Source organism: Streptomyces sp. NPDC085927 (assembly GCF_044540975.1).
In the GTDB taxonomy this organism is placed as follows: Bacteria; Actinomycetota; Actinomycetes; order Streptomycetales; family Streptomycetaceae; genus Streptomyces; species Streptomyces hirsutus.
Genome location: NZ_JBITSN010000015.1, coordinates 4,464 through 62,134, shown reverse-complemented (window position 1 = coordinate 62,134; position 57,671 = coordinate 4,464). Strand labels below are relative to the sequence as shown.

Here is a 57,671-nt window from a genome sequence, read left to right as displayed (position 1 = left end):
TCGCTGGCGGCCAGGGCGGTCATGTCGTCGTCGACAGGCTTCTCGCGGGTGGCCGGCGACCGGGGCAGCTGCTCGGTGAAGGCTTTGGACACGCCCTGGAGCGCCGAGGTGATCTCGCTCGGAATCACCCAGAAGTTGTTGCCCGAACCCTGCGCGAGCTGCGGCAGGGCCTGGAGGTACTGGTAGGCGAGCAGCTTGGGGTCGGGGTCGTTGCGGTGCACGGCCTGGAAGACCTCGTCGATGGCCCGGGACTGGCCCTCGGCCTGCAGGATCGCAGCGGTGCGGTTGCCCTCCGCGCGGAGGACGGCGGCCTGTTTGTCGCCTTCGGCGGTGAGGATCTGGGACTGGCGCTGCCCCTCGGCCCCGAGGACCGCGGCCCGCTTGTCCCGCTCGGCGCGCATCTGCTTCTGCATCGCGTCCTTGATGGTCTGCGGGGGGTCGATGGCCTTGATCTCCACCCGGTTGACCCGCAGCCCCCACTTGCCGGTGGCCTCGTCCAGCACACCGCGGAGCTGGCTGTTGATGGTGTCGCGCGAGGTGAGCGTCTTCTCCAGGTCCATGGAGCCGACGACGTTGCGCAAGGTGGTGACGGTCAGCTGCTCGACGGCCTGAAGGAAGTTCGCGATCTCGTAGAAGGCCGCCCGCGCGTCGGTGACCTGGAAATACAGGACGGTGTCGATCTCGACGACCAGGTTGTCCTCGGTGATGACCGGCTGCGGTTTGAAGGAGACGACCTGTTCCCGCAGGTCGATCACCGGGTGAACGCGATCGATGTAAGGAATGACGAGGTTGAGGCCGGGATTCAGCGTGCGGTAGTAGCGGCCGAGCCGCTCGACATTACGAGCGCGCGCCTGGGGAACGATGCGCACCGCCCGCACCACGGTGAAGATCGCGAACAGCGCGACGATCAGACCGGCGATGAGAAAAGCAGAGGTCTCCATGTTTTCAGTCCCGGGGGTAGACGAAAGCTGTGGTGCCGCTGATCTCTATGACGTCGACGGTCTTGCCGGGAGGAATCACCAGCGTCTCGTCGTAGGCGCGGGCCGTCCACTCCTCCCCGTCGATACGCACCCTGCCACCCAGGCCCGACACCTCCGAGATGACGTAGGCGGCCCTGCCGACCAGCGCGTCTATACCGAATCGCGCCGTCTGGGGCTGGAGTACGTGACGCACCGCGAGGGGGCGCACGAACAGCACGGTGACGGTGGCGACGACGGCGAACACCAGGAACTGCAAGGGCGGCGAAAGCCCCAGTGCGGCGCCCCCCGCCGTGACCAGTGCGGCGGCACTCAGCATTCCGAGCGCGGCGGTGAGGGTGAAGATCTCCGCCACAGCCAGCACGGCTGCGACGATCAACCAGATCAGCCACGGATCCATTGCGTACCTCTTCCGACCGGCGCGGGCGCGGAGGGCGTGGTCCCACCATTGGACCCCGAGAGGGGAGGGTCGCGGTACCCCTGAGGGGGGAAATCCTGCAGAACGAGCGGGGATGGGTGGTGCAACCCCCCGCCGCAATTGTTTATTTCGCAATTTACTCTTACTTTACCCGCTCTCGAAAGAGGCCCTCGCTTCCGGCGGGCCGTTTTCCTTTCCCGCGTGTGCCGTTCCTCCGGGCGGCGCGGGACACCAGCCGCCCCGCCGTCCCCGACGCCCGCACCCCGCCCACGCGACGGCCGGAGCTCCCGCCGGTCGATGCCGTGTGAGCGCGGCGGACCGCCGCAGGAGAAAAAACATGCCGCGCGGTGACATAGGCGCCGGGCCCTCGCACCGTCTGAGAGGTGTAACCAGCCACACCGACGATCTATGACTGGAGAACGGATGAGGACGAAGAGGCTCGTGCTGGCCGGAATCGCGGCCCTGGCCCTGGCCGGCGGAGGCGGTACGGCCCTTGCCGTGAACGGCGCGGCGCCGCCCGCCGCGGCCGGGGAGACGGCCGGCGGCCAGGCGCGGGAAGCGGCGGCCGTGCGGGCGTCCGCCGCGCCCGCCGCCTCCCGGACCGCCGGACCGCGCGTCGTGCAGCCCTACCAGCCGGTGGAGATCGGCCAGGGCGCGACGATGGGGCTCCTGCCGGAAGGCCGGCAGAACTACGTCGTCGCCTGGGAGGACTACGCCGGGTCCGTCGAGCGGGCCAAGGGATACGCCGGCGACAGCATCCGGCCCGACAGCCTCAGCGGCGGACTGCACACCGAGGGGGACGACGCGCTGTACACCGGCGCCTTCCGTACGGGCACGGTGCCGGCGCGCATCACCCTCCGGATCGACGGGGGCGCCGAGGTGGAGGCGGGCATGCTGCGGCTGCCCGGCGACCCGGGCTGGGGGACGTATCACTACGACGCCGCCGGTACCGGCGCGCCGCGGGAATCCGTCACGGTCACCGCGTACGGCCCGGACGGCTCGGTGCTCGCCGACCTGACGTTCCGGCCCTTCTCCGCCGGTCGCTGACGGCCCATCCGCCCGCGGGGCGGGACCGGGGCCACGCCGTCGTGCCGGTCGGGGGACGGCACGACGGCGGGCCCGTATCCCGCCGGCGGCAACCCGAGGACTCGATTGAAGACGAGCACGGAGGCGGACTTCCGGGCGTTCGTGGCCAGCCGATGGCCCAGAATGCTCCGGTCCGCCCACCTCCTGACAGGACACCACCACGACGCGGAGGACCTGGTCCAGGCCGCTCTGGCCAAGGCGTACGTGAGGTGGGAGCGCATACAGCGCACCGACGACCCCGATTCCTACGTCTGGCGCATCATGATCAACGCCAATGTGGACCGGCTGCGCCGCGCGAAGGTCCGCGAATGGCTGACCAACCGCTTCCCGGAACCGGCGGCCCCCGACCACGACGACACCGTCGCCGAGCGCAGCGCCGTACTCGACGCGCTCGCCCGGCTGTCGGCGAAGCAGCGCGCGGTGGTCGTGCTGCGCTACCTGGAGGACCGCAGCGAGACCGAGGTGGCACGACTGCTCGGTACCGGGGTCGGTACGGTACGCAGCCACACGGCCCGCGCGCTGCGCAAGCTCCGTGAGGAGGCGCTCGCGCCCGAACCGGCCGCACCCGCGGCGCACCGCAGCACGAAAGGGGCGCGGCAGCCGTGACCCACGACAAGCGACTCGGTGAGCTCCTCCGCGACGAGGCGGACGCGTTCCCCGTCGGCCCGGCTCCCGTCGACGACGTGCTGTGCAGGGGCCGTCGCCGCGCACGCCGCCGCCGTACGGCCGCCGCGGCCGGTGCGATCACCACGGTGACGGCGCTGCTGGCCTTCGGCGCGGCACACCTCACTCCGACCGTCACACCCGCTCCGGCCCCACCGGCCACTGCTCCGCCGCACCCCACGGCACCCGAGAAGTCCTGGCGGCCCCCGCGGACCGTGAACCCCTACGAACCCGTGCCGATCGGCCACGGCCTCAGCACGGCCCTGCTGCCCGACGGCAGGCAGAACTTCGTCGTGGGCGCCGGCGACATCGGCGAATCGGTCGAGCAGGCCCAAAAGCACCTCGGCGACAGCATCCGGCCCGACAGCTTCAGCTCCGGCACGTACGCCGTCGGCGACCACGTCCTCTTCCACGGTGCGTTCCGCACGGACATCCCACCGGCCGGGATCGACATCGCCCCCGACTCCGGACCGCGCCGCACCGCCACCGTGCTGAGCCTGCCGGGTGATCCGGGCTGGGGGACGTACTACGCCTTCGGTGACACCTCGACGGCGGACACCGGCTTCACGGTCACGGCGTACGCCGAGGACGGCGGCGTGCTGTTCGAGCAGCGCTTCGACGCCCCGCCCCGGGACTGAGAGCGGCCGCGACGCCGGCCCCGTCGCGGGAGACCGCCGGGAAGCCCGTGACGCCGGGCGGGTGGCGGGCAGGTAGCGCACGGCGATCTCGCGGTGGCCGGCCGGGTCCGGAGAGCGCAGCATGACTTCCTGGAGGGCGAGGGCGAGGGCGGTACGGCGTTCCCGGTCGTGGGCTTCGCGGAGTTGCTCGTTGAGGCCCTGGAGTTCCTGCGCCCGTGTGAACAGTTCGGCCTCCATCGCCTTGTACTCCCCTTTCAGGTCGTCCGGCCTGAGGTGGAGGGGACGGGTCAGCACGAACCCGGTCATGTCCTCCACCCGGTGGATGACCCACTGCACCTCTCCGTCGGCTCCGAGGACGGGCGTGTTGACGGGCGACCACCACTTCTCCTGGAACACTCCCGGACGGCCGGAGACCGGGATGTCGTACTTCTGCACCGCCATCGTGTCCGGTTCCTTCGAGCGGACGACCCGTTGCAGGGAGGCCTGCGGATTGCGCATCCCGTCGGCGTCCGGGTCTGCCGGATTCTCCGGGTGGACGACGAAGAGGCGCCGGCCGAGCAGCTCTTCCCGGGTCCGGCTCGTGGCCCGCAGAGAGGCCTCGTCGACCTCGACGATCACCAGGTCGGGGTCCAGCACCAGATAAGGACTGGGCGTCACGGCGAACAGCGCCCGGTAGTCGATCTGCGGTGTGGTCACACCTGCTCTCCTGCCCCGTTCCGCTGCCCCGTTCCCGATTCCCGGCCATGCGTTCAGCCGTGAGCGGTGATCTGCGGACAGAGGCCGGGACGACGAGGGCCGGGACACGTCGAAGGGCCCCACCGCAGGCGGTGGGGCCCTTCGACTCCGTGCCAGGTGAGGCACTGGCGGAGGATATGGGATTCGAACTCGTGGGGGGTCGCCCCCCAAGGACGATCGTGTCCGGCATCGGCTTCTCCGGGTCGTCCACGTCCGAGGCGACGACGGTGACCTGCCCCTTCTGCTGTCGCGCGACGACGGCGAGCGCTGCGTCGATCGCGCACGTGTGGCCGCACCCCGGGCCGCCCCGCGACCGGTTTGTGTGTACGAACCTTCGTTCATGAACTCTCTGGGAAATCTTCCGCAACCTTTTGTTACGTGTGTCTGTCTGGTTAACACAAAGATGTTCAAGGGAGCATGAAGAGGAGCCCATCACGTGACCGTGCGTTCCTTCACCCGGCGGATGCGACCGCGAGTCGAGCGGAAGGCCGCCGAAAGTGTGTGGCAGCTGCGTACCATGCGGCGGCGCCGCAGGGCAGCGGTCACGGACCCGGTGCTCCGCCCGGTGGCGGTGCGCGGCCAGCAGCTCTACGGGCGGGTCGTGACGCGGTTCAGCGCCGCCGAGGCGGCCGCCGCCAACCTCGGCCTGGTCGTCGCCGCGCTGGAGCAGGAAGGCATCCCCTACTTCCTGGTACCGGCCTCGCGTACGCGCCACACGGTCGGCGTGAACGCCGTCGACCGGGAGCGTCTCCTCGCCACCCTCGAGGCGCAGAACGCGGGGAAGGCGGTGTTCATCGGCAGACCGCTGCCCGGCGCGAAACTCAAGCACCCCGCACTGTTCATGGACGGTGTACTGCCGGCCGCTTTACGTACGGCCCCCATACTGCGGATCGGGGAGAACCACCTCGGGCCCTCGGGCCAGCTGCTCGCCGGGCCGGAGCTCGCCTGCGACGTCGAGTTCTGGGAGGACGGGGCACAGCTCCTCGCCACCGACGACGGGCCTCGCCGGCTGGCCAAGGTGCAGCCGCAGGCGTCCGAGGACATCTTCGCCGAGTCCCTCGTCGCACCGCGGAACAACGGCATCACGGACGTACTGCCGGCGTCCGAGCAGAAGCCGGCCACGGTACGGGTCGGCGACCGGGAGCTGCCGAGCTTCGTCCCGCTGACCCTGCCGACCATGGACGACGTGACCTTCCCCGTCGACGTCGTCTACACCTGGGTGGACGGAGAGGAGCCGGAGATGCGGGCCAAGCGGGCCCGGTACCAGGAGCGCGGCATCGCCGAGATCCTGGACAAGGAGACCAACGCCTCCCGCTACACCAGCCATGACGAGCTGAAGTACTCGCTGCGCTCACTCGCGATGTACGCCGACTTCGTCCGGCACATCTACATCGTGACCGACGGCCAGAAGCCGCACTGGCTCGACGACCGGGCCCCGGGGATCACGGTCGTCGACCATCGCGACATCTTCCCGCAGGGCGTCCTGCCGGTGTTCAACTCGCACGCGATCGAGACCCGGCTGCACCACATACCGGGTCTGTCGGAGCACTACCTCTACTTCAACGACGACGTGTTCGTCGGTCGCCGGGTCACCGCGGAGCACTTCTTCCACGGCAGCGGTCTGATGAAGATTCCGGTGTCCCCGCTCAAGATAGGCGTCGGCAAGCCGCACGCCGAGGAGACGGCCACCAACTCCGCGAGCAAGAACGTCCGCCGGTTGCTGTTCGAGGAGTTCGGGCGGATGACGACGAACAACTTCATGCACACCCCACTGCCGCAGCGGCGTAGGACACTGCAGGCCCTAGAGGAGATCTTCCCGGAGGACATCCGTCGCACCACGGCGTCCCGCTTCCGCTCGCCGCAGGACATCGCCGTGACGGCCCCGCTGCTCTACCAGTACGCGCTCATGACCGGCCACGGCACGCCGGGGAAGTACAACTTCCGGTATGTGAACATCAGCCGGCCGGACGCCGAACGACGCCTGGCCGATCTGCGCCGCAACCGCCGCTTCGACTTCTTCTGCCTCAACGACGTCGATGTGCAGCCCGAGGAGCGGGAGCAGGTCGGCGTCCGGATGAGCGAGTTCCTGGAGCACTACTTTCCCTTCGCGAGCCCCTTCGAGAAGCAGAAGTGACGGGGCCGGGGGGCATGGACATCCGTCACCGTCTCGGAGCGCTCGGAGGCATGCGGGCCGTCCGGGACTTCCTGGTGCGCCTGAGGCTCTGGCTGTCGGCCCGGCTCTGGGCGCTGTGTGCGGCCCGGGCTCGACGGCGCCTGCGGGCCACTGTCCCCGGACTCCGCCGGGTCACCTTCGGACCCGTACGGTTATACGGCCGTACGGTCGCCGACTACACCGCCGCGGACGCCGCCGAAGCCGACCTCGACCGGGTGTGCGCCCTGCTGGAAGGGCTCGGCGTCCCGTACTTCCTGGTCCCCGCCGACCACGGGCACGGCGCGCCGCGGCAGGTCATCGGGGTCGAGGAGACGTACCGCGGCATGCTCCTCTCGCAGGCCGCCCGGCGCTTCACCGGCACCGTCGGGTACGTCGGCACCGTCGGACCGGACGGCGCCGTGACGAAAGCGGCGCTGTGGGCCGACGGGAAGCTGCCGCGGGCGCTGAGGCGGGCCGCGGTGCTCCGCACCGGCGTGGTGCGCCTCGGCCCGGGAGGACAGGTGCTCACCGGCCTCGAAACGGGGTGCGACATCGAGTTCTGGCGCCACGGCCGTGACCTCGGCACCCCGGCCGCGGACCCCTCCTGGCTCACCGTGCCCGGCAGCAGCCTGCCGGACGTCTTCGGCCCGGCGCTCGTCGCCCCGCGCCGCAACCCCGTGTCGGAAGTGCTTCCGGTGACGGCGCAGCGGCCCGCCACGGTGGAGTGCCGCCACCGCCGCGTGCCGACGTTCGCCCCGTTCGCCGAGCCGGGCATCGACGAGGTGTGCTTCCCCGTCGACGCCGTGTACACCTGGGTCGACGGCGACGACCCGGCCATGGCCGCGAAGCGCCGCGCCCACCAGGCGCTCTCCGACCGTGGCATCGCTCCGCGCGAGACCGGCGCCTCCCGCTACACCAGCCATGACGAACTGAAGTACGCACTGCGCTCGCTGCAGATGTACGCCGACTTCGTCCGGCACGTCTACCTCGTGACCGACTCCCAGATCCCCCACTGGCTGGACCCGGACGCGGAGGGCCTGACCGTGGTCGACCACCGGGACATCCTCCCGGCCGACGCGCTTCCCGTCTTCAACTCGCACGCGATAGAGAGCCGGCTGCACCACATACCGGGTCTGTCGGAGCACTACCTCTACTTCAACGACGACGTCTTCATCAACCGCCCGGTACGGGCCGAGCACTTCTTCCACGGCAACGGCATCGCCCGGATCCCGCTGTCCCCGCTGAAGCTCGGCGTCGGTTCCCCGCACCCCCTGGAACCGGCCCCGAATTCCGCCGGCAAGAACGCCCGCGAGGTGATCAACCGCTTCCACGGCAGACACATCACCCACAAGTCGTTGCACACTCCCCATCCCCAGCTGTGTTCGGTCATGCGGGAGATGGAGAGCCTCGGCATCGAGGAACTCGAGCGGACCTCCTACTCGCGCTTCCGCTCCACCTCCGACGTCGCTCCGGCGTCCACGCTCCACCACCACTGGGCGATCGCGACCGGCCGGGCCGTTCCGGCCGACTACCGCTTCCGCTATGTGCAACTGGGCACATCGGACATGCGGCGGCGCCTGGCCCGCCTCGCGGCCGGGGAGGACATCGACTTCTTCTGCCTCAACGACGTGGACACCGCCCCGGAGGCCAGGCCGGCGGCCCGGACCGCCCTCCGCGTCTTCCTGGAGCGGAAGTACCCGTTCCCGAGCCGCTTCGAAGGAGCGGCCCGGCCCGTCTCGCGCCCGGTCGCGCCGCTCACGGCGAGCCCTCTGCCGCAGCCGAGGCCGAAGGAAGCACGGCTGCGCGAGTGACACGGTCCGCCGGTGCCATTCGTGCCGGTGCCGGCCGACGGCCGGCGTGCTCACCGCCGGCCGTGGAGACCTGCCAGGTCCACGAGCCGGGCGCCCGGTGAGGTCTCGATCGCCCAAGCCGTCCGGGGATGCCCGGGAACACCCTCGGGGACAAAAACCAGGGCAACGAGAGCCGGGCAAAGTCGAAGGGCCCCACCGCAAGCGGTGGGGCCCTTCGACTTCGTGCCCGGTGAGGCACTGGCGGAGGATACGAGATTCGAACTCGTGAGGGGTTGCCCCCAACACGCTTTCCAAGCGTGCGCCCTAGGCCACTAGGCGAATCCTCCGGGAGGAACATTACATGACCGGAAGGAGTGCTTGCGAACTCGTTCCGCCCCCGCGACATGGGGTAACCTGTGCGCAGCCCCTCACGCGGCGCTATCTGACTGAACTCCCCCAGGGCCGGAAGGCAGCAAGGGTAGGTCGGCTCTGGCGGGTGCGTGGGGGGCGCTTGCGTGTACGGCCCCGTCGCCGGGCGGGGCGGGGCGGGTTGTCGGTGGGCGCCTATAACCTCGTAGACGTGTCGTCTCTCGCGCTGTACCGCCGCTATCGCCCGGAGTCGTTCGCCGAGGTCATCGGGCAGGAGCATGTCACCGACCCGTTGCAGCAGGCGCTGCGGAACAACCGGGTCAATCACGCGTACCTGTTCAGCGGTCCGCGAGGCTGCGGAAAGACGACCAGCGCGCGCATCCTCGCCCGGTGCCTGAACTGCGAGCAGGGTCCTACGCCGACCCCGTGCGGTCAGTGCCAGTCCTGTCAGGACCTCGCGCGCAACGGGCCCGGTTCGATCGACGTCATCGAGATCGACGCCGCTTCCCACGGTGGTGTGGACGACGCCCGTGACCTGCGCGAGAAGGCATTCTTCGGGCCCGCCCACAGCCGGTACAAGATCTACATCATCGACGAGGCCCACATGGTCTCCCCGCAGGGCTTCAACGCGCTGCTCAAGGTCGTCGAGGAGCCCCCGGAGCACCTGAAGTTCATCTTCGCGACCACCGAGCCCGAGAAGGTCATCGGGACGATCCGGTCGCGTACGCACCACTATCCGTTCCGGCTGGTGCCGCCCGGCGTCCTGCGGGAGTACCTCGGCGAGGTGTGCGGGCGGGAGAACAGTCCCGTCGAGGAGGGAGTGCTGCCGCTCGTCGTGCGGGCCGGCGCGGGCTCCGTGCGTGACTCCATGTCCGTCATGGACCAGCTGCTCGCGAGCGCCGGTCCCGACGGTGTGACGTACGCCATGGCCACCTCCCTGCTCGGGTACACGGACGGCTCGCTGCTCGACTCCGTGGTCGAGGCCTTCGCCACGGGTGACGGTGCCGCGGCCTTCGAGGTCGTCGACCACGTGATCGAAGGGGGCAACGACCCGCGGCGGTTCGTCACCGACCTGCTCGAGCGGCTCCGGGACCTGGTGATCCTCGCCGCGGTCCCGGACGCCGCGGAGAAGGGGCTCATCGACGTTCCCGCCGATGTCATCGAGCGGATGCAGGCCCAGGCCGGCATCTTCGGCGCCGCCGAACTCAGCCGTGCCGCCGACCTCGTCAACGAGGGGCTCACCGAGATGAGGGGCGCCACCTCGCCCCGGCTCCAGCTCGAGCTGATCTGCGCGCGCGTGCTGCTGCCCGCCGCGTACGGCGACGAGCGGTCGGTCATGGCCCGCCTGGACCGGATCGAGCGCGGTGTGAACTTCTCGGCGGGCGGTTCCGCGGCCGGTGTGCCCGCCATGGGGTACGTGCCCGGTGCCGAGGGGCACGGCGGTGGCGCGGGAGCGCCGGCTCCGCCGGGGGGCGGCCCGGCCGCGGCCCGGGCGGCGGTACGGGGGCAGGGCGCCCTCGCGCCCGATCAGCCTCAGCAGCCCGTGCAGGGGCCGGGGGCGGCGGCTGCCGCGGCTCATCAGCCTCCGGCCGCGGCACCTGCATCTGCACCCGCGCCTGCACCTCCTGTGCCCCCTGCACCGGCTCCGGTGGCTTCGGTTCAGGCTCCCGCCGCGGCACCGAGTGAGCCCGCGCCGCCCAGCGCGCCGGCTCCCGGTGCCTGGCCCACCGCCGCCTCCGCCGGGGGCGGGCGGCGGCCCGGTGGCTGGCCCACGGCTGCCGCGGCGGGAGGCGGACACGCCCCGGCCGCTCCGAGCGCCCCTGCCCCCACCCCGGCGCCCGCACCCGCGTCCGCGCCCCCGTCGGCCCCCGCGCCCTCCGGAGGAGGCGGCAGCGGGCCCGACCCCAGGATGCTCTGGCCGAACATCCTGGAAGTGGTCAAGAACCGTCGTCGCTTCACCTGGATTCTGCTCAGCCAGAACGCCCAGGTGACCGGGTTCGACGGGACGACCCTCCAGATCGGCTTCGTGAACTCCGGCGCGCGGGACAACTTCCTGAGCAGCGGCAGCGAGGACGTGCTGCGGCAGGCCCTGGCCGAGCAGTTCAACGTGCAGTGGAAGATCGAGGCCGTGATCGACCCCTCCGGGGGCGGCGCGGCGGCTCCGGCCCCGGGCTCCGGCCCCGTCGGCGGCCGTGGCGGCGGTGCGGGATACGGCTCCGGCAGTGGTGCCGGGGGCACGGGCGGCGGGTACGGGGGTGCGGGCGCCGGTGCCGGCCAGCGCCCCGGCGCCTCCCAGCCGTCGGGTCCCTCGGGGGCCTCGGGCCCGGCTGCCCCGGCCGGTCCTTCCGCCTCCGCACAGTCGGGCGGCGCCCCGACGGCCTCCTCCGCACCCGCGCCTGCTCCCGGCCCGGCGTCCCGGCCCTACGCCCCGGAGCCGCCGCCTCCCGTCTCCCCCGAGGACGACATCCCGGAGGACGACGACCCCGACCTGGACGAATCGGCCCTCTCCGGGAAGGAACTGATCGTCCGGGAACTCGGCGCGACGGTGGTCGAGGAGATCACGAACGAGTAGAGCGGCCCGGCGGGAGCGCCCGGCGGGAGCGCCCGGCGGCAGCGCCCCGGTGACCCGGGTGGGGCCTGCCCGTCCGGCGTCCGGGTTGGAGGAAGCCACGAACAGGTTCGGCCCGGTCCTTCGGAAGCCCGTACAAAGCGAACCCCCGGCTCCCGTTAGGCTGACCCCGTGAAGGTCCTCGTCATCGGCAGCGGTGCCCGCGAACACGCCCTGTGCCGCTCCCTGTCCCTCGATCCCGACGTCACCGCGCTGCACTGCGCTCCCGGCAACGCCGGTATCGCCGAGGTCGCCGAGCTGCACCGGGTCGACGCCCTGGACGGTGCGGCCGTGTCCGCGCTGGCCGCACGGCTCGGTGCGGACCTCGTGGTGGTCGGCCCGGAGGCCCCCCTCGTCGCCGGTGTGGCCGACGCCGTGCGCGACGCGGGCATCCCCGCCTTCGGCCCCTCGAAGGAGGCCGCGCAGCTCGAGGGCTCCAAGGCCTTCGCGAAGGACGTCATGGCGGGAGCCGGCGTGCCCACGGCGCGGTCGTACGTCTGCACGACTCCCGACGAGGCCGCCACCGCCCTCGACGCCTTCGGCGCGCCGTACGTCGTCAAGGACGACGGGCTCGCCGCCGGCAAGGGCGTGGTCGTCACCGACGACATCGAGGAGGCCAAGGCGCACGCCGACGCCTGCAGGCAGGTCGTCATCGAGGAGTACCTGGACGGCCCCGAGGTCTCCCTGTTCGCCGTGACCGACGGCGTGACCGTGCTGCCCCTCCAGCCCGCCCAGGACTTCAAGCGCGCGCTGGACGGCGACGCGGGCCCCAACACCGGCGGCATGGGCGCGTACTCCCCGCTGCCGTGGGCCGATCCGAAGCTGGTCGACGAGGTCGTGCAGTCGGTGCTCCAGCCGACCGTCGACGAGCTGCGGCGGCGCGGAACCCCGTTCTCCGGTCTGCTCTACGCAGGTCTCGCGATCACCTCGCGCGGCGTCCGCGTGATCGAGTTCAACGCCCGTTTCGGCGACCCCGAGACGCAGGTCGTGCTGGCCCGGCTGAAGACCCCGCTGGCCGGGGTGCTGATGGCCGCCGCCACCGGCAATCTCGCCGATCTGGAGCCGCTGCGCTGGAGCGACGACGCCGCCGTCACGGTCGTCGTCGCCTCGCACAACTACCCCGGCACCCCGCGCACCGGCGACCCCGTCACCGGCCTGGACGAGGTCGCCGCGCAGGACGCCCCGCACGCGTACGTGCTGCACGCGGGGACGAAGCGCGAGGGCGACGCGACCGTCAGCGCGGGTGGCCGGGTGCTGTCCGTCACGGCGACCGGTGAGGACCTCACCGAGGCACGCGAGCGTGCCTACCGCGCGGTGGCCCGCCTCCGCCTCGACGGTTCCCAGCACCGTACGGACATCGCCGCGGAAGCGGCCGAGGCGGCGAAGACCGCGTAAGGGCGCCCGCGCGTCCCGGCGCAGGCCGGCCGTGCGGACGCCGTCGGACCGCGCCGTGAACGGCACGAAACCCCAGGGGCCCCGGATCCGTCTCGGAATCCGGGGCCCGATCCTTGCCGTCCGTCATCCACCTTTCCCCTGAGCCATTCCATCGAGTGACCGATGCGCTATCCGGCTGACGAGGGCCGGACCCCCAACTAGGGTGCCGCGCAAGCGTTCCGGCACTTGGCCCACCGGCATTGCGATGTCAGTGGCGGGTGCCACAGTGGGGGGAGTGGGCAACGCCGGGACAGCGTCAGAACCGTCGGGAGGGGGGTGAGGCGGGGTCATGAGCGGAGGCGGCATGAGCAGTGAGGCGGGCGTGCAGGCCGCGCGTTCACGGGCGCTCGCGGTGCTGCGCCTGCGCGGCAGGGCACTGGCCGTCGCCCTGCTGCCCGCGGCCGTCGCCGTGATCCTGCTCGCCGGCGTCCCCACCGGCCATTTCACCGGCACCGGCTGGGACATCGCCCGCTGGACGCTCACACCGCTCGCGGTGCTGGTCCTGCTCGCCGCCACCGGGGTCGCCCTGGTCGTGGCCCGTGCCCGGCCCGCCATGAGTCCGACGGTCGCGATCGCCGAGGAGGCCGCCCCGGACCTGTACCGGATGGTGCGCGACCTCGCCGACCGGCTCGCCGTCCCCGTTCCGTCCGCGATAGCGCTCACCCCCGACTGCGACAGCTGGCTGGAGGACCGCACCCACCCGGCGCACCGCCGTCCCCCGCCCGCCGAGGAGCACGGCGACATAGCGGACACGGGCCGGCATCCGCACCGCCGGGCCGTCGCCGCACCCGTGCTGGTGATCGGCTCCCCGTTCCTGTGGTGGATGCGCGTCGGCGAGCTGCGCGCGGTCCTCGCGCCGGTCGTCGCCGGCACGGGGCCTTCGGCGCATCCGGACATAGCCGCCGCCCGGCGCTTCGTCCGCGGTCTCGACGCGGCGGTGGCCGTGACCTCGGAGCACCGCCGCGGGCCGGTGTTCCGCACGGTGTTCGCGGGCGTCGGCTGGATCGCGCGGGCGCTGCTGCGCAGCTGCCGGGTCCATGCCGCGGAGATGGAGCGCGGGGTCGCCGCGGCGGCGGCCGAGCGTGCCCATGCGGTGGACTACGGACTGCGGATCGTCGCCCAGGAGCAGGTGGGACTGGCGTACGCGGGCTGGGACCGGCTGCTCACCCGGGTCGCGCTGCCCGCCTGGCGGATGGGCCGCTGGCCCTCGCGGCTCAATGCGGGGGTGGTGGCCGCGCTCACCGAACTGTCCCGCCGTGACCGGCTGGCCGAGGGATTCGCCTCCCGCCTCGGCGAGCGCCCCGCCTGCGACCTGCTCGAGGAGCCCGGCACGGTGGACGAGGCCGCCTCCCTCCTCGCCGCCCGCCTCTTCCACGGCGGCCCCGCCGGGCGCGGACCGGACTGGTCGCCGGTCCACTGGGGCGACTACCCGGAGGAGGTCGTCGACCGCAAGTGGCGTACGGACGCGGCCCGCCTCCACCGCGTCCTGGACGCCCTCGGCGTACGCCCCGGCGCCGGCGCGGAGAGCCCGGGGCCCGACGGCCCGACGCTCTCCCGCGTCCTCGACCACCTGACGGATCCCGGCCCGGACCCGCGCCCGGACCCGGACTCCCGTGCGGAACGGCCTCCGCACGCGTCCCCGCCCGCCGGCGGGGAACGCGGGACAGGCGGCGAACGAGAAGCCGCCCCCGTCGCCGGAGCCGACCCGGACGACGACGAGGACCTCGTCGGTACCACCCCGCGCAGCGCGGCCCTGGCCGCCCGTATCAGCGCCGAAGTGGTCCGCGAGGGCGCGGCGGCCACCGCGCGAGCCGCCTCGGCCGCGAACGCTCCGACGGCCCCGACGGCTCCGGGTGCGCTGACCGCCCAGGCCCTGCCGGCCGCGCCGGCCGACCCCACTTCCCTCTGGGACGACCGGGCGCTGCCCCTGCTCCCCCTCCAGCCCCCGCGCACCGGGCGCGAACTGCTCGCCGACCACATCACGGCGATGGTCTGCTGCGCGGCCATGGACACCACGGGCGCGACCCCCGGGCTCGACTGGCTCGACGGACCGACTCTCCTCGTGGGCGGCGTACGCGTCACGGACCTGCCCGCCCGGGTCATGATGCTGATCGAGGACGGCGACCCCACGGCCCTCCGCCTGTGGCTGGCACGGCAGGGCATACGCCCGGAGAAGCCGGTCCGGCTCGTCTGAGCCGGACGACCGGGAAAGCCGAAGGCCGGAGTCGGCCCTTCCGCTTGTGGCCGGTTCGCGACGAAGGGTGACGTGATGCGTGCGTAATGTGATGTGCTTGGGCTGTTCGCGCTCCTTGGACAGGGCTTGCGACATACGACAAGCACATCGCTGACCGTCGGCGACGGGGCCTGCGGGAGGGGAGCGACCATGGGTGCGCAGCAGGGTCACTGCCGGATCGAGGGGTTCAGCTCCACCGGCGGGGTGGCACCCGGAGAGGCGATCGACTTCCACGTCACCGTCGACCCGCCCCAGGAGTTCCGCGTCGACGTCCACCGCGTCGGCCACTACGACGGGCGGGGCGCCGCCCGGATCGTGTCCGGCCCCCGCCTCGCCGGCATCGCGCAGCCCCCGCCGCTCACCGCCGACCGTACGGTCTCCTGCCACCACTGGTGGCTGTCCTGGCGGCTGGCGGTCCCGTCGGACTGGAGCGTCGGCGCCTATGTGGCCGTTCTGACCACTGCCGACGGCCGCAACCGCGCCCGGATCCCCTTCACGGTCCGCGACCACCGCCCGGCCGACCTGCTCCTCGTCCTGCCCGACATCACCTGGCAGCTCCACAACCGCTACCCGGAGGACGACGGGACGGGCAGAACCCGCACGACCGGCGGGACCCTCCACCAGCCCAGGGACGAGGACGAGGGCGAGGGCGGGGACGATGACCAGGGCGGGGACGGCCGGCTGCCCGGCGAGGCCGGGACCGACTCTCCTTCCGACACCGACTCCTCCTCCGACATCGCTTCCCCCTCCCACTCCGCGGCCACCGTCTCCTTCGACCGCCCGTACGCGGGCGCCGGTCTGCCTCCGTCCGCCGGTCACGCCTACGACGTCATCCGCTGGGCCGAGCGCTACGGCTACGACCTCGCCTATGCCGAAGCCCGCGACCTGCACGCCGGACGGGTCGACCCCACCCGGTACAGGGGCCTCCTCTTCCCCGGCCCCGACGCGTACTGGTCCCGGGCCATGCGCGGTACCGCGGAACACGCCCGTGAGTACGGCACCTCCCTGGTCTTCCTCTCCGCCCGGACGATGTACGGGCAGGTGGAACTCGCACCCTCCCCGTCCGGAGCCCCCGACCGTCTGCTGACCTGCCGCAGCGGCAGGCGCCGGGGCCCGGACCGCAGGACCCGGGGCCCCAGGGCGCAGGACAGCAGGACCCCGGACCGCAGGGCGCCGGGCAAGGCGGCGCTGTGGCGGGAGGCGGACCGCGCGGAGCAGCAGCTGATCGGCGTCCAGTACGCGGGTCAGGTGCCCGAGCCGCATCCGCTGATCGTGCGCAACGCCGACCACTGGCTGTGGGAGGCGACCGGGGCCTTCGAGGGCGACGCGATCGAGGGGCTGGTCGCGGCCGGGGCCGACCGTTACTTCCCGCGCACCCCGCTGCCCGAGCACGAGGAGCGGGTGCTGCTCGCCCACTCCCCGTACACCGACGGGGCGGGCGCCGGGCGGCACCAGGAGACCTCGCTCTACCGGGCGCCCTCCGGTGCCTGGGTCTTCGCGTCGGGCACGCTCGCCTGGCCCCCGGCCCTGGGCCGCCCCGGCCGGACCGACCCGCGCATCCAGCGCGCCACCGCCAACCTCCTCGACCGCATCTGCAAGAACGACTGACCCGGCGCGGCCACCGCTCCGACCCGCCGCCGGCGCTCCGACCCGCCGCGGCCGCCCCGACCAGCGGGGGCGGCCGCCCGTACGGGACAATCGGAGGCACTTGTCCCGCCGTCTCCCACCCCACCCTGTGCGAGCCCCGCGGGTGCCCTGTTGTTCCGAACCACGCGGAGGAACCGTGTCCGGATTCGTCGAGAAGCCCGAGCCGATCCAGGTTCCGGGTCTGGTGCATCTGCACACCGGAAAGGTGCGCGAGCTGTACCGGAACGAGGCGGGCGACCTCGTGATGGTCGCCAGTGACCGCATCTCCGCCTACGACTGGGTGCTGCCGACCGAGATCCCGGACAAGGGCAGGGTCCTCACCCAGCTCTCCCTGTGGTGGTTCGACCAGCTCGCCGACCTGGTCCCGCACCACGTCCTGAGCACCGAACTTCCCGCGGGCGCCCCCGCCGACTGGGCGGGCCGCACCCTCGTCTGCAAGTCGCTGCGGATGGCCCCCGTGGAGTGCGTGGCCCGCGGCTACCTCACCGGCTCGGGTCTCGCCGAGTACCGGGAGTCCCGTACGGTCTGCGGCCTGGCCCTTCCCGAGGGACTGGTGGACGGATCGGAACTGCCCGGCCCGATCTTCACCCCGGCCACCAAGGCCGCCGTCGGCGAGCACGACGAGAACGTCTCCTACGAGGAGGTCGCCCGCCAGGTCGGCGCCGACACCGCGGCGCAGCTGCGGCAGGCCACCCTCGCCGCGTACACCCGGGCCCGCGACATCGCCCGGGAGCGGGGCATCATCCTCGCGGACACCAAGTTCGAGTTCGGCTTCGACGGCGACACGCTGGTGGTCGCGGACGAGGTGCTCACCCCGGACTCCTCCCGCTTCTGGCCGGCCGAGCAGTGGGAGCCGGGCCGCGCGCAGCCGTCGTACGACAAGCAGTACGTGCGGGACTGGCTGACCTCCGCCGAGTCGGGCTGGGACCGGGCGAGCGAGCAGCCCCCGCCGGCGCTGCCGCAGCACGTCGTGGACGCGACCCGGGCGAAGTACGTGGAGGCGTACGAGCGTCTGACGGGCCTCAGCTGGAGCTGAGCCCCGAGCCCTGAACCCCGCCCCGAGCCCTGAACCCCCGCGAGTCCCGAGCCCCGAGCCCCGAGCCCGGGGCCCGGCTGCGTGCCGGGCCTCCCCCCTCCGGGCGTGCACGAAGAAGACCCCGGTCCGATGGACCGGGGTCTTTCTGCTGCCCGAGCGGACGACGAGGTTCGAACTCGCGACCTCAACCTTGGCAAGGTTGCGCTCTACCAACTGAGCTACGTCCGCATGCGCCGTGGCGCGAGAGCAACTATACCCAACCCCGCTCGCGCGCGAGTCGCACCGCGGCGTGCCGGTTCTCCGCACCGAGTTTCGTGGCGGCGGACGACAGATAGTTCCGCACGGTCCCCTGGGACAGCGCGGCCCGCTCCGCGATCTCCGTCACGGGTGCCCCGTCGGCCGCGAGTTCCAGAACCTCGGCCTCACGCGCGGTCAGCGGCGAGTCACCGGCGGCGATCGCGTCGGCCGCCAACTCGGGATCCACGTAACGGTTTCCCGCGTGCACGGTACGGATGATCTCCGCGAGGTGCTGTGCGCTGACGGTCTTGGGGACGAAGCCGCGCACTCCCGCCGCGAGGGCCCGCTTCAGATGCCCGGGACGCCCGTGACTGGTCACGATCAGCACGCGGCAGCCGGGGAGTTCCGCCCGCAGCGATGTGGCGACCTTCACACCATCGGCGCCGGGCATCTGCAGATCCAGTACGGCGACGTCGGGGGCGTGCGCCCGGGCCATCGCCAGCGCCTCCGGGCCGGAGGCCGCCTCGGCGACGATCAGGAGGTCGTCCTCCAGCGACAACAGGGCGGCGAGCGCCCCCCGGATCAGATGTTCGTCGTCGGCGAGCAGCAGCCGGACGGGCTGGGGCGGTGCCGTCGTCACGGTGTGACCTCGCTTCCGGGCCCCGCCGGGCGGGATGTCGCCGTCGCGGCCGCAGCCCTGTGACCCGAGGGCGCGAGGGGCTCGCCCCCGGACGCCACCGCTCCCGGTCCCGAGGGCACCTCCGCCGTCAGCAGGAACCGTCCGTCCCCGGCGGGTCCGGCCCGCAGCGTGCCGCCGATCTCCGCCAGCCGCTCGCGCAGTCCGACGAGGCCGGAACCCCGGCCCGGCCCGCCGGCGCCGTCCGGCGCCCCGTCGTTCTCCACCGTCAGCACCGCACGATCCTCCCGCACCCGTACCTCCACCGCGCACCAGCGCGCGTCGCCGTGCCGCAGCACGTTGGTCGCCGCCTCCCGCACCACCCAGCCCAGCGCGGACTGCGCCTGGGCCGGGAGCCCGACCGCGGGGCCGGTGACCGTGCAGCTGATGCCGGCCGCGGTCAGCACTCCCTTCGCGCCGGCGAGTTCACTGCTCAGGTCTGCCTCGCGGTAGCCGCGTACGACCTCGCGCACCTCCCGCTGGGTCTCGTGCGCCAGCCGCTGGACCTCGACCATCTGCGTCACCGCCTCCAGCCGTTCGCGCTGCGCCAGCTGGACGGCCAGCTCGCTCTTCAGCGCGATCACGGCGAGGTTGCGGCCCATCACGTCGTGCAGGTCCCGGCCGAACCGCAGCCGCTCCTCCGCGACGGCGAGCCGGGTACGGGTCTCGCGGGCCTCGTCGAGTTCGTGGACGACGTTGAGCAGCCAGAGCGAGAGGACGTAGGTGGAGGTGATGAACCCGGCGCTGAGCAGCACGACCCCGACGGAGATCAGCGCGCCGCCGACGGCCATGCCGGAGGCGAAGGCCACCACTCCCGAGCCCGCGGCGAACCCCACCACACAGACGGCCATCCGCCGCCGCTCCCGCATGCCGAGTGTGATCGTCCCCGCGCCGAAGGCCAGGACGGTCACGAAGACACCGAGGGCCACGCCGTCGGCGTCCCGGCCCGTCCGGCCGTGGTCGACGAGCGAGACGGCGGTCGTGGCGACGAGCGCGGTGACGATCCCGAGGGCCCACAGCAGCCGCACCGGCTTGGCCCGCCGCCCGCACTGCCAGTCCAGCGACCGCGAGGCGAGTACGCCGCACAGCCCGCAGTGCCCGGCGACCAGGCACATCAGCAGAACCGTCAGTCCCGGCCCGCCCGTCCCGCTCTGCCCGTCCCGCACGAGGAGTCCGAGCAACTGCCCGCCGGCCGCCACGAGCTCGACCAGCACCATGAAGTGGAACGACCACCGGGTGTACGCCTCCACCTTCGCCGGGGTGCTCTTGCGCCGCCACCAGCGCCCCGGCCTGCGGATGTCCTCGCCCGGCCTGCCCATGTCCTCGCCCGCCTCGCTCTCCGGGCCGCCCTCGCGCCCGCGTACTCCCGTGACCGCCTGCCTCAGCGTCGCGGTTCCCAGCGGAACCACCGGCGTACAGCAAACACCGCCAGCAGCACCCAGGCCACACCGGTCACCACGGCGAACAGCGTCTCGGAGCCCGACAGGTTGCCCGTGAAGCCACCGCGCAGCAGGGTCACGGCGGGGGTGAGGGGCAGCAGTTCGCAGAAGGAGGCCAGCCGGTCGGGCAGCACCTCCAGCGGGACCGCCATCCCGGAGCCCAGCATCGAGACCATGACCACCGGCATCGCGGTGACCTGCGCGCTCTCGGTGGTCCGGGTGAAGCCCGCGGTGACCGCGGCGAGCGCCGCGCACAGCACCAGGCCCAGCAGCAGCCCCAGCACGGACAGGTGGACGGCCTGCGGCGCGGCCACGTCCAGCAGCAGCGCGCAGCCCACCGCCAGCACCAGCGACTGCACCAGACCGGTCGCGAGGGACGGCAACGAGGCCCCGCACAGGATCTCGACGTCCCGCAGCTCGCCGGTGCGCAGCCGCTTCAGCACCAGTTCCTCGCGCCGGGTGACGAAGACGCCGACGAGTGCCGAGTAGACGGCGAACAGCAGGGAGAAGCCGATCGCGCCGGGCAGGATCATGGCGCCGATGCTGAGCCCCACCTCGTCGAGGTTCATCTCACCGGCCGCCGAGTAGAGGCTGAGCGGCAGCACCAGCGGCACGAACAGTGCGGCGAAGAGCGTGCCCTTGCTGCGCCCCAGCAGCGTCAACTCGGCGCGGGCGAGGGCCCGCATGCGTCCCACGGGAGTGCTGGCCGCGGTGTTCCGCCCGCTCCCCGCCCCGGCCGTCCCTCCGGCCGGCCCCTTGGTCGTGCTGACCGTCCCGCTCATGCCGCGTACTCCTTTCCGGTGGTGGTGCTCTCCCCCGGCTCGGGGGTCTCGTGCGCGGAGGCCTCACGGGCTATGCCGAGGAACGCCTCCTCCAGCGACGCCGAGCGCACGTCCAGTCCCTTCAGTTCCATGCCGGTCCGCTCGGCCCACACCAGCAGGCGGGTGGCAGCCCGTTGCAGCTCGTGGGTGTGCAGCTTGATGTTCCGTCCGTCCAGTTCGTGTCCGGTCACGCCCAGCTCGTCGAGCGGCGGCAGGTCGCCGGGGAGATAGCCCTGGGGCAGTTCGAAGGTGATCCGGGACGGCTGCGCGGCGGTCACCTCGGCGGGCGTGCCGGTGGTGGCGATGCGCCCCTTGTGCATGATCGCGAGGCGGTCGGCCAGCGCCTCGGCCTCTTCCAGGTAGTGGGTGGTCAGCAGCACGGTCGTGCCGTTGTCGCGCAGGGCCCGGACCAGCCGCCAGGTGTCGCGCCGTCCTTCGGCGTCCAGCCCGGTCGTCGGCTCGTCGAGGAACAGCACCTCGGGGTCGCCGAGCAGCGCGAGGGCCAGGTCGAGGCGGCGCCGCTCACCCCCGGACAGCTGCTTGACCCGTACGTCGTCCTTGCCGGCCAGGCCGACCAGCGGCAGTACCTCCTGCGGCGGACGGGCGCCGCTGACGGAGCCGGCCCACATCCGCGTGGTCTCCATGACGGTCAGGTCGGAGGGGAAGCCGCCTTCCTGGAGCATCACGCCGGTGCGGTGCCGTACCGCGGCGCGGTCGGTGTACGGGTCGTGCCCGAAGATCCTGACCTGCCCGCCGGTCGGGGCCGCGAGGCCCTCCAGCAGTTCGACGGTGGAGGTCTTGCCCGCGCCGTTGGTGCCGAGCAGCGCGAAGACCTCCCCGCGCCGGGCGGAGAAACTGACCCCGCGTACGGCCTCGAACCCGCCCCCGTACACACGGCGCAGGTCGGTGACCTCAATCACGTGTTCGTGTTCGTTCGCTCGCATGCTTCGATCATCCCGGTCGTACCGGACGGCCGGCAGTGCGCCCTGTCATCAGCGCGCATGACAAATGTCAGAAGCCCGGCGGGTCCCGGGACCGGGGTACGGGGCATGCGGGACCGGAGCGGCACGTGAGGCCGGAGTGCACGAGGGATACGGGTGCACGAAAAGACCCCGGTCCAGTGGACCGGGGTCTGATTCCCGAGCGGACGACGAGGTTCGAACTCGCGACCTCAACCTTGGCAAGGTTGCGCTCTACCAACTGAGCTACGTCCGCATTGCTCCCGACCGGCTTTCACCGATCGGTGCGAGCACCAGCCTACCTGATCGAATCGACTGATCGGTACGGCTACGCAGAGCGGGTGACAGGAATTGCACACTGCGCCTTCCCCCTGGAAGGGGGATGTTCTACTACTGAACTACACCCGCATGTACTCCGTGAGCCGGGCCTTTCGGCCTTGCCCCTCGGCGTGCTCCAGACTCTAGCTGATCAATGGGGGTGCTGCGCAAGTCGGCTGCTGCGAGGGGCCGGTGGCCGGCCGTCCCGGCCGCGGATGCGGCCGTCGACGCCCCCGGCCCACCGCGCGGGCCGCGCTTCGACCGCCCGGCCGGCCCCGAGTCCGGCCGGCCCCGAGTCCGGCCGGTCCCGCGTCCGGCCGGCCCCGTCACGCCCAGCCGGTGCCACGGCCGCCCGGCCCGCGGCCCTCCGGCTCGCGGTCCCTTCACCGCGCCGCGGCGAACGCCTCGTAGACCCGCTTGGGAATCCGTCCCCGCGCGGGGACGTCCATCTGGTTCGACTGGGCCCAGGCGCGCACGGCCGCCGGATCGGGGGCGACCTCCGTCTGCTTGTACGTCCGCCCCGAGCGGGAACGCTTGCGGCCGGCCTCCACGTAGGGCGCGAGCGCCTTCCGCAGCCCGTCGGCGTTGATCTCGTTCAGGTCGATCTCGTACGACTTGCCGTCCAGTCCGAAGGCGATCGTTTCCGCCGCTTCCGAGCCGTCGATGTCGTCAAAGAGAGTGACCACGACCTTCTGCGCCACGAATATCGGTCCCTTCGTGCGACACCTCTGTGTTGACGTCCGTGATGACGTGCCGGAGCGTCGCTGAGATGTCGGCTGTCCGCCTGTAATCGGGCAAAGTATCTGCTAATGACAATTCATTTGTACAGTGCCCGGCATTGCATTGTGAAGCTCGACTAAATCTGCCCGCGTGTCCTGTGCGCAATAGCGATACGTGACAGAACGTGGATCTTTCCCGGATCTTTTCCCGGAGGTCTCCCCGAGATGCCGAATCGTGATCGCGGTCACGTAGATTCCTCCAACTCTACCCGCGTAGAAATTTTGTACGGGTAGTCTGAAGGAACCTGCTCAGCACCACACACCGGGAGTGCCAGTGGCACGCGTCGTAGTCGACGTCATGCTCAAGCCGGAGATCCTCGACCCCCAGGGCCAGGCGGTGCAGCGCGCACTGCCGCGGCTGGGATTCGAAGGGATCTCGGACGTCCGTCAGGGAAAGCGATTCGAACTGGAAGTTGACGGGCCGGTCGACGAGGCCGCGCTCGCCCGCATCCACGATCTTGCGGAATCCTTCCTCGCCAACACCGTGATCGAGGACTTCACCGTCAGGGTCGAGGAAGTCGCGGAGGCCGTGAAGTGACCGCTCGTATTGGCGTCGTCACTTTCCCCGGCAGCCTCGACGACCGTGACAGCCGCCGCGCCATCCGGCTCGCGGGTGCCGAGCCGGTCGCCCTGTGGCACAAGGACAAGGACCTCCACCAGGTCGACGCCGTGGTGCTCTGCGGCGGATTCTCCTACGGCGACTACCTGCGCGCCGGGGCCATCGCCCGTTTCTCGCCGGTGATGGACACCGTCATCGAGCAGGCGAAGGCGGGACTGCCGGTCCTCGGCATCTGCAACGGCTTCCAGATCCTCACCGAGGCGCACCTGCTCCCCGGCGGCATGCTCGGCAACGACCACCTGCACTTCATCTGCCGTGACCAGAAGCTGCGGGTGGAGAACGCGGACACCGCCTGGACCGGCGACTACACCGCCGGGCAGGAGATCAGCATCCCGCTGAAGAACATGGACGGCCGCTACGTCGCCGACCGGCGCACGCTGGACGAGCTCGAGGCCGAGGGCCGGGTCGCCTTCCGCTACGTCACCGACGGCGAGGCCGCCGACGGCTACGGCAACCCCAACGGCTCGCTCAACGACATCGCCGGCATCACCAACGCGGCGGGCAACGTCGTCGGCCTGATGCCGCACCCCGAGCACGCCGTCGAGCCGCTGATCGGCACCGGCCGCACCGACGGCCTTCCGTTCTTCACCTCGATCCTCAAGAAGCTGGTCAACGCATGAGCAGGACGCCTCTGGACACGGTCGAGCACGCGGCCGAGACCCCCGACGTCGAGCTGCCCTGGGCCGAACTCGGCCTCAAGAAGGACGAGTACGAGCGGGTGGTGGAGATCCTCGGCCGCCGCCCGACCGGCGCCGAGCTCGCCATGTACTCGGTGATGTGGTCCGAGCACTGCTCGTACAAGTCCTCCAAGGTCCACCTCCGCCAGTTCGGCGAGAAGGCCCCCGAGTCCGACGCGATGCTCGTCGGCATCGGCGAGAACGCCGGAGTCGTCGACGTCGGCCAGGGCTACGCGGTGACCTTCAAGGTCGAGTCGCACAACCACCCGTCCTACGTCGAGCCCTACCAGGGCGCCGCGACCGGCGTCGGCGGCATCGTCCGCGACATCATCGCGATGGGCGCCCGCCCGGTCGCCGTCGTGGACCCGCTGCGCTTCGGCGCCGCCGACCACCCCGACACCAAGCGCGTGCTGCCCGGCGTCGTCGCCGGCATCGGCGGCTACGGCAACTGCCTGGGCCTGCCGAACATCGGCGGCGAGGTCGTCTTCGACGCCTGCTACCAGGGCAACCCGCTGGTCAACGCCGGCGCCATCGGCGTCATGCGGCACGAGGACATCCACCTCGCCAAGGCTTCCGGCACGGGCAACAAGGTCATCCTGTACGGGGCCCGGACCGGCGGCGACGGCATCGGCGGCGCGTCCATCCTGGCCTCCGAGACCTTCGACGACGCGAAGCCCTCCAAGCGCCCCGCCGTCCAGGTCGGCGACCCGTTCCAGGAGAAGCTCCTCATCGAGTGCACCCTGGAGGCGTTCCGGGAGAAGCTGGTCGTCGGCATCCAGGACCTGGGGGCCGCGGGCCTGTCCTGCGCCACCTCCGAACTGGCCTCCAACGGTTCCGGCGGCATGCGCGTCACCCTCGACGACGTACCGCTGCGCGACTCCACGCTCTCGCCCGAGGAAATCCTCATGAGCGAGTCGCAGGAGCGCATGTGCGCGGTGGTGGAACCGGAGAAGGTCGACCGCTTCCTCGAGATCTGCGAGAAGTGGGACGTCATCGCCACCGTCATCGGTGAGGTCACCGACGGCGACCGCCTGGAGATCTACTGGCACGGCGGCAAGATCGTCGACGTCGACCCGCGCACCGTCGCCCACGACGGCCCGGTCTACGAGCGCCCCTACGCCCGCCCCGACTGGCAGGACGCGCTCCAGGCCGACGACGCCGGCAAGCTGCCCCGCCCGGAGACCTCCGAGGAGCTGAAGGACCAGGTCCTGAAGCTGGTGGGCTCGCCCAACCAGGCCTCGAAGCAGTGGATCACCCAGCAGTACGACCACTTCGTGCAGGGCAACACCGTGCTCGCCCAGCCCGAGGACTCCGGCATGATCCGCGTCGACGAGGAGACCGGCCTCGGCGTCGCCATCGCGACCGACGGCAACGGCCGGTACGCCAAGCTCGACCCGTACACGGGTGCGCAGCTCGCACTCGCCGAGGCGTACCGGAACGTGGCGACGACCGGTGCCAAGCCCCTCGCGGTCTCCGACTGCCTGAACTTCGGCTCGCCCGAGGACCCGGCCGTCATGTGGCAGTTCGCGGAGGCCGTGCGCGGTCTCGCCGACGGCTGCCTGCAGCTCGGCACCCCGGTGACCGGCGGCAACGTCTCGCTCTACAACCAGACCGGCGAGGCCGCCATCCACCCGACCCCGGTGGTCGCGGTCCTCGGCGTCATCGACGACGTGGCCCGGCGCACACCGGTCGCCTTCCAGGAGGAGGGCCAGCTGATCTACCTCCTCGGCGACACGCGTGAGGAGTTCGGCGGCTCGGCCTGGTCCCAGGTCGTCCACGACCACCTCGGCGGCCTGCCGCCCGCGGTCGACCTGGAGCGTGAGCGGCTGCTCGGCGAGATCCTGATCTCCGCCTCCCGCGACGGCATGATCGACTCCGCGCACGACCTGTCCGACGGCGGTCTGGTCCAGGCCGTGGTCGAGTCGGCGCTGCTGGGGGACAAGGGCGCACGGCTCGTCGTACCGGACGGGCTGGACGCGTTCACGTTCCTGTTCTCCGAGTCGGCCGGCCGCGCGGTCGTGGCCGTGCCGCGTTCGGAGGAGCTCCGCTTCACCGACATGTGCGGTGTCCGCGGCCTCCCGGCGACGCGCATCGGCGTCGTCGACGGGGACACGGTGGAGCTCCAGGGCGAGTTCACGCTCACCCTCGCGGAACTGCGCGAGACCCACGAGGCGACGATCCCGGCGCTGCTGGCCTGACCGGCTCCGCCCTTCCGCCTTTCTGGCACGCCCCTTCTGCACGAAGCCCCCGCCCGGGTCAGGGCGGGGGCTTCGGCGTTGAGCGGGGCTTGCGGCGGGAAGGAGTTGCAGCTGATTACGTGGTTACGTAGTTACGTCATCTCGAAATCGTGGAACTCGAAGAACGCGTCGCCGACCTCGAACGCCGGCTCGCCGCACTGGAGACGGCCGAGGCGGCGGAGACGGCGCGCCGCAGCGCCCCTCGCTCGGGGGAGGGCGACTTCTGGGCGCTGGAAGGGCTGAAGAACCAGCTCGCCGAGCTGAGGGCGGCCGACGGGGGCGTGCTGTTCACCGGCGCGGTCCGGCTGCCGACCGGTGAGCAGTACGAGTGGCAGCACGGCGCCCTCACCGGAGGACTGCTGGACGACGACTGGCCGGCCGCCGCCGAGCCGCCCGCCGCCCTCGGCCACCCGGTCCGGCTGCGGCTGCTCCGCGAGGTCCTCGGCGGCCGGCGCACCGCCGCCGAACTCGCCGAGCTGGACGGAGTCGGCACGACCGGCCAGATCTACCACCACCTGCGCCGGCTCACCGGCGCCGGCCGGCTGCACACCACCGGCCGGGGCCGCCACGAGGTGCCGGCGGGCCGGGTCGTACCGCTGCTGGTGCTGCTGTCCGCGGCGCCGACCTGACCGGTCGGCCGCCGCACCCACGACGACCAGGGGGAACCATGTCCGCACGCAAACTCGCCATGATGACCTTCCGGGGCCTGCAGCTGGGCTTCATCACCCTGGTGACCGCCCACATCTGCCTCGGCTGGGGCTACCCGATCCTGTGGAACCTGCTGCCGCTGCTCCTGGCCTACGTTCTGATCACCGTGGTCAACCGGTGGGGCGGCGGTGCTCCGGACAACCCGCGCGTGGCCCGTGAACCCGTCGAGGTCGACCCGCCCGTCACCGGCCGCTGGTCCGCGCTGAACAGCCCGGCCGACCGCACCCCGAGCCACGGCACCCACGCCTACGGGCAGACGTACGCCATCGATGTCGTCGCCGAGCCCGAGCCGGGCGCCCGTCCCGCGTTCTCCCCGCTGTGGCCGCTCACCCGGCGCCCCGCCGACTTCCCCGCGTTCGGCGTCCCGTTGCGGGCGGTCGCCGACGCCACGGTCGTCCGGGTCTCGGACGGGCAGCGCGACCACCTCAGCCGCACCTCGCTCCCCGGACTGCTGTACCTGATGCTCGTCGAGGGCCCGGTGCGCGAGATGGGTGGGGTCCACCGGATCGTCGGCAACCACCTGGTGCTGGACCTCGGTGACGGAACGTATGCCGCCTACGCGCACGTGCGGCGCGGCTCGTTCACCGTCCGCGAGGGCGACCGGGTGCGGGCCGGACAGGTGCTCGCCCGCTGCGGCAACTCGGGCAACTCCTCGGAGCCGCACCTGCACTTCCAGCTGATGGACGGCTCCGACCCGGACACCGCGCGGGGCACCCCGTTCACCTGGCGCGGCGTCGGCGTCCCCCGGGGCGGCGAGGTGTTCGACGTCCCCGAACCGGCGCCGGTCACCCCCGCATAGGCTGCCGCCATGCCACCGGCCAAGAAGCGCACCCGCTCCTACGACCCCGCCAGGACCCGGGCCGCCGTACTGGCCCAGTTCGAGAACGTCCGCGCGGCCGTCCGGACCCTCACCCCCGAGCAGCTCGCGCTGCCCACCCGTCTCGGCGACTGGACCGTGCGGGACCTGATCGCGCACCTGGCCCTGACCGTCGCGAGCGTCGGCCGGGCCCTGGAGCGGGACGAACCGGCGAAGCCCGAACTCACACTGCTGGACTACCCCTCCGCGACCGCCGCCCACGCCGGTGCCATCGCCGAGGGCTCCCGGGACCTCGCCGGCGCGACCCCCGACCTCGACGCCCTGCTCACCCGCACCGGGGAGGACCTGGCCCGGCACCTCGCCGCCGCCCCGCACACCCGCGTCCTCGCGATGCGGGCCGGCGCCATGACCCTCACCGACTACCTGGTCACCCGCGCCGTCGAGCTCGTCGTCCACACCGACGACCTGAGCGCCGCCGTGCCCGGCCTGGAGATCCCCCACGACCGTCAGGCCCTGGCCGCGTGCACCCGGATGCTGGCCGACACGCTCGCCGCGAAGGCACCCGGCGGCTCGACGGAGGTGCGGATCCCGCCGTACGCGGTCGTCCAGTGCGTCGAGGGGCCGAGGCACACCCGGGGCACCCCGCCCCACGTCGTCGAGACCGACCCGCTGACCTGGATCCGCCTGGCCACCGGGCGCACGAGGTGGCGGGACGCGGTGGCCGACGGCACGGTCGGCGCGAGCGGGGAACGGGCGGACCTCGGGCCGTACCTGCCGCTGATGACGTGAGGCGACGGTGGCCGGGGTGAGGGGAACCGGAAGTACCCCGTCTCCGTCGAAGCGTCATGTACACACTCAGGTACAACCAGCGCATCCGGCGCAAGCGGCGCACTGTTCTCGCGGCGGCCGCCGCCGCCCTCTTCGTCCCCTTCGTGGCGGCCTGTGGCAGTGAACAGGCCGGTGCGGGCGCGGGAGCGGACGCCGGGCGGGCGAGCGCGGGCAGTGCCACGGCCGGCACGACGGAGCAGTCTCTCACCGGCATCCGCTGGAACGTCGACAGCGTCACCGTGGACGGCACCACCCACCGCGCCACCTCCGACGCGTACATGATCCTGACCGAGGACGGCGGGGTCGAGGGCAGCTACGGCTGCAACAGCTTCCGGGGCGACGGCGCCCTGGACGGCGACCGTGTCCGGCTCGACCTCCTCGAGAGCACCGCCGTCGCCTGCGACGGACCGGGCAGGGAATTCGATCACGCGCTCCTGAGCGCGTTCACCGACGACAGTCCCCGGGCCGAGGTGAAGGACGGCCGCCTCACCCTCACCTCGGGGGACGGCAACACCGTCCGTTTCAGCGAGGGCGGCGAGGACACCCCGCTGTACGGCACGAAGTGGAAGATCGTCTCCCCCGACTCCGCGGGCCGTGCCCACCTCACCTTCGACGAGGAGGAGGGCACCGTCTCCGGAAGCCTCGGCTGCAACAAGGTGAACGCCGATGCCACCGTCCGCGACGGCCATATCACCGTCGGCACGCCCGCCACGACCCGAATGGTGTGCGAAGACTCACTCATGAAGGCCGAGAAGCGGCTGCTGCGGGTTTTCGACACCACGCTCAGCTATCGGGTCGACCACCGGAGCATCACGCTGACCAGCGAAAACGGTGAGTCCGTCGAGGCCTTCGCCGCCGCGTGAGCCGCGGCTGAGGCCGCGTACCCAATTCGGACCAGCACTCGGCCTCGCCTACACTCGGTGGCGTGCCACGTGGTGACGGACGACTCAACCACGACCTGCTCCCCGGAGAGAAGGGCCCCCAGGACGCCTGCGGCGTCTTCGGTGTCTGGGCTCCGGGCGAAGAGGTCGCCAAGCTCACGTACTTCGGGCTCTACGCCCTCCAGCATCGGGGCCAGGAATCCGCGGGTATCGCGGTCAGCAACGGCTCCCAGATCCTCGTCTTCAAGGACATGGGCCTGGTTTCCCAGGTCTTCGACGAGACCTCGCTCGGTTCGCTCCAGGGTCATATCGCGGTCGGTCACGCCCGCTACTCGACCACCGGCGCCTCCGTGTGGGAGAACGCCCAGCCCACCTTCCGCGCCACCGCGCAGGGATCGATCGCGCTCGGCCACAACGGCAACCTGGTCAACACGGCGGAGCTCGCCGAACTGGTCGCCGAACTCCCCAAGGAGAACGGCCGCGCCCCCAGGGCGGCGGCCACCAACGACACCGACCTGATCACTGCCCTGCTGGCCGGCCAGCGCGCCGCCGACGGCGAACCGGTGACCGTGGAGCAGGCCGCGCACGTGGTCCTTCCGAAGGTCAAGGGTGCCTTCAGCCTCGTCTTCATGGACGAGGACACGCTGTACGCGGCCCGCGACGCGCAGGGCATCCGCCCGCTGGTCCTCGGCCGGCTGGAGCGCGGCTGGGTGGTGGCCTCCGAGTCCGCCGCCCTCGACATCTGCGGCGCCAGCTATGTGCGCGAGATCGAGCCGGGCGAGTTCGTCGCCATCGACGAGAACGGCCTGCGCTCCTCCCGATTCGCGGAAGCGAAGCCCAAGGGCTGTGTCTTCGAGTACGTGTACCTGGCCCGCCCGGACACCGACATCGCCGGCCGCAACGTCTACCTGTCGCGCGTCGAGATGGGCCGCCGCCTCGCCAAGGAGGCGCCCGCCGAGGCCGACCTGGTGATAGCGACGCCGGAGTCCGGCACCCCGGCCGCCATCGGCTACGCGGAGGCCTCCGGCATCCCCTTCGGCGCCGGTCTGGTCAAGAACGCGTACGTCGGACGGACGTTCATCCAGCCGTCGCAGACCATCCGGCAGCTCGGCATCCGCCTCAAGCTGAACCCGCTCAAGGAAGTCATCAAGGGCAAGCGCCTGGTCGTCGTCGACGACTCGATCGTGCGCGGCAACACCCAGCGCGCCCTGGTCCGCATGCTCCGTGAGGCGGGCGCCGCCGAGGTGCACATCCGGATCTCCTCGCCGCCCGTGAAGTGGCCCTGCTTCTTCGGCATCGACTTCGCGACCCGCGCCGAGCTCATCGCCAACGGCATGTCCATCGAGGAGATCGGCACCACACTGGGCGCCGACTCCCTGGCGTACATCTCCATCGACGGCATGATCGAGGCGACGACCATCGCCAAGCCGAACCTGTGCCGCGCCTGCTTCGACGGCGAGTACCCGATGGACCTGCCCGACCCCGAGCTCCTCGGCAAGCGGCTGCTGGAGACCGAGCTGGCCGCCGGTACGGCCGCGCCGGCCGCGGTCGACGCGATCCGCCGCCCGTAAGCCCTGCCGCAACGAGACGAAGGCTCTCACAGTCATGTCTGAGAACACTGGCGCCGGCCCCGAGGCGGCGTCCTACAAGACCGCGGGCGTCGACATCGACGCGGGTGACCGAGCGGTCGACCTGATGAAGGAATGGGTCAGGAAGACCCGGCGTCCCGAGGTCCTCGGCGGCCTCGGGGGCTTCGCCGGCCTCTTCGACGTCTCCGCGCTCAAGAACTACGAGCGTCCCCTGCTCGCCTCCGCCACGGACGGTGTCGGCACCAAGGTCGACATCGCCCGCCGGATGGGCGTCTACGACACCATCGGCCACGACCTGGTCGCCATGGTGATGGACGACATCGTGGTGTGCGGCGCGGAGCCGCTGTTCATGACCGACTACATCTGCGTCGGCAAGGTCCACCCCGAGCGGGTCGCCGCGATCGTCAAGGGCATCGCCGAGGGCTGTGTGCTGGCCGGCTGCGCCCTGGTCGGCGGTGAGACGGCCGAGCACCCGGGCCTGCTGGGCGAGGACGACTTCGACGTCGCCGGCGCCGGTACGGGCGTCGTGGAGGCCGACCGGCTGCTCGGCGCGGACCGTATCCGCGAGGGCGACACGGTCATCGCCATGGCGGCCTCCGGACTCCACTCGAACGGGTATTCGCTGGTCCGGCACGTTCTGCTGAACCACGCCGGACTCGCCCTGGAGCGTCACGTCGACGACCTGGGCCGCACCCTCGGCGAGGAGCTCCTGGAGCCCACCCGGATCTACTCGCTGGACTGCCTGGCCCTGATCTCCACCACCGAGGTGCACGCCTTCAGCCACGTCACCGGCGGCGGCCTCGCGGCCAACCTGGCCCGCGTCGTCCCCGACGGACTGCACGCGGTCGTGGACCGCTCCAGCTGGACCCCTGGCCCGGTCTTCGACCTCGTCGGCCGGACCGGTTCGGTCGAGCGCCTGGAGCTGGAGCGGACCCTCAACATGGGCGTCGGCATGATCGCGATCGTGCCGGAGGAGTCCACGGACGTGGCGCTGACCACCCTGGCCGACCGAGGGCTGGACGCCTGGGTGGCCGGCGAGATCACCGGCCGCGGCGACCGGACCGCGGGAGCGGAACTGGTGGGTGACTACGCGGGCTGAGCGAGCCGGGTGCTCGGCGTCCTGGCGCCGAGCACGCGGAGCATGCGAAGGACACCGGGCATGCCGAGCACACCCGGTACGGCGGCGGCCCGCGTCGGCGGGCAGCACAGAACCCGGTCGGTGACCGGAGTCACCGACCGGGCTGATGATTCAGTGCAGGGTCAAGCGCCACGACGCTGTGGCGGGGACTGGCCGTCCTCGTCCTCGTCGTCGTCCTCATAGAGGTCGGCGTACCGTGCGTACAGGTCGTCGTCCTGCTCATCGTCCTCAACAGGGTCACCAATGACATTCGGTGACGTGTTCGAAGGCGATGCACCCAGCTCCTCGGCCAGGCGTGCGAGGTCCGTCCCACCGCTGTTGTACTTCAGCTGGCGGGCGACCTTCGTCTGCTTGGCCTTGGCCCGGCCGCGCCCCATGGCTCGACCCCCTCAACGACGGGGCTCGACGGCCCCAGAGTCTTGACACGCGTTCATGGTCCGGAACGGACTCTCCATGGAGAGGCCGGTCCGTAGGGCTCCCACGGTACCTGAGCCCACGCCCATACGGTACGTCGCCCGCATGACGTGCCCCCGTCCGGGGCCCTCGGAGCACCCTGTTCTCCCTGGTCACATGCGATTTCAAGCACTTGTCGGGGGGCGACCCGCCGGGAGAAGTGAGAGTTCTCTCGAAGTGGCACTCCACGGGTACCGGCCAAATGTGCGAACGGAGGGCGGGGGCGGACCCACCGGCCCGCCCCCGCCCTCCGTTCGCACACGCCCCGTACGCGCCTTGACGCGTCACGCAGGCGCCCGTACACGCCCTGTACGCATCATGGCCTTGTCCCGTACGGCTCCCGTACGGCTCCCGTACGGCTCCCGCACGGGCTTCAGCGTGACGCGCGCGCCTCCGCCATCCGCTGTTCGGCGATCCGGTCGGCCGCCGCGGCCGGCGGAATCCCGTCCGACTTCGCACGTGCGAATATGGCGAGCGTGGTGTCGAAGATCTTCGCCGCCTTCGCCCTGCACCGGTCGAAGTCGAAGCCGTGCAGCTCGTCGGCGACCTGGATGACCCCGCCGGCGTTCACCACGTAGTCCGGCGCGTAGAGGATCCCGCGGTCGGCGAGGTCCTTCTCGACACCCGGGTGGGCGAGCTGGTTGTTGGCGGCGCCGCAGACCACCGCGGCGGTCAGCACCGGCACGCTGTCGTCGTTCAGCGCGCCGCCCAGTGCGCACGGGGCGTACACGTCCAGGCCCTCGGTGCGGATCAGCGCCTCGGTGTCGGCGACGGCCGTGACGCCCTGCGGGTGCCGGTCCAGGACCCGCCGTACGGCGTCCTCGCGCACGTCGGTGATCACGACCTCGGCGCCCTCCTTGCGCAGGTGGTCGACCAGGTGGTGGCCGACCTTGCCGACGCCCGCCACGCCGATCCTGCGGTCGCGCAGCGAGGGGTCGCCCCACAGGTGCTGGGCCGAGGCCCGCATCCCCTGGTAGACGCCGAACGCGGTGAGGACGGACGAGTCGCCGGCGCCGCCGTTCTCGGGGGAGCGGCCGGTGGTCCAGCGGCACTCGCGGGCCACGACGTCCATGTCGGCGACATAGGTGCCGACGTCGCAGGCGGTGACGTACCGGCCGCCCAGCGAGGCGACGAACCGGCCGTAGGCGAGCAGCAGCTCCTCGGTCTTGTCCGTCCCGGGGTCGCCGATGATCACTGCCTTGCCGCCGCCGTGGTCGAGACCGGCCATGGCGTTCTTGTACGACATCCCGCGCGCGAGGTTCAGCGCGTCGGCGACGGCCTCCTCCTCGGTCGCGTACGGGTAGAAGCGCGTGCCGCCGAGGGCGGGGCCCAGAGCGGTGGAGTGGAGGGCGATGACGGCCTTGAGGCCACTGGCACGGTCCTGGCAGAGCACAACTTGCTCGTGACCGCCCTGCTCCGAACGGAACAGGGTGTGCAGGACGCCGTCAGATACGTCGGTCACGGTGGTGACTCCTGAGTAAGTAGCGGCGGGTGGACACAGTTCCCGAAACTTCCCCGCGCTTGTGGCTGTGGGGGCGATGGCGGAGGCTGTGAGCACGAGATTAGGGCCTGCCGCCGGTGAGGGCGGCAACGTGTCCAGGATCACCCTCGCACGGCTTCTCGGGCAGGAACGCCGTGCGACGATTCGCCCGGATGACCCGTATGTCCGCGCCATCCGTCCGCCGCCCGGGCGTCCGTGGGCGGACCCGCAGGTTTTCGCGCCGGTGCGCGGGGGAGGGAGCAGGCGTGCCCAAGGTCTCCTCGGTGATCGTCCCCTACGCGACCTACCTGCGCGTGTACGAACCGCTGACCGCCTTCCCCGAGCCGGAGCGCGGTCACTGGACCCGTTACGCCCGCCGCCCCGACCTCCCCTCCTACCAGGACGAACTCCGTCTGGCCCTGGCCGACGTCGTGCCGACGCCGCCGGTCCCGGTCCCGGCGCGGGAGAGCGAGGACGCGTTCGTGCTGGAGGTCGACGGCGTGGTCTGCGTCTGTCCCTGGCGCACCCGGCTGCGCGGCTGGCAGGCCCTGGGGGAACTCGCCGAGGAGTTCCCCCTGCCGGTCCTGGACGCGCTCCTGCCCCCGTTCGTACGGCGTCAGGCCGCCGAGGACTACGAGCGCTGGCTGACCGCCCACCCCGACGCCCGGCCGTGGATCCGCACCGCGACCTGGCAGGTGCCGATCAACTGGTTCGTGCTGGTCTCGGACGAGGAGCGCGAGTACGACGAGGGCTCCCGGAGCTCTCCCGGTTCCGTCGGCTCCGCGGGCTCCGCCGGCGAGGCCCCCGTACTGCGGTACCGCACTCCCATGGTCGAGGCGCGCCGGCGGGTGGCGCGCGGGCTGCGGGCGCTGAGGACCGCCATGGACGAGGGACCGCTGATCGACGGCCTGGTGGACGTGGGGCGCTGGCTGGAGGAGTTCCACCCGCGCTCACTGGTCGAACTGGACTACGGAGGCCTGGTGCACGCCCTGCCGGCCGGCGCGCTGGAGGACGACCACTCCGCGGCGGACGTGGCCGAGGGGATCGCGGCGCTGCGCCGCGGTGACGGGGTGGCCGCGGGGGAGGCCTACGGGCGGCTGGTGGAGCGCTGGCGCTCGGTCCGGGACCTGCGGTCGGCCAACTGACGCCCGGCCGCGGTAACGAACTGGCGTTTGACCAAACGCCCTTCTTGGGGTTTTGTCGTCGCCCTGAGGTTTCGTCACCCCGAACCGGACAACGGACGTACCCGCCTATCCGGGCGTATGTCCCAAGCGGGTCAAGGGTGACGGACCGCACGTACGCGGCCCTTGCGCCGCTTGCCCCCCCTCGTGCCAAAATAGGACAAGGAGTCCGGGGAGGGCTCCTCCGTCCTGCTGTGCTCGACTATGGGCGGAATCTCGGCATTGCGTGCTTTGGGGGGTCCAGTGCCTCCTGATCGCGGCTGTGACTGATCGTCACAGCCGCGTGACTGTCCGCTATGGCATGGTCCATCGGCTTCCGCGGCTGATGAACACCTGGGAGGGCAATTCCATCGGTTTGGCCGACGCGGCTGGACGGATGGTGTAGTTGTAGTGCCGAGGACAAGCCGTTCGTCCTATAACCGACTCGACTCGCGTCCGCCATTTCGGGCAACGCGGGTCAAGGTGCAGAATTTAGAGGAAAGAACCGAGAAGGTTCGGTTCTCCCGAGGAGGCCGCTCATGACCGCTCGCACCCCTGATGCCGAGCCGCTGCTGACCCCGGCTGAGGTCGCCACCATGTTCCGCGTCGACCCGAAGACGGTCACGCGTTGGGCGAAGGCCGGCAAGCTCACGTCGATCCGCACGCTCGGCGGGCATCGCCGCTACCGCGAAGCCGAGGTCCGCGCCCTGCTCGCGGGCATTCCGCAGCAGCGCAGCGAGGCCTGAACAACTGAATAACCCGGACAAACCGGCTGGTCCCCCAACTCGCCGAGGTGTTCGGACCCCTAGCTCCACACGACGTGGGGACTGCCCCAACAGGCCCCTCGCCCAAGCCGATCAGAGCTTTCCCGGCAGCTGAACCGGGTGCGTCGTCGATCGCGCTGGACTCCGCCGAGTCCAGCGCGATTTTTTTGTGCGGTGCGCCGCCGGGGGTGGTGTGTCGGTGCGGTCCGCACGCGGTCCGTGCGGTGCCCGTGCACGGGCCCGTCCGGCTCCGGGGGCGCCTGGGAGGTCACCTGTGCGGAGGTTTGTGCGGACCTCCGGGGGGAGTGCAATTGCACATATTAAATTGACTTGTTGTAGGGGGCGGGTAAGTGCCGGACTTCCCGAAACTCATGGGGTGACACCCGTCACATGCCGGTCGTCTTGTTGGGCCACCGGCATATGCGTTAGAGCGGCGGGCGCCGGGCCCGAGGGGGAGCAACTCGGGTGCGGGGCCAGGGGACTGGGCGGCTGGGGCTGCTGGGTCAGGCAGTGGGAGCGCCCTCGCCTTCGACGCGTCGCGGCGGGCGCTCCGTGGACTCGGCCGGCCGTGAGGGCTCGGCGGTGTGCGAGGGCGGCTCGGCGGGCTCGGTGGGTTCGGTGCGCTCGACGGTGGGGGGCGCGGAGTCCATGGCCAGCCGCAACAGGCGGTGGCAGACCGGACAGTGGCGGGTGAGATGCCCGAACGACGAGGCGGCCGCCAGATGCGCGCGGAGCAGCGCCTGCGTCTCGTGCCTGGCCGGTGCCGGCATGTGCCACCTCCCGTGGCCGCACCGAGGGCGGCCCTGCTGTCTGAGGTACCCAGGGAATCCCGCCCCGTCAAGGCGTTCGGGCCCCCGCCGGGGGGCCGCAGAGGCGCGCGAAGCGGAGCGAGGGCCTCCCGAACCCTCAGGACCACCTGAAAGGCCCTCAGTCGGCCGGTGAGGGGCGTTGAGCGCGGTTGTCGGCGATGGGGGGAGGGTGGGGGTGTGTGGAGGGGAGCGCGGAGCATATGGGACGGGTCCCACTGTGAGGGTGGGCCGGAGACGCGAGAAGGGCCCCGCCTGACGGCGGGGCCCTTCTCGATCGTGCGGTCCTGACGGGATTTGAACCCGCGGCCTCCACCTTGACAGGGTGGCGAGCACTCCAAACTGCTCCACAGGACCTGGGGCCCCTCCCAGGCCTTTGAGGCACTGGGGGAGTTTCGCAGTGCGATTGCTGCCTTGCGCTGCGAAAAGAGACTGTACAGGAGCCACGGCCCGCTGGTCGAACTCACCGTGTGTGGCGTTCGTGTCACGGAGCGGCGGCGTCGATCGCCTTCACGATCCGCTTGTCCGAGACCGGGTACGCCGTGCCCAGGGCGTGGGCGAAATAGCTGACCCGGAGCTCCTCGATCATCCAGCGGATGTCCAGCACCTGCTGCGGCACCGGACGTCCCTGGGGCAGCTGTTCCAGCAACCAGGCGTACTCGTCCCGCATCTCGTGGACCTTCTCCATGCGGGTCGTGTCCCGCTGGACGTTCGCCGGCATCTGCTGGAGGCGGCGGTCCACGGCCACCAGGTACCGCATCAGGTCCGGCAGCCGGCGCAGTCCCGCCTCGGTCACGAACCCCGGTTTCACCAGGGCGTCCAACTGGCCGCGCACATCCTGGAGGTTGGCCAGCAGCGCGGGGCTGCGTACGGCCTTCAGCCGTCGCTCGCACGCCTGCCAGGCGGCCAGCACCTGCTGCACCTGGCCCACCGCGCGGACGGTCGTGTCGACGATCTCGGCGCGCACCTTGTCGTACAGCTTGCGGTACGACTCCTCGTCCCACACGGGCCCGTCGAAGTCCGCGATCAGCCGGTCCGCCGCCGCCATCGCGCAGTCGTCGAACAGCGCCTGGATGGAACCGTGCGGATTCGCCGACAGGGCGAGCTTCTGGGCGTTCGTCAACTTCTCGGATGCGAACTTCGCGGGGTTCACCGGGATATTGCGCAGGATCAGACGACGCGTGCCCTTCCACATCGCCGGCTGCTGTTCCGCCTCCGTGTCGAAGAGACGTACGGAGACCGTGTCGCCGTCGTCGACCAGGGCGGGGAACGCCTTCACCGGCTGACCGGCCCGCCGTGTCTCGAAGACACGGGTCAGCGTGCCGACGGTCCAGTCGGTCAGACCCGTCCGTTCCAGCGACTCACCGCCCTCGCGCTGGGCCGTGGCGGCCGCCGCCTGGGAGAGGGCCTGGCGGGCCTTCGGCTTCAGCCGGAGCCGGAGCGCCTCCAGGTCCTTGTCCTCGGCGATCTTCCGGCGCCGCTCGTCGACGATCCGGAAGGTGACCTTCAAGTGGTCGGGGACCTTGGACCAGTCGAAGTCGTCCGCGTCGAACGGCACCCCGACCATCCGCTTCAGCTCGCGGGCCAGCGCCGTGGTCAGCGGCTCCTGGAGGGACTGCGTTCCCTTGCGCCCCTCCGGGGACGACACCCGCTCCAGGAACGCCTTCGCGTAGTTCGGCGCCGGCACGTAGTTGCGGCGGATCGGCTTGGGGAGGGAACGGATCAGCTCCGTGACGACCTCCTCCCGCAGACCCGGGATCTGCCAGTCGAAGCCCTCGTCCGTGACCTGGTTCAGCACCTGGAGCGGCACGTGGACCGTCACCCCGTCCGCGTCCGCACCCGGTTCGAACTGGTACGTCACCCGGAACGTGAGGTCACCCTGCCGCCAGGAGTCCGGGTAGTCGGCCTTGCTGACGGCCTGAGCCGACTCGCGGATGAGCATCTCGCGCTCGAAGTCGAGGAAGTCCGGCTGCTCGTGCCGTTTGCGCTTCCACCACGAGTCGAAGTGCGCCCCCGACACGACGTCTTCGGGCACCCGCTGGTCGTAGAAGTCGAACAGGGTCTCGTCGTCGACCAGGATGTTCCGGCGCCGCGCCCGGTGCTCCAGCTCCTCGACCTCGGTGAGCAGCCTGCGGTTGTCCGCGAAGAACTTGTGGTGCGTGCGCCAGTCGCCCTCGACCAGCGCGTTGCGGATGAACAGCTCGCGCGACACCTCGGCGTCGATCCGGCCGTAGTTCACCTTCCGCTGGGCGACGATCGGTACGCCGTACAGCGTGACCTTCTCGTACGCCATCACCGCGGCCTGGTCCTTCTCCCAGTGCGGCTCGCTGTACGTGCGCTTCAGCAGGTGCCCGGCGAGCGGCTCGACCCACTCCGGCTCGACCTTCGCGTTGACCCGCGCCCACAGCCGGGACGTCTCGACGAGCTCCGCCGACATCACGAACCGCGGCGGCTTCTTGAACAGCGCCGAACCCGGGAAGATCGCGAACTTGGCGTTGCGCGCGCCCACGTACTCGTTGCGCCCGCCGCCGTCCTTGCGCCCGCTCCCGTCCTTGCGGCCGGTCTGACCGGAGTCCTTCGACTCCTTCACGTCCTTCATCCCGATGTGGGAGAGCAGGCCCGAGAGGAGGGAGATGTGGATGCGGTCGCCGGGGGCGTCCTCCTCGTTGAGGTGGATGCCCATCTGCTTGGCGACCGTGCGCAGCTGCGTGTAGATGTCCTGCCATTCACGGATCCGCAGGAAGTTCAGGTACTCCTGCTTGCACATGCGGCGGAAGGACGACGAGCCGCGCTCCTTCTGCTGCTCCCGCACATAGCGCCACAGGTTGAGGTAGGCGAGGAAGTCGCTGGTCTCGTCCCGGAACCGGGCATGCTGCTGGTCCGCCTGGGTCTGCTTGTCGGCCGGCCGTTCGCGCGGGTCCTGGATGGACAGCGCCGCCGCGATCACCATGACCTCGCGGACACAGCCGTTGCGGTCCGCCTCCAGCACCATGCGCGCCAGCCGCGGGTCGACCGGCAGCTGGGCGAGCTTGCGCCCGGTCTCCGTCAGCCGCTTGCGGGGGTCCTTCTGCGCCGGATCCAGCGCGTTGAGCTCCTGGAGCAGCTGCACGCCGTCGCGGATGTTCCGGTGGTCCGGCGGGTCGATGAAGGGGAACTTCTCGATCTCGCCGAGGCCCGCCGCCGTCATCTGCAGGATGACCGACGCCAGGTTGGTGCGGAGGATCTCCGCGTCCGTGAACTCCGGGCGGGTGACGAAGTCGTCCTCGCTGTACAGCCGGATGCAGATGCCGTCCGACGTACGCCCGCAGCGGCCCTTGCGCTGGTTGGCGCTGGCCTGCGACACCGGCTCGATCGGCAGCCGCTGCACCTTGGTCCGGTGGCTGTAGCGGGAGATCCGCGCGAACCCGGGGTCGATGACGTACTTGATGCCCGGCACCGTCAGTGACGTCTCCGCGACGTTGGTCGCCAGAACGATCCTGCGGCCGCTGTGCTGCTGGAAGACACGGTGCTGCTCGGCGTGCGAGAGCCGCGCGTAGAGCGGCAGCACCTCGGTGCTGTGCCAATCAGCGCCTCCGGCACGGGGGTACGCCTTCTTCGTCAGCGCGTCCGCCGTGTCCCGGATCTCCCGCTCGCCGGACAGGAAGACCAGGATGTCGCCGGGCCCCTCGGCCATCAGCTCGTCGACCGCGTCCGTGATCGCGGTGATCTGGTCGCGGTCGGAGTCCTCCGAGTCCTCCTCGAGCAGCGGCCGGTACCGCACCTCGACGGGATACGTACGACCGCTGACCTCGACGATCGGGGCGTCGCCGAAGTGCCGGGAGAACCGCTCCGGGTCGATGGTCGCCGAGGTGATGACGACCTTCAGGTCCGGGCGCCTGGGCAGCAGCTGGGCGAGGTAGCCCAGCAGGAAGTCGATGTTCAGCGACCGCTCGTGGGCCTCGTCGATGATGATCGTGTCGTAGGCGCGCAGCTCACGGTCCGTCTGGATCTCGGCGAGCAGGATGCCGTCGGTCATCAGCTTCACGAAGGTGGACTCCGGGCTCACCTGGTCGGTGAAGCGCACCTTCCAGCCGACGGCCTCCCCGAGGGGGGTGTCCAGTTCCTCCGCGACCCGCTCCGCGACCGTGCGGGCGGCGATCCGACGGGGCTGCGTGTGCCCGATCATCCCGCGGACGCCCCGGCCCAGCTCCATACAGATCTTCGGGATCTGCGTGGTCTTGCCGGAACCCGTCTCACCCGCGACGATCACCACCTGGTGATCGCGGATGGCCTCGGCGATCACGTCCTTCTTCTGGCTGACCGGCAACTGCTCCGGATACGTGACCACCGGCACCCGCGCCCGCCGCCGGGCCATCCGTTCCTCGGCCTTGGCGACCTCCGCCTCGAGCTCACCGAGCACGGCGGCCTTGGCCTCCGGCTTACGGATCTTGCGCGCACCTTCGAGCCTGCGTCCGAGCCGCTGCGTGTCGCGCAGCGAGAGCTCGGTCAGGCGAGAGGCGAGAGCGCCGAAGGAAGGGGCGCCGGAGGGGGCGCCGGAGGAGGGGGCGGAGGCAGGATGCGTGGACATACGGGAACCAGGATCTCATTCTCGAGAATTCTGTGGCGAACGGTTTTGGCCCGCCTGCCCGGCCCTCACCGCACTTCGAGCCGCCAGGACCGGTGAGTGCACGAGAACACCCCCTCCGGAACCCGGAGGGGGTGTGTGGTGTGGCTGGGGCCGGGGTCGAACCGGCGACCTATCGCTTTTCAGGCGATCGCTCGTACCAACTGAGCTACCCAGCCACGAGGTTTCATGTGAAACCTCAGCGGTCCTGACGGGATTTGAACCCGCGGCCTCCACCTTGACAGGGTGGCGAGCACTCCAAACTGCTCCACAGGACCAAGCTTCGTACGACAGTGTCGCACAGGGTGGTGCGTGCCCCCAACGGGATTCGAACCCGTGCTACCGCCTTGAAAGGGCGGCGTCCTAGGCCGCTAGACGATGAGGGCTATCGGCCCGCCTGGGCGCTTCTCAGCGCGTCGGGGACGTCCGAAGCATATGTGATGCCGGGAGGGATCGCCAAAACGGTTTACGGGGCGGGTGCCGAAGAGGTGGGAGAGGGGAGCCGGGCGGGCGGCAGGGACGACGGCGGGGAAGGGGAGCCGGAAGGGGAATCGGCAGGTGAACCCGTGGGTGACCCCGACGGGGAGCCGGAGGGAGCACCGGACGGAGAGCCGGACGGGGACGCGCCCGGCTGGTTCTCCTCCGGGAGGTGCCGGCTGACCTCTGCCGTGGTCAGGCCCAGGCCGCCCAGCCTGATCGCGTCCCAGGCCTGGAGACGGCGGGTGTCGCGGTCGAAGTAGAGGATCGAGGTCTCGATCGGGTCGGGGTGTTCGCCCTCGATCGCGCGCAGACCGCTGCCGCCGGTGGAGCCTTCGATGCGGAGCCGGGTGCCGTACTTCATGACCTCGGTCTTCTGGCGGTGGACGTGCCCGGCCAGGACGAGGGGCACCGTGCCGTCCACCTCGCGGGCCGCCGACGGTTCATGTGCGACGGCCACGTCGACCGGGGTGCCGGCGGCCCGCTGGTCACGCAGGGCGGAGGCCAGCCGGGCGCCCGCGAGTTCCTGGGACTGCTCGGCGCCGGGTTTCGTGGAGCGGTCCGGGGTGAACTGCGGGTCGCCGATGCCGGCGAAGCGCAGGCCCGCGACGGTTCTGGCCCGCCCGTCGTCCAGGACGTGGACGTTCTCGAGGCCTTCGAGATAGCGCTGGGTGACGGGCGAGTCGTGGTTGCCGCGGACCCAGACGTAGGGGGCGCCGAGGTCCTCGATGGGGTCGAGGAATCCGTTCTCGGCGGCGGTGCCGTGGTCCATGGTGTCGCCGGAGTCGACGATGACGTCCACCCGGTACTGATCGACGAGTGAGGCGATGATCGCCCAGCTCGCGGGGTTGAGGTGGATGTCGGAGACGTGCAGGACCCGGAGGGTGGTCGGGTCGGGCTGGTAGGCGGGGAGCGTGGAGGTGGCGTCGTAGAGCTTCGTCACGTTGGTGACCAGGCGGGCCAGCTCCTTCTGGTAGACGTCGAACTCCGTGACGATGCTGCGGGCGTTGCCGACCAGGGAGGGCGCCGAGGAGAGCAGCCCGGAGAACCTCGGTTCGAGGACGGAGTCCGGGTTCCAGGTGGCGTACGCGGTGCCGCCGGACGCAGCCAGAAGGGTGAGGGCGAGGCCGCCCGCGGCCAGGGCCCGGCGCGGGCGGCGGTAGACGGCGAGACCGAGAGCGGTGGCACCGGTGACGACGGCGACGACGGAGCGCACGGCGAGGTCGGCGGTGCCGCGGGTGATGTCCTGGGTGACTTCGTCCTGGAGGCCGGAGAGGCGCTCGGGGCGGTCCACGAGGGCCTGGGAGCGGGCGGGGTCCAGCTGGTCGACGTTCACGTCGAGGCGGACGGGGGCGTGGTGGCTGTCGAGTTCGAGGGCTCCCAGGGGAGACACGTTGATCTTCGTGCCGCCCGTGAGGGACGGGCGCAGGGTCATGGTCGTGTCCATGGGGCCGACGGGGACGCGCACATTGCCCACGATCAGCAGGCCGAGCCAGGCGCCCAGCAGGACGACGGCGAAGAGTCCGACGACGCGCTTCCAGGGGCGGGGCGGCCGGGCGGCGAGTGTGGTGGTGACGGCCGTCGCCGTGGTGGCGGGACGGCGGGAGCGGTGACGGCGGGCGAGGGCTCGCGGGACCCTTCGGATGCGGTGTCGGAGGTTCCTGACTGCGGCGGGGACGCGTGCCATTGATCCCGTATGCCCATACGGCGCGCCGGATATGCGGGGCGCCCGGCGGGACTCGTACGGATGGGTCATGGCCGACAATGACCCTGTGCTGGAGATGACGCGTGGGGAGTTCGAGGAACTGGTCGCCGAGGCGCTCGACCGGATCCCGCCGGAGCTGACGCGGCTGATGGACAACGTCGCGGTGTTCGTCGAGGACGAGCCGCCGGCGGACGATCCCGAGCTGCTGGGGCTGTACGAGGGGACGCCGCTGACCGAGCGGGGCGAGTGGTACGCGGGGGTGCTGCCGGACCGGATCACCATCTACCGGGGACCGACCCTGCGGATGTGCGAGTCCCGGGAGGACGTCGTCGCCGAGGCGGAGATCACCGTGGTGCACGAGATCGCGCATCACTTCGGAATCGACGACGCCCGGCTGCACGCACTCGGCTACGGATAGGTCACCGGCGTGTCACCGGTGTGCTGACGGCGTGTCCTCTTGCGGGTGGCGGGAGTTGGGCAGTCCGACCCAGCATCCCGACCGGAGGTGGCCTCGTGCGCCCCTTGTACGTACCAGTCCGCCTGGCCGCCACCGTCCTGGCCGTCGCCGCTGCCGCCGGCTGCATGAGCGTCGGCGGGGAGGGGCCGGCCGGGGCCGAGCCGTCGCCCTCCGCGGGCCGTTCGGACGGCGAGGTGCCCGGTGGGGGGCCCGAGGCGCCGGGCGGCAAGGGCGGTCATGGTGCCGCGGCGGCCGAGGGCGCGAGCGAGCACCGCGAGGGCCGCGGCAGGAAGGGCGAGCAGGGCAAACGGAGGAAGGGCGGGGTGGGAGCCTCGTCCGCCGCCGAGGCGTCGCCCTCCCCGGGGGTGAGCGGGCCGGTGCCGGACGAGGGCGGGCCGGGCGAGCCGGCGGGGCCGACCTCCGACAGCCGGCCGGAACCGCCGGAGCCCACCCGGCCGGCGGATCCGGAGCCCACACAGGCGCCGCCGGAGCCCTCGGCCCCGCCGGAGCCGACGGCCGCGGAGCCGTCCTCGTCGGCGCACGAGCCGCCGGAGGCCCAGATGGTGCACCGGGAACCCGCACCGGAGGCGGGGGCTCCGGTCTAGGAAACCGCTTCGGCGCCCCGTCCCGCCGCTGTGAGCTCCCGGTTTGCTTTTGGGGGTACAGGGTGCGTATGGTGGCAGATCGTTTGATCCTATTTGCCCGGCGCCACTGCAGAGCGCGCCGTGTGGCGCGTACTCTCCCCTTACCGTGGTGGACCGCATCGAGGCGGTCATATTGCGAATTGCGAATCACGGAGTTGACGGGCGCGTGCCGAAGAGACTCCGGAAGGTTTCGCATTCGTATGCCCATCGCCAGTACTGATCACGTCGTCGTGCCCGAGAACACCGAGGACACCGACACCACCACCGTCGTCACCACTGACGTCACCGACGTCGTCACCGACATCACCGACATCACGGACGTCGTCGACGTCACCACCGACATCGACGTCACCGACGACGGCGACAGCGTGGACAGCACCCCCGAACTCACCTTCGCCACCCTCGGTCTTTCCGAGGGCGTCGTGCGCAAGCTCACGCAGAACGGCGTGACCAGCCCCTTCCCGATCCAGGCGGCGACCATCCCGGACGCCCTGGCCGGCAAGGACATCCTCGGCCGCGGCCGCACCGGCTCCGGCAAGACCCTCGCCTTCGGTCTGCCGACGCTGACCACGCTGGCCGGCGGCCGGACCGAGAAGCACAAGCCGCGCGCCGTCATCCTGACGCCGACGCGTGAGCTCGCCATGCAGGTGGCCGACGCGCTCCAGCCGTACGGGGACGTCCTCGGGCTGAAGATGAAGGTCGTCTGCGGCGGCACCTCCATGGGCAACCAGATCTACGCCCTCGAGCGCGGTGTCGACGTCCTGGTCGCCACCCCCGGCCGGCTGCGCGACATCATCAACCGCGGCGCGTGCTCCCTGGAGAACGTGGAGATCGCCGTCCTCGACGAGGCCGACCAGATGTCCGACCTGGGCTTCCTGCCCGAGGTCACCGAACTGCTCGACCAGATCCCGGCGGGCGGCCAGCGGATGCTGTTCTCCGCGACCATGGAGAACGAGATCAAGACCCTCGTCGACCGGTACCTGAAGGACCCGGTCCACCACGAGGTCGACGCCGCCCAGGGCGCCGTCACGACGATGTCGCACCACATCCTGGTCGTGAAGCCGAAGGACAAGGCTCCGGTCACCGCGGCCATCGCCTCCCGCAAGGGCCGCACCATCATCTTCGTCCGTACCCAGCTGGGCGCGGACCGGATCGCCGACCAGCTGCGCGAGGCGGGCGCCAAGGCCGACGCGTTGCACGGCGGCATGACGCAGGGCGCGCGGACGCGGACGCTGGCCGACTTCAAGGACGGCTACGTCAACGTCCTGGTCGCCACGGACGTCGCCGCGCGCGGTATCCACGTCGACGGCATCGACCTGGTGCTGAACGTGGACCCGGCCGGCGACCACAAGGACTACCTGCACCGGGCCGGCCGTACGGCGCGGGCCGGCCGCACCGGCACCGTCGTGTCGCTGTCCCTGCCGCACCAGCGGCGCCAGATCTTCCGGCTGATGGAGGACGCGGGCGTGGACGCCACGCGTCACATCATCCAGGGCGGCGCGGCCTTCGACCCGGAGCTCGCCGAGATCACCGGCGCCCGGTCGATGACCGAGGTCCAGGCCGAGTCGGCGGGCAAGGCGGCCCAGCAGGCCGAGCGCGAGACCGCCCAGCTCACCAAGGAACTGGAGCGGGCGCAGCGCCGGGCCTCCGAACTGCGGGAAGAGGCGGACCGGCTGGTCGCCAGGGCCGCCCGCGAGCGGGGCGAGGACCCGGAGGCGGCAGTGGCCGAGGCGGCCACCGAGGCGTCGGCCCAGGCCGAGATCTCGCTGCCGGAGCAGCAGACCGCGCAGGACACCGAGCGCTCCGACCGCCGGGACGGCTTCCGTCGCGACGACCGGGGCGACCGCGGTGGCGACCGTGGCGGCCGTTCCTTCGAGCGCCGTGACGACCGCGGCGGCTTCAACCGCGGCGGCGACCGTGACCGCGGTGGTGACCGTGGCGGTTTCCGTCGTGACGACCGTGGTGACCGCGGTGGCCGTTCGTTCGAGCGTCGTGACGACCGCGGTGGTGACCGTGGCGGTTTCCGTCGTGACGACCGGGGTGACCGCGGCGGCGACCGCGGTGGCCGTTCGTTCGAGCGTCGTGACGACCGCGGTGGCGACCGTGGCGGTTTCCGTCGTGACGACCGTGGTGACCGCGGCGGCGACCGTGGTGGTCGTTCCTTCGAGCGTCGTGACGACCGCGGTGGCGACCGTGGCGGCCGTTCGTTCGAGCGTCGTGACGACCGCGGCGGCTTCAACCGCGGCGGTGACCGTGACCGCAACGACCGTCCCGGCTTCCGCCGCGACGACCGCGGTGAGCGTGCCGGCCACCGTGGCAGCGACCGTCCGTTCAACCGCGACAGCCAGGGTGAGCGCCCCGGCTTCCGCTCCGGCGCCTCCCACGACCGCCCGCACGGCCGTCGTGACGAGCACCGCGGCGGCGGCTCCTTCGGCCGCCGCGAGGACAAGCCGCGCTGGAAGCGCAACGGCTGATCCCGGCACACCGGACTGACGTAACAGGGCCCGTACGACACCCGTCGTGCGGGCCCTGCCGCATGTGGAGGGGACACATCCGGGTCCGTCGCACCGATACCCGATCAACGACGCGCCCACGTCCCGCTATGCTCGTGGAGGCAACATCGCCTGGGGCCCTTAGCTCAATTGGCAGAGCAGTGGACTTTTAATCCATTGGTTGTGGGTTCGAGTCCCACAGGGCCTACGGATGCGGGGGAGGGGATACCCCTCTGACCTGGTCTTCAGCGTCCGGGTCGGCTTCGGTCGGCTCGGGCGCTGCTTCGTTTTCGGGCCCTTGCGTGAGCGATGCGTGAGCGGATGTGCCCGCGGTCAGGCAGTGTGCCCCACGAGCTGGCTGTCTGCCGTGGCCGTCTCCATGAACCACTCGGCTTCCGCCTTTGTAAACGAGTGGAGCACTGAGGCGGTTGTCATGAGGTCTCCTGGGGCTGGAGTGGTGGAGATCCGCCGATGGAGGTGGCTCGGTGGGTGCCGTTGGTCCGGCGCCGGCGGGGACACGCGTCAGGCGGTCTCGCCCGGATGCGTTCGGTCGACGGGCGGCCTGCTGGCCTCCAGCCAGGAGCAGCCGCGGGCCGACGCCCCGCGCGGGATCGAGCGTGAGGTGCAGACGTGTCCCTCTCCCCGACGGGCACGCCGGATAACTGCGCTGCTCGCCCCGGCGAACAGCAGCCGGAGGACATCGGCGACGTGCCGGGCCACTTCGGGGTCCATGGAGATGATGCGGGCATCGACTCTGCTCTCGCTGGGAACGTCGTCCGGTGGGTCCGCAGACGGAAGCGGGTACGGAAGGTGCACGGATTCGGTGGTCATGAGGCGGAACCTGACCTGGGCCGAGGAACGGCTCGCGTCGTGTCGCACGTCCCGTGTCGTGCCGCGGGCCGAGGACGAGACCAGTCCTGTCACCGGTGTACGACGTACCCTCGTCCCTCCCCGCGCTACTCCTGCCTCGCGTCACAGCCGTTCCAGTTGTTGGCGGCGTACCGTGGAGGTACCGAGGGCAACGCGTACTCAGGCTGTCACGCCGGGTCGTCCTCGGCGAGAGACGAACTCCGTACCTGCCCGAGCGGTCGGCGCGGAGACGGGTCGGCATTGTGTCCTCCGCCATCGAAGCAACTTCGCGCAAGTTCAGTGTCTGTGCCGTCCTGTGCGCCTGCCGGGCGGAGGCGTGATGGCCCTGCGGCGGCTGGACATCCACCGGCGGGACAGAGGGGAGCGGGCCCTCGTCACGCTCGCCGGTGAGATCGGGTCGGCCACAGCGCCCCTGCTGCGGGCCGCGCTGGACCAGTGTCTGCGCGACGGCGTGACCGCCATCGACGTCGATCTGACGACGGTCGGCTCCTGCGATGCCAAGGGCCTGAACGTCTTCCTGACGGCGTCACGGCGCGCCGGCCGGGTACACGCCTCCCTGCGGCTGCACCATCCGTGCGCGCAGATCACCCGGCTGCTCGCCGCCACCGGCTCTACACCCCTGCTCCTCGCGGTCCCGGCGCTTCCGGCGTCACCCGCCCTGCTCCGCGACCTGCTGGAGACGGCCCCGTCGGGTCCGCCCGCCGTCGGGACGCCGATGGCGGGCGGCCGCGCCAGTGCGCCGGTCGTCAAGGACGGGATCCGCCTTCGCCGACTGAGTCGTTGGCAGGCGGAGGGGATGAGTGAGGACATCGCCGACCTGGCCATGGCGTCCGTCGCGGGCACCTCCGGGGAGGCGTACCAGGATCGGGGCGACTTCCTGCGGCGACTGGCCGCCAGCGCCCGACGGCCCGGCTTCGCGCTGCTGGTCGCCGAGACGACGGGGCTGGTCGGATGCGCCTTCGGCTTTCCGATGAGCCCCGGCGCCCGGTCTGACCGAGGACTGCAGGAGAGCATTCAACGGCTCACTGGCTGCGCCCGGTTCCTGCTTCTCACCCAGGTCGTGGCGCATCCGCACGCCCAACACCTCGACATCGCCCGCTGTCTGCAACAGCGCCTGCTGGCCGACCGGCACAATGCCCTCGCAGTCGCCCTGCTTCATCCGGCCGACCAGGCCGGGCAGGCCGCCCTCGAGTCCTGGGGTTGGCGGAACCACGGAGAGATGATCGGGCTGCCTGGTCCGGTCGCCCCCTGCGTGCTGGGCCTGTCCCGGGAAACCGCGCTTTCGCACGGCGCCTGCACCTCGCGTCGTCGGCCCAGGCCGGGAGTAGCCTGAGAGGCACTGAGAGCATGTCGCGCGCACGACCATGGCGGCGCCGTTCCCGGCGAGTGACGAACGCGGGCAGCCGAAGGCCATCCGGGACGGGATCGCACGATGGATGCCATCACTCCGCCCGCTGGAGCACGTCCTCGGCTGACGAACACACCTACCGGATGCCCCTGCCCCGGCTGAGCCTCACGCCGGACGCCGGCCACGGCCGGCTGGACGGAGCGTGGTGGCCGCGATGCGGCGCCCTGGAACTGGAGTTGCCCGCGCTCGTGGGCTCATTGGACCCGGGCCATGGCACCGTCACCCGTGTGACCGTAGGCGCAGCGGCTTGGCCCGACGCCCCACAGACGGAAGCGCGCGAGTTCCGGGAATCCTGGACGCTCTGGCCCGTGAACCTGCACGCAGACCGCGATACTTCCCTACCTCGGGGTCGGGTTCCGCGCTCAGAACGGGCTCGTGGCCGAGCCGCCATATCGGCGTGCGGGGTCGCCACCAGCGGGCAGATGCGACGCTGCCGTCTACAGCCCGGCACTTTCTGCAGCGCCGAGGGGTAGCAGGTTGTCCTGGAGTGTTTTCGGCAGGATGAATGGGAGCCACTCCGGCACTGAGGTCGAGAGCCACGTTGCCCCATCCGTGGTGGGGATGGACACGACGCAAGTCCGTGATCGGCAATGAGATGGAGAGCCACCTCGATCGGGTGATTTCTGGCTGTGGCGTGATGGCTCGACGCGCGAATGCCGGATGTGCGGCAGCCTCCTTGCTCCGCTGCACCGCTATGCCTCCAACGCTGCCCTGTGACAGAACTACACACCGCTGGCGCCGCGGTCCGCGCCATACGCTGCCATCAACTACGCGTGGGTTCCTTGGTGGCTGGTGTCAGAGAGGTAACCTCGCCCATCTCTCCCCCCGCGGTAGCGGTTGAGGCCACGGCGGTGGCTGAGGCAAAGGCGGCGGCCAGGGCGGCGGCCAGGGCGGCGGCCACACGGCGATCACTACTGACATCCGTTCGGTGAGATCCATCGTGCACCTGCCAAGAGATTCACGGGCTGTGGAGTGGAGGAGATGAAGGTCCATCCCGGTGAAGTCAGCCGGGTCGTGCAGATGACGGGCGACTGGCGGGCCGAGGCCAGGCGGGGTGGGTCGAACTCGGCGGTGCTCCGCACCGACGGGCTGACCGGTGCGGGCTAAACAGGGCCTGTGGCGCCGCCCTCGGCCTCCTGGATCCGCTGGCTCTCCGCGTCGATCGCCAGCAGGGGCACCGCGTCGGGGATTTCGGGGGTGGTGCCGGTAGCGGCGAGGATCATCGCAGCCGGCATGCGGTTGCCGGTGCAGAACCAGCGGCGCTTGTGCCACAAGAACTCCAGGCCGCTGTCCCGTAGGGAAGGTGGCGGGGCCGGGTCACCGCCGAGCCCTTCACCCGGGAGGCGGATGCCCCGCAGGCCGGACAAGCCCGCGCCGACTCGTCCGCCGTGACCGATGGACCCGGCCTCTGCCGCCCTCGGGCCGCTCGACACGTGCGACGGACACCCCGTCGAGGTCGAGCAGCAACGTCGTATCGTTGACCAAGCCCGTGGCTCCTGCGTGATCGTTCTGCGTCGAGAACAGAAATGATCAGGTATGACCACGGGCGCTCTGCATTCGGATGCCGACAACCACCACGACTGTCACCATCGTGACGACAGGCCAGCACCGCCAGCCGAGTGCACCACTCAAGTTCGAAGACCCGTCAAAGCGCCCTGATATCCGTCACCCTGAAACCGCCCGGCGAGCTGTATCCGGGAGTACCCTGAAATTACCGAGGGCATTTCGCATAAGAGTTTCTAAGCTCCTGTCGTTCTCGGCGATTCACAACACCGGGCCGGTGTACACCGGCCCGGGGACAGGTCCGCGTCATGACCGCGACCATTCTGTATACGTCGGCGGTCGAGGAGCGGGCCTTTTCGCTGCCGCTACGTCTCGCGCTCGCCTCAACGGACACCCCTGGTGCTCTTCTGGACGGTGCGTGGTGGCCCCGCTCCCGCGACCTGGCGGCGGAACTTCCTGCGTTGACAGCGGTGCTGGATCCCCTGTGGGGGCGCATCACCCATGTCACGGTGAACCCGACCCTTTGGCCGGTCATCCCACGGAAGGTGCCCGTTGACGGGCACGTGGTGAGCGTCGGCTGGTTCAAGGCCGAGCAAGACCCCCACAAGCTGTTGCTGCTCTCCTACACCGTCGGCCGCTGGGACCTGCTGGTGATTCCGCCGCAGACGGATCCGGCCGTCGCCGCCTGGCTGATGACCGCGGCTACCGGTCCGCTGCGCAGCCACACAGCGAGTGATCTGCTGGAGAGGGCCGAATTCCCACGGATGGTGACAGAAGCCGACCAGGCCCGAGAAGCGGTCTGGGACTCCGAGGGCGGCCACGGCGCCCGTGTGACCGCGCCGGCACACTCAGCGTGATCCTTGAAACGGCCCCGGTGAAACCGCCGGGGCCGTCCTTTCAGGCGCAACACGTGAGAGTGCGCAACCCACAATCCACGGTACACCTGCAGGTAGTTTCCGACGTGATTCCGTAGGCTGACGCGAAGCATGAGCACATTCTGCTCGGACCTCAGGCACCGACGACCGGGCTCAGCAGCCGGCAGCGCCCGGCCGCCGGCAGAGTGCCTGCTATTCCGCATGACCCCGCCACTGCCCCTGGACACGGAACCAGAGTCCGGGAGCGTAGATCGATTCGACGACGGCGGCTTCGCCTTTGGTCACCCTGAGGATCCGCAATGCGCCGCTCGGAAGCAGGTCGTACTCGTACGCGGCGGGCGACTCACCTTCGGTGACGTCGTCGTAGGAGATATCTGCAGCCGCCGGCTCCGCGTATTCCTTGGGGGGCCGGTTCTCCACCAGCTTGATGAACACGCTCATACCTTGACGATAGATCCATCGCGGTTTTCTCGCGTGACATGCCAGATCTCACCGCCAACGGCCGCACCACCAGTCGGGCGGTATCGGCTCATTCCAGGGTGGCAAGGTGGTCGGCGGCGCCCCCGCGCCACTCGATCAGGAAGAGGGTCGCGTCGTCGCTGGTGATCCCGCCCCGCTCCCGGATCAGGGTGTGGGAGAGGGAGCGCACCACCGCCCGAACCCCTTCCTCGGCGTGCTCGATGCGGTTGACCCAGGCGATGAGTTGCTCCTCGCCGAACTGCTTCCCGCCGGCTTCGTGCTCCTCGATCAGGCCGTCGGTGAAGCACAGCACCCGGTCGCCGACCTGGAGCGTCTGCTCGCTGAGCTGGGGCTCGTCGCCGCCGAAGCCGACCGGCAAGGTGGTCGCACTCTCCAGTTGCCGGACGACCTGGTGGTTGCGAATCAGCAGCGGCGCGGGGTGGCCGGCGTTGACCCATTGCAGGTGGCCTGTCGCAACGTTCAGGCGCATCATCTGTGCGGTGACGAAGTGCTCGGGCCCGAACTGCCCGGCGATGGCCCGGTCCATGAACGCGTAGATCCCGGACAGCCCGACGTCGGTGCGTCGGGCGTGCCGGTAGGCGCCGATGGCGACGGTCGCCATGGTGGCGGCGTCCAGGCCGTGGCCCATCGCGTCGACCATGGCCACGTGCAGGATGTCGTCGTTGAGGGCGTAGTCGAAGCTGTCGCCGGCGACCTCGTAGGCGGGCTCGAGGATGCCGGCCACCGCGACCTGCGGAGTGGACATCGACAGCGGGGGCAGCAGGGACCACTGGATCTCCGCGGCCACGCTCATCGGCTCGCGCCGTCGGGTCTGGAAGAACTGGTCGGTGTAGCTGTTCTTGGTGACCAGCACGTGGGCGGCCAGGCCGGCCAGTCGGTGCAGCAGCCGCCGGTCGTCGTCCTCGACGGTGTCCAGGGTGAGGGCCAGCACCCCCACCTGGTCGCTGCCGTCCAGCAACGGCAGGTATATCCGCACCCCGTCGGCTTGCGGCACCTCCACAGGGGTCGCATACAGGAAGGCCGTGCCGGCGTGGGAGTCACCGATCGGCGCGGGCTCGCCGGCGGTCAGCCGCCTACCCGGCAGCGGCACCAGCATCAGCTGTTCGTAGTCCTGCAGGAGGATCGAGACGTCGCGGCCACCGACCCTGGCCACCTCTTCCGCGATCAGCGGGGCGATCAGCTGCGGTGGCATCTCGTGCGCCCGGTCCAGCAGCACCCCCAGCAGCCGCTCACCGAACCCTTCCGACCGGTCCACCATGGCCTTGTCAGGCCGCCGCCCACTGTCCGCCACAGCCGCTCCCTTTCACCACAGCAGAGCCGGTTTCGCCCGCTGGGCGGGCCTCTTCAAGGGGCCGCTCACCAGGCGGCTGGCCTCGGCCTTGGGGCTTGGGACAGACCCGGCTCACCTTGCAGATCCGCTCGAAGACCCACTCACGCGATCTGTACGCACGGGTTCCTGACCGACTGTGATCAACCCGCACAGAGTGACGCGGCCGACTGGCCTAAAAGGCTCATTGCGCCAAAAGCGGCATGTCGCACCCGGTCGGGACAGGTGGCTCTCAGCTTCGATGCCCAAACAGTGGCTCCCGATCTCACTGTCCGAGTGGCTCTCATTCACCCTGTCGAAAACATCCTGGAGGCTGCGGTCCAGTGCGCTGGAGGTTTCCAGCGCATCCTGGGCTCTGGAGAAAACGTTCTGCGCGGATCAGGTAAGTGCGGAGGTTGATCCCGTTACTCACCGCGAGGGTCAGGGAGGCAAGTTCCTTGTGCGGCTCTCGCGTCGATCACGTACATGCTGGCCAGTGCTTCTCCGCCCGGGGCGAGAAACGGATGTCCCGCACAGGCGACAATCTTCATCGGCCCCACCGCGGGTGTCCGCTGGTGCGCGGGACAGCGGTGTCCGCGACCGCGAATCGTCTCAGCTCCGGTTCGCTCACCCGGATTCGCCGGTTCGGACACTCTTCAGCTGCGCCGGTCGGTGTCCTCGTCGGTGCCTTCTGTCTCGACGACCCGTACGGACCTTGCCGATCACCGTGTTGAGCGCCCCTCGGTGATCAGCCGTACCCGCTTCACCGGCCGGCCTCTGCCATGGGAGCGCGCGGACCGCTCCAGAAGCCCTGTGATGTCGCGGTGTGAGACCTGCCTATGCAGATAGAGGACCCGCGCGGCCGCTGACTGATGAAGCAGACGTCGTCCTTGCTCCGCGGTCGCGCGATGCGCTTCCCGCAGTGGAGGAAGCGCATCCCTACCTGCGGCCCGGTCTCAGCGGCTCCCGGGACAGCGCCGAGCCATCCGCCTCCTTCGGAGAGAGTTTCACCATCATGACCAGAAGTACCACGGTCCGCCCCCCGCCCTCGCAGACGTCCGGCAGTGACTTCGCCCGATTGTCGAGAAAGATCGCTGATGCCGGCCTGCTGGCGCGCCGCCCCGGCTATTACGCACTGCGGATCACGGTCGTGGCCGGGCTCTACGTTGGTGGGTGGGCCGCCGTCGCGCTCATCGGCGACAGTTGGTGGACACTGGCGGTCGCCGTCTTCCTGGCCGTTGTCTTCGGCCAGGTCGCCCTCCTCGCCCATGACGCAGCCCACCGCCAGGTGTTCCGCCAACACGCTGCAGGAACCCGCCCGTCAGTTCGCCGCCGCAGAAGGCCGTGGGCGCAGCTGGGAAGAGCAGCGGAACATTTTCGCCGGCGCCATGGCTGCCGTCGTTCTTCTCCTGCTGCTCCAGGCGATGATCACCAGTGACGTGTTCAAGGAGATGAGCGAGAACGCAAACACGGTGTCGGGGGCTGTCGCGATCACGTACTTGGTGTCCAAGAAGGCGTGGGCGAAGGCGAACCCGAAACCGTCCGACGAGGACGATGCACGGGGTCGGCAGGAATGATTCAAGGGCGTTGCTGGGCTGCCCGCTCGGACAGCCCAGCAGGTCCACTGGAACCGGGTAGCGGAGCTGCCACGGCTCGCCCTCGGCGCCCTCGGAGGAGCTACTGAAGCGTGCCTGCAAAGGCTCGTCGATCGCGGAGCAGTGGGCAGCCAAGGCGGTGTCGATATCGGCATCGACACCGGAGCCGAAGACGCTACGGAGACTTTCGTCGACTCCTGTTAATGCTCAATCCTGGTGCTCAGACCATCGGTCCAGCTCTGATCCGCATGGCGTGGATCGGTCGAGAACTGCCGCGCTGATTTTCGCCAGTCAAACGCTTGTCCCTCAGCAGTTGCTAAGCAAGTCTTGGCTTCGTGAGCGCATCCTCAGGACAGACAGGAGCACCGCTCCGATCAGCAGCCGGTTCGCGCCCTGCACCAACGAGGAGAGCCTAGGGCCGTGTCGGCCTCGTCGGCACCCCAGGAAAAGGGCTCGCTGAGACCTGTGTTCGTGCCTACCTGCGACTTCGTGGGTAAGAGCACGAAAAGGAGCATGCAACCTTCTGATCCGTAGGATCGGGCGGCACGCCGAAGTAACCGCTGAAGCCATCCAATTCTGAACGTCCATGTGAGTGACACTGCGCGACGGTGCGCCCTCGTTGCCGTCACCAGCGGTGACTCGGGGTACCAGCAACAACCTGCCGGGACAATCACTAGCTCTACTCTGGAGTTCCCGCCTACAGCAGCAGGCAACTCTCACAGCATCCGTGAGCGCTTGGCCGGGAACCGTCGATGTACAAGCTCACCCGACCGCAGTAGAAGCGGTCATCACCTGTCAAGCTGGCACTGGTGCAGCACTGAGCCTTTTCAGAGTCTCTGCCCAAGGGTGAGGTCTTGGCGATTGACGTCATGCGGTTGGGGTTGATGCGTGACCTGCGGAAGATCCGCCTTCGAACACCTCCCTCCACGGCACGGGAGCCTCGTGCGTTGCGCACCCCGCGACCGTCACCCGATCAGTGGCCACGCTGAAAGAGCTCACTGATGCGGGCGAATTGCCGCTCCGCGGTGGATCGCCGCACGGATGGGGGGCGGCCATTCGGCTCAACATTTTTCGTACATTCCTTGACGCGTATTGATTGATTCCGGCGACACCGCCCGAGGGAATCGTCGCCGGGGGCAGGCGCCTGCGTAATATGCCGCCGACAGAAGAGGCGATTCTGTTCGACGAGGAACGCCGGACGCCCCCCACAGGAGTTGGATACTCGATGACACTGAACATTTCCGATGCGCCACAACGGCGCACAATGGCGGCTTGGATCGCGGGGGTACTCACCCTGCTGGTCGCCGTTGCCGTTGTGGCAGTGACACCTACACGAGCAAACGCGGCAACATTTGTAGATCTGGGTACCGCGGAGAGCTTCGCGGTACTGGCCGGTTCGACGGTCACCAACGAAGGTAATTCCGTGGTCACCGGAGACATCGGCGTATCTCCGGGAACGGCCGTTACCGGATTCCCGCCAGGTACGGTGGTGGGCGGGTCGATCTACGCAGGCGCGGCGGCGGCAGGAGCGAAGGCCGACCTTGGTACGGCGTACGACGACGCTTTCGGTCAGCCCACGGAATTCAACCTTTCCGCGGCGCCCGTGACCCCCACCCTGCTTCCGGGCACCTACGCCGTCGAGTCCGGTCTCCTGGTCACCGGTACCTGGACCCTGGATGCCCAGGGCGACCCCGATGCCGTCTGGGTGTTCAAGGTTCCCGCGGGCCTGACGACGGCATCCGGAAGCAACATCGTTCTTCAGAACGGCGCCCAGGCGTGCAACGTGTTCTGGGTGACCGACGAATCGGCCACGCTCGGATCCGGCTCCACCTTCGTGGGCACCCTCATGGCGCTCACCTCGATCACTGTCAACAGTGGGGCGACCATCGAGGGCCGGGTGCTGGCCCGCAACGGGGCCGTGACGCTGAACAACAACGTGATCACCAGGCCGGAGTGCGAAACCACCACCACGACCACTGGTGACGCCGCGACTGGTGACGCCGCGACTGGCGATGCTGCGACTGGTGACGCCGCGACTGGCGATGCTGCGACTGGTGACGCCGCGACTGGCGATGCTGCGACTG

General features: G+C 70.7%; 45 protein-coding genes, 9 tRNA genes, 1 other RNA gene and 3 pseudogenes (1 of these 58 only partly in view). 33 read left to right on the top strand and 25 right to left on the bottom strand.

Translation table 11 applies throughout. The features are described 5' to 3' along the window. On the bottom strand, positions 1 to 941 hold the 5' portion of the coding sequence (locus ACIF80_RS30040) for an SPFH domain-containing protein (RefSeq protein ID WP_399810339.1). Its footprint begins 100 nt before the window's first position; 941 of the gene's 1,041 nt are visible here — the first part of the coding sequence; it begins with the start codon at positions 939 to 941; its stop codon lies beyond the left edge, outside the window. Positions 942 to 945: 4 nt separating this feature from the next. Beyond that, complete coding sequence (locus tag ACIF80_RS30035) at positions 946 to 1,377, bottom strand: NfeD family protein (RefSeq protein ID WP_399810337.1); 432 nt, start codon at positions 1,375 to 1,377, stop codon at positions 946 to 948. A gap of 441 nt (positions 1,378 to 1,818) precedes the next feature. On the opposite strand from ACIF80_RS30035, the gene ACIF80_RS30030 reads away from it, so the two are divergent. From ACIF80_RS30030 to ACIF80_RS30020, 3 genes are all read left to right on the top strand, one after another. Next, positions 1,819 to 2,442 (top strand): hypothetical protein, encoded by a 624-nt coding sequence (locus ACIF80_RS30030; protein WP_399810336.1) that lies wholly within the window; start codon positions 1,819 to 1,821, stop codon positions 2,440 to 2,442. 105 nt (positions 2,443 to 2,547) lie between these two features. Further along, complete coding sequence (locus ACIF80_RS30025; protein WP_399810334.1) at positions 2,548 to 3,087, top strand: SigE family RNA polymerase sigma factor; 540 nt, start codon at positions 2,548 to 2,550, stop codon at positions 3,085 to 3,087. Further along, entirely contained in the window at positions 3,084 to 3,782 is a 699-nt protein-coding gene (locus ACIF80_RS30020; RefSeq protein WP_399810332.1) for a hypothetical protein, read from the top strand. Before ACIF80_RS30025 ends, ACIF80_RS30020 begins: the two co-directional genes overlap by 4 nt. A 309-nt stretch (positions 3,783 to 4,091) precedes the next feature. Here the strand turns inward: ACIF80_RS30020 and ACIF80_RS30015 are convergent. Further along, positions 4,092 to 4,859: pseudogene (locus ACIF80_RS30015) on the bottom strand (PAS domain-containing protein); the annotation flags it as partial. Between the two features lie 94 nt (positions 4,860 to 4,953). Here ACIF80_RS30015 and ACIF80_RS30010 point away from each other — a divergent pair. Further along, positions 4,954 to 6,651 (top strand): stealth family protein, encoded by a 1,698-nt coding sequence (locus ACIF80_RS30010; RefSeq protein ID WP_399810330.1) that lies wholly within the window; start codon positions 4,954 to 4,956, stop codon positions 6,649 to 6,651. 14 nt (positions 6,652 to 6,665) lie between these two features. After that, complete coding sequence (locus ACIF80_RS30005) at positions 6,666 to 8,480, top strand: stealth family protein (RefSeq protein WP_399810328.1); 1,815 nt, start codon at positions 6,666 to 6,668, stop codon at positions 8,478 to 8,480. A gap of 238 nt (positions 8,481 to 8,718) precedes the next feature. Here ACIF80_RS30005 and ACIF80_RS30000 read toward each other — a convergent pair. Next, positions 8,719 to 8,806 (bottom strand) — tRNA-Ser (locus tag ACIF80_RS30000). A 72-nt stretch (positions 8,807 to 8,878) separates the two neighbouring features. Between ACIF80_RS30000 and ffs the strand changes: the two genes are divergently transcribed. From ffs to ACIF80_RS29970, 6 genes and pseudogenes are all read left to right on the top strand, one after another. Next, positions 8,879 to 8,977: signal recognition particle sRNA small type (ffs, locus tag ACIF80_RS29995), an RNA gene on the top strand. A gap of 62 nt (positions 8,978 to 9,039) precedes the next feature. Continuing rightward, a complete protein-coding gene (locus tag ACIF80_RS29990) occupies positions 9,040 to 11,400 on the top strand; it encodes a DNA polymerase III subunit gamma and tau (RefSeq protein ID WP_399810327.1) in 2,361 nt (786 codons plus the stop codon). Positions 11,401 to 11,568: 168 nt separating this feature from the next. After that, positions 11,569 to 12,831: a phosphoribosylamine--glycine ligase gene (gene purD, locus ACIF80_RS29985; protein WP_399810325.1), complete on the top strand. Its 1,263-nt coding sequence runs from the start codon at positions 11,569 to 11,571 to the stop codon at positions 12,829 to 12,831. A gap of 343 nt (positions 12,832 to 13,174) precedes the next feature. Beyond that, positions 13,175 to 15,064, top strand: a complete 1,890-nt coding sequence (locus ACIF80_RS29980; RefSeq protein ID WP_399810324.1) for a hypothetical protein — start codon at positions 13,175 to 13,177, stop codon at positions 15,062 to 15,064. Between the two features lie 180 nt (positions 15,065 to 15,244). Then, a pseudogene (locus ACIF80_RS29975) lies at positions 15,245 to 16,711 on the top strand (N,N-dimethylformamidase beta subunit family domain-containing protein); the annotation flags it as partial. 175 nt (positions 16,712 to 16,886) lie between these two features. Next, positions 16,887 to 17,786 carry a phosphoribosylaminoimidazolesuccinocarboxamide synthase gene (locus ACIF80_RS29970; protein ID WP_399810322.1) on the top strand — a complete coding sequence of 300 codons (900 nt, stop codon included), beginning with the start codon at positions 16,887 to 16,889 and terminating at the stop codon, positions 17,784 to 17,786. Positions 17,787 to 17,941: 155 nt separating this feature from the next. Here the strand turns inward: ACIF80_RS29970 and ACIF80_RS29965 are convergent. The 8 genes from ACIF80_RS29965 to ACIF80_RS29930 form a co-directional block, all read right to left on the bottom strand. Next, a tRNA-Gly gene (locus tag ACIF80_RS29965) sits at positions 17,942 to 18,014 on the bottom strand. A 22-nt stretch (positions 18,015 to 18,036) separates the two neighbouring features. Next, positions 18,037 to 18,663 carry a response regulator gene (locus tag ACIF80_RS29960; RefSeq protein ID WP_399810320.1) on the bottom strand — a complete coding sequence of 209 codons (627 nt, stop codon included), beginning with the start codon at positions 18,661 to 18,663 and terminating at the stop codon, positions 18,037 to 18,039. Then, positions 18,660 to 19,997: a sensor histidine kinase gene (locus ACIF80_RS29955; protein ID WP_399810533.1), complete on the bottom strand. Its 1,338-nt coding sequence runs from the start codon at positions 19,995 to 19,997 to the stop codon at positions 18,660 to 18,662. The genes ACIF80_RS29960 and ACIF80_RS29955 overlap by 4 nt, the downstream gene beginning before the upstream one ends. 83 nt (positions 19,998 to 20,080) lie before the next feature. Next, the gene (locus ACIF80_RS29950; protein WP_399810319.1) at positions 20,081 to 20,920 is read right to left on the bottom strand and encodes an ABC transporter permease; all 840 of its coding nucleotides are present in this window, start codon (positions 20,918 to 20,920) and stop codon (positions 20,081 to 20,083) included. After that, positions 20,917 to 21,903 carry an ABC transporter ATP-binding protein gene (locus ACIF80_RS29945; protein WP_399810317.1) on the bottom strand — a complete coding sequence of 329 codons (987 nt, stop codon included), beginning with the start codon at positions 21,901 to 21,903 and terminating at the stop codon, positions 20,917 to 20,919. The genes ACIF80_RS29950 and ACIF80_RS29945 overlap by 4 nt, the downstream gene beginning before the upstream one ends. Positions 21,904 to 22,101: 198 nt before the next feature. Beyond that, positions 22,102 to 22,174: transfer RNA gene (locus ACIF80_RS29940), tRNA-Gly, on the bottom strand. Between the two features lie 80 nt (positions 22,175 to 22,254). Next, a tRNA-Gly gene (locus tag ACIF80_RS29935) sits at positions 22,255 to 22,326 on the bottom strand. Between the two features lie 293 nt (positions 22,327 to 22,619). After that, positions 22,620 to 22,937, bottom strand: coding sequence for an Lsr2 family protein (locus ACIF80_RS29930; RefSeq protein WP_055595978.1), 318 nt, complete (start codon positions 22,935 to 22,937; stop codon positions 22,620 to 22,622). A gap of 352 nt (positions 22,938 to 23,289) precedes the next feature. Between ACIF80_RS29930 and purS the strand changes: the two genes are divergently transcribed. The 9 genes from purS (at position 23,290) to purM (ending at position 32,470) form a co-directional block, all read left to right on the top strand. After that, positions 23,290 to 23,553, top strand: coding sequence for a phosphoribosylformylglycinamidine synthase subunit PurS (purS, locus tag ACIF80_RS29925; protein ID WP_010045045.1), 264 nt, complete (start codon positions 23,290 to 23,292; stop codon positions 23,551 to 23,553). Then, the gene (gene purQ, locus ACIF80_RS29920) at positions 23,550 to 24,254 is read left to right on the top strand and encodes a phosphoribosylformylglycinamidine synthase subunit PurQ (RefSeq protein WP_055573630.1); all 705 of its coding nucleotides are present in this window, start codon (positions 23,550 to 23,552) and stop codon (positions 24,252 to 24,254) included. The genes purS and purQ overlap by 4 nt, the downstream gene beginning before the upstream one ends. Further along, positions 24,251 to 26,509, top strand: a complete 2,259-nt coding sequence (gene purL, locus ACIF80_RS29915) for a phosphoribosylformylglycinamidine synthase subunit PurL (RefSeq protein ID WP_399810315.1) — start codon at positions 24,251 to 24,253, stop codon at positions 26,507 to 26,509. Before purQ ends, purL begins: the two co-directional genes overlap by 4 nt. 149 nt (positions 26,510 to 26,658) lie before the next feature. Next, complete coding sequence (locus tag ACIF80_RS29910) at positions 26,659 to 27,177, top strand: ArsR/SmtB family transcription factor (RefSeq protein WP_399810314.1); 519 nt, start codon at positions 26,659 to 26,661, stop codon at positions 27,175 to 27,177. Positions 27,178 to 27,215: 38 nt separating this feature from the next. Next, positions 27,216 to 28,055 carry a M23 family metallopeptidase gene (locus ACIF80_RS29905; RefSeq protein WP_399810312.1) on the top strand — a complete coding sequence of 280 codons (840 nt, stop codon included), beginning with the start codon at positions 27,216 to 27,218 and terminating at the stop codon, positions 28,053 to 28,055. A gap of 9 nt (positions 28,056 to 28,064) precedes the next feature. Further along, entirely contained in the window at positions 28,065 to 28,862 is a 798-nt protein-coding gene (locus ACIF80_RS29900) for a sterol carrier family protein (protein ID WP_399810311.1), read from the top strand. Between the two features lie 56 nt (positions 28,863 to 28,918). Continuing rightward, the gene (locus ACIF80_RS29895; RefSeq protein ID WP_399810309.1) at positions 28,919 to 29,764 is read left to right on the top strand and encodes an META domain-containing protein; all 846 of its coding nucleotides are present in this window, start codon (positions 28,919 to 28,921) and stop codon (positions 29,762 to 29,764) included. A 62-nt stretch (positions 29,765 to 29,826) separates the two neighbouring features. Then, complete coding sequence (purF, locus tag ACIF80_RS29890; RefSeq protein WP_399810307.1) at positions 29,827 to 31,353, top strand: amidophosphoribosyltransferase; 1,527 nt, start codon at positions 29,827 to 29,829, stop codon at positions 31,351 to 31,353. 34 nt (positions 31,354 to 31,387) lie between these two features. Continuing rightward, positions 31,388 to 32,470, top strand: a complete 1,083-nt coding sequence (gene purM / locus ACIF80_RS29885) for a phosphoribosylformylglycinamidine cyclo-ligase (RefSeq protein WP_399810305.1) — start codon at positions 31,388 to 31,390, stop codon at positions 32,468 to 32,470. Positions 32,471 to 32,631: 161 nt separating this feature from the next. Here the strand turns inward: purM and ACIF80_RS29880 are convergent, their stop codons facing one another. Continuing rightward, complete coding sequence (locus ACIF80_RS29880; protein WP_399810304.1) at positions 32,632 to 32,886, bottom strand: DUF3073 domain-containing protein; 255 nt, start codon at positions 32,884 to 32,886, stop codon at positions 32,632 to 32,634. A gap of 449 nt (positions 32,887 to 33,335) precedes the next feature. Further along, on the bottom strand, positions 33,336 to 34,424 hold the full coding sequence (locus tag ACIF80_RS29875) for a Leu/Phe/Val dehydrogenase (RefSeq protein WP_399810303.1): 1,089 nt from the start codon (positions 34,422 to 34,424) through the stop codon (positions 33,336 to 33,338). Between the two features lie 284 nt (positions 34,425 to 34,708). Here ACIF80_RS29875 and ACIF80_RS29870 point away from each other — a divergent pair, with 284 nt between their 5' ends. Both ACIF80_RS29870 and bldC read left to right on the top strand, forming a co-directional pair. Then, positions 34,709 to 35,587, top strand: coding sequence for a hypothetical protein (locus ACIF80_RS29870; protein WP_399810301.1), 879 nt, complete (start codon positions 34,709 to 34,711; stop codon positions 35,585 to 35,587). A gap of 554 nt (positions 35,588 to 36,141) precedes the next feature. Then, entirely contained in the window at positions 36,142 to 36,348 is a 207-nt protein-coding gene (gene bldC, locus ACIF80_RS29865) for a developmental transcriptional regulator BldC (RefSeq protein WP_003949541.1), read from the top strand. A 521-nt stretch (positions 36,349 to 36,869) separates the two neighbouring features. Here the strand turns inward: bldC and ACIF80_RS29860 are convergent. From ACIF80_RS29860 to ACIF80_RS29830, 7 genes are all read right to left on the bottom strand, one after another. Continuing rightward, entirely contained in the window at positions 36,870 to 37,136 is a 267-nt protein-coding gene (locus ACIF80_RS29860; RefSeq protein ID WP_399810299.1) for a DUF6274 family protein, read from the bottom strand. Positions 37,137 to 37,454: 318 nt separating this feature from the next. Further along, positions 37,455 to 37,529: transfer RNA gene (locus ACIF80_RS29855), tRNA-Asp, on the bottom strand. A 127-nt stretch (positions 37,530 to 37,656) separates the two neighbouring features. Beyond that, a complete protein-coding gene (hrpA, locus tag ACIF80_RS29850) occupies positions 37,657 to 41,739 on the bottom strand; it encodes an ATP-dependent RNA helicase HrpA (protein ID WP_399810297.1) in 4,083 nt (1,360 codons plus the stop codon). Positions 41,740 to 41,880: 141 nt separating this feature from the next. Next, a tRNA-Phe gene (locus tag ACIF80_RS29845) sits at positions 41,881 to 41,954 on the bottom strand. A gap of 24 nt (positions 41,955 to 41,978) precedes the next feature. Further along, a tRNA-Asp gene (locus tag ACIF80_RS29840) sits at positions 41,979 to 42,053 on the bottom strand. 35 nt (positions 42,054 to 42,088) lie between these two features. Then, a tRNA-Glu gene (locus tag ACIF80_RS29835) sits at positions 42,089 to 42,161 on the bottom strand. An 80-nt stretch (positions 42,162 to 42,241) separates the two neighbouring features. Further along, on the bottom strand, positions 42,242 to 43,939 hold the full coding sequence (locus ACIF80_RS29830; RefSeq protein ID WP_399810295.1) for a metallophosphoesterase: 1,698 nt from the start codon (positions 43,937 to 43,939) through the stop codon (positions 42,242 to 42,244). A gap of 85 nt (positions 43,940 to 44,024) precedes the next feature. Here ACIF80_RS29830 and ACIF80_RS29825 point away from each other — a divergent pair, with 85 nt between their 5' ends. The 4 genes from ACIF80_RS29825 (at position 44,025) to ACIF80_RS29810 (ending at position 47,758) form a co-directional block, all read left to right on the top strand. After that, positions 44,025 to 44,375 carry a metallopeptidase family protein gene (locus ACIF80_RS29825; protein WP_055593280.1) on the top strand — a complete coding sequence of 117 codons (351 nt, stop codon included), beginning with the start codon at positions 44,025 to 44,027 and terminating at the stop codon, positions 44,373 to 44,375. Between the two features lie 95 nt (positions 44,376 to 44,470). Then, positions 44,471 to 45,019: a hypothetical protein gene (locus ACIF80_RS29820; RefSeq protein ID WP_399810293.1), complete on the top strand. Its 549-nt coding sequence runs from the start codon at positions 44,471 to 44,473 to the stop codon at positions 45,017 to 45,019. Positions 45,020 to 45,258: 239 nt separating this feature from the next. Beyond that, entirely contained in the window at positions 45,259 to 47,532 is a 2,274-nt protein-coding gene (locus tag ACIF80_RS29815; RefSeq protein ID WP_399810292.1) for a DEAD/DEAH box helicase, read from the top strand. A gap of 153 nt (positions 47,533 to 47,685) precedes the next feature. Then, positions 47,686 to 47,758: transfer RNA gene (locus tag ACIF80_RS29810), tRNA-Lys, on the top strand. A 314-nt stretch (positions 47,759 to 48,072) separates the two neighbouring features. Here ACIF80_RS29810 and ACIF80_RS29805 read toward each other — a convergent pair. Beyond that, on the bottom strand, positions 48,073 to 48,381 hold the full coding sequence (locus ACIF80_RS29805; RefSeq protein ID WP_399810290.1) for a hypothetical protein: 309 nt from the start codon (positions 48,379 to 48,381) through the stop codon (positions 48,073 to 48,075). 358 nt (positions 48,382 to 48,739) lie between these two features. Here ACIF80_RS29805 and ACIF80_RS29800 point away from each other — a divergent pair, with 358 nt between their 5' ends. The 3 genes from ACIF80_RS29800 (at position 48,740) to ACIF80_RS29790 (ending at position 50,935) form a co-directional block, all read left to right on the top strand. Further along, positions 48,740 to 49,753 carry an STAS domain-containing protein gene (locus ACIF80_RS29800; RefSeq protein WP_399810288.1) on the top strand — a complete coding sequence of 338 codons (1,014 nt, stop codon included), beginning with the start codon at positions 48,740 to 48,742 and terminating at the stop codon, positions 49,751 to 49,753. Positions 49,754 to 49,767: 14 nt separating this feature from the next. Beyond that, positions 49,768 to 50,301 (top strand): DUF5994 family protein, encoded by a 534-nt coding sequence (locus ACIF80_RS29795; protein WP_399810286.1) that lies wholly within the window; start codon positions 49,768 to 49,770, stop codon positions 50,299 to 50,301. A gap of 508 nt (positions 50,302 to 50,809) precedes the next feature. After that, entirely contained in the window at positions 50,810 to 50,935 is a 126-nt protein-coding gene (locus ACIF80_RS29790; RefSeq protein ID WP_399810284.1) for a hypothetical protein, read from the top strand. Here ACIF80_RS29790 and ACIF80_RS29785 read toward each other — a convergent pair. Further along, on the bottom strand, positions 50,932 to 51,102 hold the full coding sequence (locus ACIF80_RS29785) for a hypothetical protein (RefSeq protein WP_399810282.1): 171 nt from the start codon (positions 51,100 to 51,102) through the stop codon (positions 50,932 to 50,934). The genes ACIF80_RS29790 and ACIF80_RS29785 overlap by 4 nt on opposite strands. 537 nt (positions 51,103 to 51,639) lie before the next feature. On the opposite strand from ACIF80_RS29785, the gene ACIF80_RS29780 reads away from it, so the two are divergent. Then, a complete protein-coding gene (locus ACIF80_RS29780; RefSeq protein ID WP_399810281.1) occupies positions 51,640 to 52,188 on the top strand; it encodes a DUF5994 family protein in 549 nt (182 codons plus the stop codon). Positions 52,189 to 52,398: 210 nt separating this feature from the next. On the opposite strand, the gene ACIF80_RS29775 is transcribed toward ACIF80_RS29780, so the two are convergent. Further along, positions 52,399 to 52,647: a hypothetical protein gene (locus ACIF80_RS29775; protein ID WP_399810279.1), complete on the bottom strand. Its 249-nt coding sequence runs from the start codon at positions 52,645 to 52,647 to the stop codon at positions 52,399 to 52,401. A gap of 88 nt (positions 52,648 to 52,735) precedes the next feature. Then, positions 52,736 to 53,944 carry a PP2C family protein-serine/threonine phosphatase gene (locus ACIF80_RS29770; RefSeq protein WP_399810530.1) on the bottom strand — a complete coding sequence of 403 codons (1,209 nt, stop codon included), beginning with the start codon at positions 53,942 to 53,944 and terminating at the stop codon, positions 52,736 to 52,738. 1,063 nt (positions 53,945 to 55,007) lie between these two features. Here ACIF80_RS29770 and ACIF80_RS29765 point away from each other — a divergent pair. The 3 genes and pseudogenes from ACIF80_RS29765 to ACIF80_RS29755 form a co-directional block, all read left to right on the top strand. Then, positions 55,008 to 55,293: pseudogene (locus tag ACIF80_RS29765) on the top strand (acyl-CoA desaturase); the annotation flags it as partial. Continuing rightward, a complete protein-coding gene (locus ACIF80_RS29760) occupies positions 55,261 to 55,569 on the top strand; it encodes a hypothetical protein (protein WP_399810278.1) in 309 nt (102 codons plus the stop codon). The pseudogene ACIF80_RS29765 and the gene ACIF80_RS29760, both read left to right, overlap by 33 nt. A gap of 1,243 nt (positions 55,570 to 56,812) precedes the next feature. Further along, positions 56,813 to 57,671 (top strand): ice-binding family protein (locus tag ACIF80_RS29755; protein ID WP_399810276.1); only part of this gene is annotated, 859 nt, incomplete at its 3' end.

Bases quoted from the DNA above. Each gene is read 5' to 3' on its own strand.
- ACIF80_RS30035 (WP_399810337.1), bottom strand. From the start codon at position 1,377: ATGGATCCGTGGCTGATCTGGTTGATCGTCGCAGCCGTGCTGGCTGTG.
- ACIF80_RS30030 (WP_399810336.1), top strand. From the start codon at position 1,819: ATGAGGACGAAGAGGCTCGTGCTGGCCGGAATCGCGGCCCTGGCCCTG.
- ACIF80_RS30005 (WP_399810328.1), top strand. From the start codon at position 6,666: ATGGACATCCGTCACCGTCTCGGAGCGCTCGGAGGCATGCGGGCCGTC.
- ACIF80_RS29980 (WP_399810324.1), top strand. From the start codon at position 13,175: ATGAGCAGTGAGGCGGGCGTGCAGGCCGCGCGTTCACGGGCGCTCGCG.
- ACIF80_RS29950 (WP_399810319.1), bottom strand. From the start codon at position 20,920: ATGAGCGGGACGGTCAGCACGACCAAGGGGCCGGCCGGAGGGACGGCC.
- ACIF80_RS29945 (WP_399810317.1), bottom strand. From the start codon at position 21,903: ATGCGAGCGAACGAACACGAACACGTGATTGAGGTCACCGACCTGCGC.
- purL (WP_399810315.1), top strand. From the start codon at position 24,251: ATGAGCAGGACGCCTCTGGACACGGTCGAGCACGCGGCCGAGACCCCC.
- ACIF80_RS29905 (WP_399810312.1), top strand. From the start codon at position 27,216: ATGTCCGCACGCAAACTCGCCATGATGACCTTCCGGGGCCTGCAGCTG.
- ACIF80_RS29900 (WP_399810311.1), top strand. From the start codon at position 28,065: ATGCCACCGGCCAAGAAGCGCACCCGCTCCTACGACCCCGCCAGGACC.
- ACIF80_RS29895 (WP_399810309.1), top strand. From the start codon at position 28,919: ATGTACACACTCAGGTACAACCAGCGCATCCGGCGCAAGCGGCGCACT.
- purM (WP_399810305.1), top strand. From the start codon at position 31,388: ATGTCTGAGAACACTGGCGCCGGCCCCGAGGCGGCGTCCTACAAGACC.
- ACIF80_RS29880 (WP_399810304.1), bottom strand. From the start codon at position 32,886: ATGGGGCGCGGCCGGGCCAAGGCCAAGCAGACGAAGGTCGCCCGCCAG.
- bldC (WP_003949541.1), top strand. From the start codon at position 36,142: ATGACCGCTCGCACCCCTGATGCCGAGCCGCTGCTGACCCCGGCTGAG.
- ACIF80_RS29860 (WP_399810299.1), bottom strand. From the start codon at position 37,136: ATGCCGGCACCGGCCAGGCACGAGACGCAGGCGCTGCTCCGCGCGCAT.
- hrpA (WP_399810297.1), bottom strand. From the start codon at position 41,739: ATGTCCACGCATCCTGCCTCCGCCCCCTCCTCCGGCGCCCCCTCCGGC.
- ACIF80_RS29830 (WP_399810295.1), bottom strand. From the start codon at position 43,939: ATGGCACGCGTCCCCGCCGCAGTCAGGAACCTCCGACACCGCATCCGA.
- ACIF80_RS29815 (WP_399810292.1), top strand. From the start codon at position 45,259: ATGCCCATCGCCAGTACTGATCACGTCGTCGTGCCCGAGAACACCGAG.
- ACIF80_RS29805 (WP_399810290.1), bottom strand. From the start codon at position 48,381: ATGACCACCGAATCCGTGCACCTTCCGTACCCGCTTCCGTCTGCGGAC.
- ACIF80_RS29800 (WP_399810288.1), top strand. From the start codon at position 48,740: ATGGCCCTGCGGCGGCTGGACATCCACCGGCGGGACAGAGGGGAGCGG.
- ACIF80_RS29795 (WP_399810286.1), top strand. From the start codon at position 49,768: ATGTCGCGCGCACGACCATGGCGGCGCCGTTCCCGGCGAGTGACGAAC.
- ACIF80_RS29790 (WP_399810284.1), top strand. From the start codon at position 50,810: ATGAAGGTCCATCCCGGTGAAGTCAGCCGGGTCGTGCAGATGACGGGC.
- ACIF80_RS29780 (WP_399810281.1), top strand. From the start codon at position 51,640: ATGACCGCGACCATTCTGTATACGTCGGCGGTCGAGGAGCGGGCCTTT.
- ACIF80_RS29775 (WP_399810279.1), bottom strand. From the start codon at position 52,647: ATGAGCGTGTTCATCAAGCTGGTGGAGAACCGGCCCCCCAAGGAATAC.
- ACIF80_RS29770 (WP_399810530.1), bottom strand. From the start codon at position 53,944: ATGGTGGACCGGTCGGAAGGGTTCGGTGAGCGGCTGCTGGGGGTGCTG.
- ACIF80_RS29760 (WP_399810278.1), top strand. From the start codon at position 55,261: ATGACGCAGCCCACCGCCAGGTGTTCCGCCAACACGCTGCAGGAACCC.